Here is a 47,238-nt window from a genome sequence, read left to right on the forward strand (position 1 = left end):
GCGCGTTGCCGTAGGACTGCTGGCCCTGCTGGCCCTGCTGCGGGTACTGCTGCTGCCACTGGCCGTCCTGCTGGCCGGGGACCGGCTGTCGGCCGTCGTACCCGGGATCACCGGGGTGCCACGGCTCGCCCTGGGGGCCGTAGCCCCCGCCCAGATCGGTCATTGATCCCCTTAACCGACGGTGACGACCGGCGGATCGGACCGGCCGTCCGGGACGGCTTCGTCCCGGCTGAATCTCGAACCGGCGTGCTAGCGCGACGCCTGGAGGGAGACGTTACCGTACCGCAGCCTTACCCCCGGCCGGGCGAACGTGGCGTCAGCGGGCGACCTCACGGAGGGCACACAAGATCACTACGGGGTCGCCGCACCCGGCCCGGACGGGGCCGCCGGAGCCGACGCGGAGCCGGACGCCGCGGCTGGCGCCGAGGCCGTCGCCGACGCGCTGGACTTGGTGGCCGCCCGGTAGGCGTTGAACTCCGCCACGTTGCGCTGCTGCACGTCGAAGCTGTCGGTGAAGCGGGTGTCCCCGGGCTTCACGGTGACGAAGTACAGCCAGTCCCCCGGCGTCGGGTCCAGCGCCGCCATGATCGCCTGCCGCCCCGGGTTGGAGATCGGGGTGGGCGGCAGCCCCGGGTGCAGGTAGGTGTTGTACGGGGAGTCCAGCTTGGTCTCGGTGACGCTGGTGTTCAGGGTCGACCGGCCGAGCGCGTAGTTGATCGTGGAGTCCAGCTGCAGCGGCATGCCCTTGGCCAGCCGGTTGTAGATGACCCGGGCCACCTTGCCCATGTCCTCGGTGTTGTCGGCCTCGCCCTGGACCATGCTGGCCACGGTGACCAGCCCGTACACGCTCTGCCCGAGGTTCTGCGCGACGACGGTGGCGTCGTCCCGGCTGTACTCCTTGCCGGCCCGCTCGACCATCTGCTTCAGCAGGTCGACCGCGGTGGTCCCGTCGGTGACGGCGTACGTCGCCGGGAACAGGTAGCCCTCGGGGCTGCCGTTGGCGAACTCCGGCAGGCCCAGTTCGGCGGCCTGTTCCTGGGCGGTGCGCTGGGTGGTGCCGTCGGGCAGGCCGAGCTTCTTGTCGACGGCCGCGTAGATCTGGTAGCCGCGCCAGCCCTCGGGGATGGTCAGGCCGTTGGCGTTGGCCGGGTCGATCAGGATCGCCAGCGCCGCCGCCGCGGACATCTTCTGCTTCAGCGTGTACGTCCCGGGCTGGATGCGTCCGGCCGCCGCCGCGCTGCCCTTCGCGGCCCGGGTGAAGGCGAGCGAGCTGGCCACCACCCCGTTGCGGACCAGGGCGGACGCGATCTGGGACAGGCCCGCGCCCTCCGACACCGAGACCTGGACGCTGCCGGTGCCCGGCCCCGCGAAGTCGGCGGCGGCGGGCGGCTTGCGCTGCGCCTGGAACCAGGTGTACCCGGTCAGGCCGATCCCGCCGAACACCGCGATCAGCGCGAGCGCGGTGAGCCCGCAGGCCAGTCCGTTGCGCCGTCGGTGCGGATCCGGCGCATCGAAGCGCGGACGGGGCGCGGACGGCGGACGGCCCTCCGGCTCCAGTACCGGTGCACCCAGGTGTCCGGGGGTGAGCCCCGGGTGGAAGTCCTGGTCGGTCATGGCGCGCGCCCCCTCGGCGGTCCCAGATCGATCCGGATCGACCTCAATCGATCCAAAACGGAAACGGAAACGAACGAAAGAGGGGTCCGTGCGGACGCGTCCGCACGGACCCCTCAGACGGGACGTTAGATCAGGCTCCTCAGCCGACCGCCTCGACGCTCTCACCGGGCGGGCGTCCGCTCACCCGTTCGGACTCAAGGGCGGTCTGCAGGATCACCACCGCGGCGGCCTGGTCGACCACCGAGCGGCCCTTCTTCGCCTTGACCCCCGAGGCGCGCAGCCCGTGGGTCGCGGTGACGGTCGACATCCGCTCGTCCACCAGCCGCACCGGCACCGGGTAGAGCCGGTTGGCCAGCCGGGCCGCGTATGCGCGGACCTTCTCCGCCGCCGGGCCCTCCTTGCCGCTCAGCGAGCGCGGAAGGCCGACGATCACCTCCATCGCGCCGTACTCGTCGACGATGGCGGCGATCCTGGCCTGGGACTTCACCCCGGCCGGGACGGTCTCCACGGGCGTGGCGAGCACCCCGTCGGGGTCGCAGGACGCGACCCCGATCCGGGCGTCACCGACGTCGACGGCGATCCGCCGCCCCCGCCGGAAGGGGCGCTCCTCCTGGACGGGCTCCATCAGCTGGCGCGCTCCGCGACCAGGCCGCGCACCGCGGCGATGGCCTCGCCGACCGCGGCCGGGTTGGAGCCGCCGCCCTGGGCGACGTCGTCCTTGCCGCCACCGCCGCCACCGAGCGTCTTGGCGGCGGTCCGGACCAGCTCACCAGCCTTGATGCCGCGGCCGCGGGCGTCCTCGTTGGTGGCGATCACGGTCAGCGGGCGGTCGTTCGCCACGGTGAAGGCGGCGACCACGGCCGGGCGCGAGCCCAGTCGGCCGCGCACGTCCAGCACCAGCTTGCGCAGCTCGTCCGCGCCCACGCCGTCGGCGACCTGCGCGGCGACCACGGCGATGCCGTGCACGTCCTCGGCCGAGTCGGCCAGGCCCGCCGCGGCGGCCAGCACCTTCTCGGCGCGGAAGCGCTCGATCTCCTTCTCGGCGTCCTTGAGCTTGGCGAGCATGCCCGAGATCTTCTCCGGCAGCTCCTCCGGGCGGCCCTTGACCAGCTCGGTGAGCTGGGAGACCACGGTGTGCTCACGGGCCAGGAACTTGTACGCGTCGACGCCGACCAGCGCCTCCACGCGGCGCACGCCGGAGCCGATCGAGGACTCGCCGAGCAGCTTCACCAGGCCCAGCTGGGCGGTGTTGCCCACGTGGGTGCCACCGCACAGCTCCTTGGAGAAGTCGCCGATGGTGACGACCCGGACCTCGTCGCCGTACTTCTCGCCGAACATCGCGATGGCGCCGGCCTTGCGGGCCTGGTCCATCGTCATGACCTCGGCGGTGACGTCCAGCTCGCGGCCCAGCACGTCGTTGATCTTCTGCTCGACGTCGACCAGCACGCTGCCCGGGACGGCGGCGGGCGAGCCGAAGTCGAAGCGGAAGCGGCCGGGGGCGTTCTCGGAACCGGCCTGGGCGGCCGTCGGGCCGAGCGCGTCGCGCAGCGCCTGGTGGGTCAGGTGGGTGGCCGAGTGGGCGCGGGCGATCGCCCGGCGGCGCTCGGTGTCGATCGTGGCGTACGCCGAGGCGCCCAGCACGACCTCGCCGAACAGCACCCCGCCGGAGTGCACGACGACGCCCGGGACGGGCTGCTGCACGTCGCGGATCTCCACCACCGCGCCGGACTCCAGCCGGATCCGGCCGTGGTCGGCGAGCTGGCCGCCGCCCTCGGCGTAGAACGGGGTGCGGTCGAGGATGATCTCGACCTCGTCGCCCTCGGTGGCGGCCGGCGACGGGACGCCGTCCACCAGCAGGCCGACCACGGTGGCCTCGCCCTCGGTCAGGGTGTAGCCGGTGAAGACGCTGGCGCCGGACTTGTCGGCGACGTCGCGGTAGGCGGCGACGTCGGCGTGGCCCATCTTCTTCGCCTTGGCGTCGGCCTTGGCGCGGTCCCGCTGCTCCTGCATCAGGCGGCGGAAGCCGGCCTCGTCCACCTGGAGGCCCTGCTCCTCGGCCATCTCCAGGGTGAGGTCGATCGGGAAGCCGTACGTGTCGTGCAGCTTGAACGCCTGGTCGCCGGAGAGCACCGCGCCACCGGACTGCTTGGTCTCGGTGACCGCGGCGTCCAGCAGGCTGGTGCCGGCCTTCAGGGTCTGCAGGAAGGCGGCCTCCTCGCCGATGACGACCGTCTCGATGCGCTTGCGGTCGGTCTCCAGCTCGGGGTACTGCGGGGCCATCGCCTTGATCGCGACGTCGATGAGCTCCTTGGCCACCGGCTCCGTGGCGCCCAGCAGCCGCATGTTGCGGATGGCGCGGCGCAGGATGCGGCGCAGCACGTAGCCGCGGCCCTCGTTGCCGGGGGTGACGCCGTCGCCGACCAGCATCAGCGCGGTGCGGATGTGGTCGGTGACCACGCGCAGCGAGACGTCCGACTTGTGGTCGGCGCCGTAGCTGTGGCCGGTGAGCTCGGCCGCGCGGTCGAGGATCATCCGGCTGGTGTCGATCTCGAAGAGGTTGTCGACGCCCTGCAGGATGGCGGCGAGGCGCTCCAGGCCGAGGCCGGTGTCGATGTTCTTGCTCGGCAGGTCGCCGAGGATCTCGAACCCGTCCTTGCCGTCGCCGTGGCCGCGCTCGTACTGCATGAAGACCAGGTTCCAGATCTCCAGGTAGCGCTCGCCGTTGACGGCCGGGCCGCCCTCCTCGCCGTACGCGGGGCCGCGGTCGTAGTTGATCTCCGAGCACGGGCCGCACGGGCCGGGGACGCCCATCGACCAGAAGTTGTCCTTCATGCCGAGGCGCTGGATCCGCTCGGCGGGGACGCCGATGACGTCACGCCAGATCTGCTCGGCCTCGTCGTCGTCCTTGTAGACGGTGATCCAGAGCTTCTCCTTCTCCAGGCCGTAGCCACCGTCCGCGACGGGAGTGGTGAGCAGCTCCCACGCGAACTTGATGGCCCCTTCCTTGAAGTAGTCGCCGAAGGAGAAGTTGCCGCACATCTGGAAGAAGGAGCCGTGCCGGGTGGTCTTCCCGACCTCCTCGATGTCCAGGGTGCGCACGCACTTCTGGACGCTGGTGGCGCGCGAGAACTGCGGCTTGACCTCGCCCAGGAAGTAGGGCTTGAACGGCACCATGCCGGCGTTGACGAGCAGCAGGGTGGGGTCGTCGGCGACCAGGGACGCCGACGGAACGACGGTGTGGCCGCGCTCCTCGAAGAAGCGCAGCCAGCGGCGGCGGATCTCAGCCGACTCCATTAGTGGTCCTTCCGGTTCGGGGTGCCACCCCGCGGCGGCAGCGCGCGGCGGGGCGTTTCTTCAGTGGTCTGGGTGGTGCGGGCACCGTCGGGTACCGCGCGGGCACTGCGGGCGGGGGGCAGGGCGGCGGCCGGGCTGCCGGGCGCCGCCGAGATAGCTCGGTACTGCGGCTCTCCGCGCAGGACGCGGCGCGCCGCCCGGGGCTCCACCACGGCGGTGCCGCGCAGCCCGAGGTCGTCCTTCAGCTGCTCCTCGCGCTCGGCCATGCCGGCCTTCACGTCCTGGGCGAACTGCTTGGCGAGGTCGCCGAGGTGCAGTGCGCCGCGCGCGGCGCTGCCGGAGAGGCTGTCCGGGGTGAGCCGGTGCACGGCCTCGTTGGCCTTGTTCATGGCCCAGACGGTGGCGCCGGCGCCGACCGCCATCCAGAAGATGCGTCGCACCATGCCGTCAGCCCCTCACCGCGCGCCGGACCCGGGAGAGCAGACCGCTGCGGGGCGCGGTCGCGGCGCGCACCTCGGCCCGGATCAGGCGGGCCAGCTCCTCGCGCTCGCCGGACTGCAGCGGCACGGACGGCAGGCCGCCCTGCTGCTTGGCGACGGCCTTGCGGACGCCGTAGCTGAAGGCCGCGACCTTGACCAGCGGTCCGCCCAGGGTGGCGGCCACGGTGGAGGAGAGCGCGTTGGCGTTGGCGGCGGCGTCCTGCACGTTGGCGGTGATCTCGTCCACGCGCTCCAGCTGCTCGTTGGCGCTGCGGACCGCGGCGCCCGCGTCGGTCAGCAGCGGCACGGCCTGCTCGGTGACGGCGGAGACCAGGACGGTGGCCTCCTTCAGCACTCGGGAGAGGCGGACCAGCACCACGGCGAGCAGGGTGACCAGGACCGCCCAGAACACGGCGACGAGCAATCCGGCCAGCTCTCCCACGGACACCTTTGCGCGCTCCCTCGCCTTGTTGTTCTCCAGACGGAACCCTATCGCGCCCACGCCCGGTTTCCGGACCGGGTTGTCCGCGCGGCCGATCCGACCGGGTGTGCGATCCGCGCGCGTAACCTACCGGCCGGTCACCTCGTTCTGCCAGGCAGGCCGTCGCGCGGACGGCCCGAGCACGCCCGGACCGCGAGGGTCCGGCCTGGATCACGGGAGCAGCCCTTGGCCGGCGACTGGACAGCAGAGCCCGGGCAGCGCGCGGTGGGCCCGCCCGAGCCGGAGCACGGCCGGCTGCCGGCCGAGGTGACCGGCTTCGTCGGGCGGCAGCGGGAGTTGGCCGAACTGGCGGACCTGCTGGCCGCCGCGCGGCTGGTGACGGTGACGGGCCCGGGCGGGGTGGGCAAGAGCCGGCTGGCGCTGCGGGCGGCGGCCCGCGCGGGCGGCGCCTTCCCGGACGGCGCCTGGCTGGTGGACGTGGCCCCGGTGCAGGATCCGCTGCTGCTCGGCCACGCCGTCCTGGAGGGCCTGCGGCTGACCGACGGCACCGCCCGTCCGCCGCTGGACGTCCTGTCCGAGCGGTTGGCGGGCCGCCGCATGCTCGTGGTGCTGGACGGCTGCGAGCACCTGGTGGAGTCCTGCGCCGAGCTGGCCGACGCGCTGCTGCGGGCGCTGCCGGGCCTGCGGCTGCTGGCCACCAGCCGCACCGCCCTGCGGGCCTCCGGCGAGCACCTGCTGACCCTGGCGCCGCTGCCGGTCGACCCGCCGGCCGGCTCCGCCCCGCCCGGCGCGCTGCCGGACGCGGTGCGGTTGTTCGCCGACCGGGCCCGGGCGGTGCTGCCGTCCTTCGAGGTGACCGAGGCGAACGCGGAGGCGGTCGGCCTGCTCTGCCGCCGGCTGGACGGCATCCCGCTGGCCGTGGAGCTGGCCGCCGGACGGCTGCGCGCGCTGTCGGTGGAGCAGATCACCGCCCGGCTGGACGACCGCTTCCGGCTGCTGACCGGTGGCTCCCGCACGGCGCCGCCGCGGCACCGGACGCTGCGGACGACGATCGGCTGGAGTCATGAGCTCTGCACGGTGCAGGAACGTTTACTCTGGGCCCGCCTGTCGGTCTTCGTCGGCGGTTTCGACCTGGAGGCCGCCGAGTACGTCTGCGCCGGCGAGGGCCTCGAACCCGAGGACGTCCTGGACCTGCTGGACGAGCTGGTCGCCAAGTCCGTAGTGCTGCGCGAGGAGAGCGCCTTCGGGGTCCGCTTCCGCCTTTTGGACACCCTGCGCGAGTACGGCGGCCACTGGCTGCGCGCCACCGGCCAGGAGCAGCGGCTGCTGCGCCGCCACCGGGACTGGTACCTGGGTGTCGCCACCTGGGGCGAGGTCGAGTGGTTCGGCCCCCGGCAGGCCGAGACCGCCGAGCGCACCGAACTGGCCCACAGCAACCTCCGCGCGGCGCTGGAGTTCTGCCTCGGCGAGCCGGGCGAGGAACAGCTCGCCCTGCTGCTCGCGGGCACGCTCTGGTTCTACTGGGTCGGCTGCGGCCACCTCGGTGAGGGCCGGCACTGGCTGGACCGCGCGCTCGCCCTGGACCGCGAGCCGACCGAGGCCCGCGCCAAGGCGCTCTGGGTCACCGGCTACATGGCCACCCTCCAGGGCGACCTCGCCGCCGCCCGCCCGGCCCTGGAGGAGTGCCGCCGCCAGGCCCTGGACACCGGGGACGACCGGGCCCTCGCCTACGCCGTCCACCGCCAGGGCTGCGCCGCGCTGATCGACGACGACCCGGGCCGCGCCGCCGAGCTGTTCGAGGAGGCGCTCTGGCACTACCGGACCATCGGCGAACTCAACAGCAACGTGGTGATGGCCATGCTGGAGCTGGGCCTGGCCTACCTGTTCCAGGGCGACCTGGACAGCAGCGAGCTGTGGTTCGGACAGGCCCGCGAGCTGTGCGAGGAACACGGCGAGCAGTGGGCGTACGCGTACGTGCTGTACGCGACGGCGTACTCGCACTGGCTGGACGGCGCCGTCCAGCCGGCCCGGACGCTGGCCCGGGAGTGCGTCCGGCTGAACCACCTCTTCCACGACCTGCTCGGCATCGTGCTGGGCATCGACCTGCTGGCGCTGCTGGAGACCGAGCCCGGCGGCCCGGGCGAGCCGGGCAACCTGCGCGAGGCCCGGGTGCTGCAGGGCGCCGCACACCGGATCTGGCGCACGGTCGGCACCCCGTTCCTGGGCTCGCGGAGCTTCTTCGGCACCCACCAGGAGTGCGCCGAGCGGGCGCGCGCCGGTCTGAGCGAGCGGGACTACGAGGAGTGCTACCGCGCCGGCACCCTGCTGGACCTGGACGCGGCCGTCTCCCGGGCGCTCGGCGGCGGGGGCTCGGCGGACGGTCCGGAGGCCGCTCCGGGGCCCTGCTCGGTGCCGCCCGCCCCGGCACCCTCGCCGGTCCGGAATAGTTGAAACTTGTCCGTTGCTTGAGGAGGCAAGGATCCACCCGGAAGGAGCACCATGGCCGTCCACAACGCCGCCGACGAGTACCGCATGGCGAAGTTCTACTTCGACTCCAAGGCGTACAGCGACGCCGCCCGGATGCTGGAGGGCGTGCTGGCCGAGGAGCCGGCCAACCTCTCGGTCCGGCTGCTGCTCGCCCGCAGCTACTACCACTCCGCCCAACTCGGCCGTGCCGAGGCCGAGTTGCACCGGATCCTGGAGGCCGACCCGGCCGAGGACTACGCCCGGCTGATGCTCGGCCGCACCCTGGAGCGCCAGGGCCGCGCCGAGGAGGCCCGCCCGCACCTGCGGCTGGCCGCCGCGATGGCCGGTGAGAGCCTCTGACCGGCCGGGGCTCGCCGGCCACGGCCGCCCGGACAAGGGGCGAGCCCCCGCCGCCTCGAAAGGCGACGGGGGCTCGCTCGTGGTCCGCGAGAGCGGAGCGGGTCAGCGCGAGTAGTACTCGACGACCAGCTGCTCGTCACAGATCACCGGGACCTCCTTGCGCTGCGGCGCACGGTCCAGGCGGAAGGCCAGGGCCTTCAGGTTGACCTCGAGGTACTTCGGGGTCTGGCCCTCACCCGCGTAGCCACCCTCACGGGCGACCTGGAAGGGGACCTTCTCCTTGGAGCGCTCGCGGACGGTCACCACGTAGCCCGGCTTCATCTGGAACGACGGCTTGTTGACCTTGCCGCCGTTGACCTCGATGTGGCCGTGGACGACCATCTGGCGGGCCTGGTAGATGGTGCGGGCGATGCCCGAACGCAGGACCAGGGAGTCCAGACGGGTCTCCAGCTCGGCGACGAGCGCCTCACCGGTCTTGCCCTCGGCCTTCTTCGCGCGGTCGAACGCACGCGACAGCTGCTTCTCGCTCAGGTCGTACTGGGCGCGAAGACGCTGCTTCTCGAGCAGACGGACCTTGTAGTCCGAGTTCTGCTTGCGGCCACGGCCGTGCTGGCCGGGCGGGTACGGGCGGGCCTCGAAGTACTTGACGGACTTCGGGGTCAGCGGCACGCCGAGCGCACGCGCGATCTTGACCTTGGGGCGCTTCTGGTTCGCCATGAACCAAACCTTCCTTGCTTACGAATACGGCTTCACCAGGTGTTGACGGAGGTCGCATCTCGCGACCCGGAGAAAACCCCGCCGCCTGCGCGATGGGATCAGCCGCTCTCCGGAGCCGGGCACGAACGTGCTGGTCACACGGACCGGCCCAGTGGACTGGGCCCGCCCGCGACACCGAAACGGTGCGCGACGCTCCTGGTGCGGACCCCTCGGAAGGGGCCTACGGCCGGTGTCCCGCTGGTGCGGCCGGTCGGTGGGGTCTCCCCCGCCGCCGTCCCGGGACATGGCACTCCGACCGAGTATACCGGTGGATCACTCGCCCTTTTCCCCGGCCTGCCTCTCGGTCCTGCGCTCCCCGCGCAGCCGCCCCCTGGTCCACTCCACGACGTCCGCGTAGCGGGCCTCGCCGCCGCGCCGGGTCGGCCGGTAGTACTCCTTGCCGTGCACCGCGTCCGGCGCGTACTGCTGGGTGGCGATGCCCTCCGGCAGGTCGTGCGGGTACTGGTAGCCCTTGCCGTGGCCGAGCTTGCCCGCGCCGCCGTAGTGCGAGTCCCGCAGGTGCGCCGGCACCGCGCCCGCCAGGCCCTGCCGGACGTCCGCCAGCGCCGCGTCGATCGCCAGGTAGGCCGCGTTGGACTTGGGGGCCAGGGCCAGCGCGATCGCCGCCTGGGAGAGGATGATCCGGGCCTCCGGGAAGCCGATCAGCGCCACCGCCTGCGCGGCCGCCACCGCCGTCTGCAGCGCCGTCGGGTCCGCCAGCCCGACGTCCTCGCTGGCCGAGATCATCAGCCGGCGGGCGATGAACCGCGGGTCCTCGCCCGCCTCGATCATCCGGGCCAGGTAGTGCAGGGTGGCGTCCACGTCGCTGCCGCGGATCGACTTGATCAGCGCGCTCGCCACGTCGTAGTGCTGGTCGCCGTCCTTGTCGTAGCGTACCGCCGCCTGGTTGACGGCCGTCTCCGTGGTGGCCAGCGTGATGGTCGACTCGCCCTTCTCCAGCGCCGCCCCGGCCGCCGCCTCCAGCGTGGTGAGCGCCCGCCGGGCGTCGCCGCCGGCCAACCGCACCAGGTGGTCCTCGGCCTCCTCGCTCAGCTCCAGAGCGCCCTCCAGACCGCGCTCGTCGACCACCGCGCGGCGCAGCAGCGCCCGGATGTCCTCGTCGGTCAGCGACTCCAGCGTGAGCAGCAGCGAGCGGGACAGCAGCGGGGAGATCACCGAGAAGTACGGGTTCTCCGTCGTCGCGGCGATCAGGGTGACCCAGCGGTTCTCCACGGCCGGCAGCAGCGAGTCCTGCTGGGCCTTGGAGAAGCGGTGGATCTCGTCGAGGAACAGCACCGTCTCCCGGCCGGACATCCCGACCGCCCGGCGGGCGCCGTCGATCACCGCCCGGACCTCCTTGACCCCGGCGGTGATCGCGGACAGCTCGACGAAGCGCCCCTCGACGGCCTGGCTGATCACGTGCGCCAGGGTGGTCTTCCCGGTGCCGGGCGGCCCCCAGAGGATGACCGAGCTGGTGGCCGCCGGCCCGCGCGAGCCCGCGACGAGCCGCCGCAGCGGCGAGCCGGGCTTCAGCAACTGCCGCTGCCCGGCCACCTCGTCCAGGGTGCGCGGGCGCATCCGTACGGCCAGCGGCGCCCGCCCCGGCTCCTTGGCCTGGCGTTCCTCGGCGGCAGCGGTGAAGAGGTCCGGTTCGTCCACACCGGAAGCCTATGCGAGGGCGGTGACACGCCTCAGCCCTGCGGCGGACCGTCGGCCGCGGCGGGGCGGACTCGCCCGGAGCGCCCGCTAGGGCCTGTCCAGCGTGGCGGCGTGGTCCGGGACGTACTTCTGCAGGTCGCGCGGGGGCCGCTGGTAGCCGCGGGAGGCCGGGCGGGGCGGCAGCTCGATCTGCGGCGCCCTGATCTCGTGGTACGGCACGGTCGAGAGCAGGTGGGCGATCATGTTGATCCTGGCCCGGCGCTTGTCGTCGCTCTCCACCAGGTGCCAGGGCGACTCGGGGATGTCGGTGTGGATGAACATCTCGTCCTTGGCCCGCGAGTAGTCCTCCCAGTGGGCGATCGACTCGACGTCCATCGGGGAGAGCTTCCAGCGCTTCATCGGGTCCTCCAGCCGGGCCCGGAAGCGCCGTTCCTGCTCGGTGTCGCTCACCGAGAACCAGTACTTGCGCAGCAGGATGCCCGCCTCGATCAGCATCCGCTCGAAGGTCGGGCACTGGTGCAGGAACTGCCAGTACTCCTCGTCGGTGCAGAAGCCCATCACCCGCTCGACCCCGGCGCGGTTGTACCAGCTGCGGTCGAACAGCACCATCTCCCCGGCCGCCGGCAGGTGCTCGACGTACCGCTGGAAGTACCACTGGGTCTTCTGCCGCTCGGTCGGCGTGGGCAGCGCCGCGACCCGGGCGATGCGCGGGTTCAGGTACTCCGTCACCCGCTTGATCGCCCCGCCCTTGCCCGCGGCGTCACGTCCCTCGAAGACCACCACGAGGCGGGCGCCCTCGACCCGGACCCACTCCTGGAGCTTCACCAGCTCCTGCTGCAACCGCAGCAGCTCCCGCTCGTACGGCTTCCTCGCCAGGTGCTCCGGCTCCGCGGTGCGCTGCTTCTTGGCCACCCTCTGGTCCTCCGTCCGACGTCCGCCGATGAGCACTCACCGTAGGCGCAGCGCGGCCGACGCGCAGATCGGAACGGACCGGTGCGACAGCGGGGCGCGGTCTAGACCGCGACGACGAAGGGCTCGGGGTAGCGGCACAGCCCGCGCGGGCCGCCGTCGTACGCCGGCAGCGGCAGCGCCTGGAAGCACTCCTCCGGCACCTCGAACGGGCCGACGACCTCGTGCCGCCCGGCCGGCGTGAAGCCGAACCGCGCGTAGTACCCGGGATCGCCGAGCACGACCACCAGTTTCTCCCCCGCCCGCTCGGCCTCCGACAGTGCCGCCCGGACGACGAGTTCGCCGACGCCCCGGCGCTGCCACTCGGGCGCCACGGCGACCGGCGCGAGCGCCAGTGCGTCCCCGTCCCCGACCCGCAGCCTGGTCAGCAGCGCGTGCCCGACCACCAGCCCGGTCTCGTCGACCGCGACCAGCGACAGGCCGGGCAGCCAGGCCGGATCGCGGCGCAGCGCGTCCACCAGGTCCGCCTCGTCCGGCCCGGGGAACGCGGCCATGTGGACGCGTCTGGTCGCCGGGGCGTCCTGCGGACATTCGACTCTCGTGGTGACCGGCATGAGTCAACCCTCCCTGTGTCGCACACCGTTGTGGACGGGCCCCGGACGGTGGGTGGACCGTCCGGGGCCGTTGCAGGTTAGCGGATGACGCTCCGTCAGCCCTTGGGCTGAGCCTCGGACTTCGCGTCCTCGCGAACCTTGGGCTGGGCGTCCACGCCGGCCTCGCGGCGCTGCGCCGGGGTGATCGGGGTCGGAGCACCGGTCAGCGGGTCACCGCCGGTGGACGTCTTCGGGAAGGCGATGACGTCGCGGATGGTGTCGTACCCGCCGAGCAGCGTGACGATCCGGTCCAGGCCGAAGGCGACGCCACCGTGCGGCGGCGGGCCGTAGTTGAAGGCGTCCAGCAGGAAGCCGAACTGCGAGGCCGCCTCCTCCTCGGAGAGGCCGATCGCGTCGAACGCCCGCTTCTGCACGTCGCGCTGGTGGATACGGATCGAACCGCCGCCCAGCTCCGAGCCGTTGAGGACCAGGTCGTACGCGTTGGACAGCGCCGCACCGGGGTCGGTGTCGAAGGTGTCCAGCGACTCCTTGGTCGGGGCGGTGAACGGGTGGTGCACCGCGTGCCAGCCCTGGAACTGGCCCTTGTCGTCCTCGATCGGCTCGAACATCGGGAAGTCGACGACCCAGAGGAAGGCCCACTTCGACTCGTCGATCAGCTGGCAGCGGCGGCCGATCTCCAGTCGGGCGGCACCGAGCAGCTCCTGCGAGGCGCGCTCCTTGCCGGCCGCGAAGAAGATCGCGTCGCCGTTCTTGGCGCCCGCGGCGGCGGCCAGGCCGGCCAGGTGCTCCTCGGAGAGGTTCTTGGCGACGGGGCCGCGCAGCTCGCCGGTCTCGGCGTCGATCAGCACGTACGCCAGGCCCTTGGCGCCGCGTGCCTTGGCCCAGTCCTGCCAGGCGTCCAGCTGCTTGCGCGGCTGCGAGGCACCGCCGGGCATGACCACGGCGCCGACGTACGGCGCCTGGAAGACGCGGAAGTCGGTGCCCTTGAAGTACTCGGTGAGGTCGGTGAGTTCCTGGCCGAAGCGGACGTCCGGCTTGTCGGAGCCGTAGCGGCCCATGGCCTCCGCGTAGGTCATCCGCGGCAGCGGGTTGGGGACCTCGTAGCCGTGCACCTCGCGCCAGATGGCACCGATGATCTTCTCGCCGAGGGCCAGGATGTCCTCCTGGTCGACGAACGAGGCCTCGATGTCCAGCTGGGTGAACTCCGGCTGCCGGTCGGCGCGGAAGTCCTCGTCGCGGAAGCAGCGGGCGATCTGGTAGTAGCGCTCCATGCCGGCCACCATCAGCAGCTGCTTGAACAGCTGGGGCGACTGCGGCAGCGCGTACCAGTGGCCGGGCTGCAGGCGGACCGGGACGAGGAAGTCGCGGGCGCCCTCGGGGGTGGAGCGGGTGAGGTACGGCGTCTCGATGTCGAGGAAGTCGTTCTCCTCCATCACCCGGCGGATGATGTTGTTGACCTTGGAGCGCAGGCGCAGGCCCTTGGCCGGGCCCTCACGGCGCAGGTCCAGGTAGCGGTAGCGCAGCCGGACCTCCTCGTTGACCGTGCCGGGCTCGTACTCGGCCACCGGGAAGGGCAGCGGCGCGGCCTCGGAGAGCACCTCGATCTCGCTGACCACGACCTCGACGGCACCGGTCGGGATGTCCGGGTTCTCGTTGCCCTCGGGGCGGACGCGGACGTCGCCGACGACCTTGACGCAGTACTCGGCACGCAGGCCGTGCACCGAGTCCAGGTCGCGGACCACGATCTGCACGGTGCCGGAGGCGTCCCGCAGGTCGATGAAGGCCACGCCGCCGTGGTCGCGGCGGCGGGCGACCCAGCCGGCCAGGGTGACGGTGGTGCCTGCGTGCTCCGGGCGGAGCGTGCCCGCGTCGTGCGTGCGGATCACAGCTGCTTCTCCTTCAGGGTGGTGACGAGTGCGTCGAGGGCGACGGGGGTCTGCTCGCCGGTGGACATGTCCTTGAGCTGGACGACGCCCTCGGCGAGGTCCCGGTCCCCGGCGATCAGGGCGAAGCGGGCGCCGGACCGGTCGGCGGACTTCATGGCGTTCTTGATGCTCTTGACGCCGAAGGCGAGGTCGGTGGCGACGCCGGCCCGGCGCAGTTCGACCACCTTGGCGAACAGGAGGTTCTTGGCCTCCTCGCCGAGCGCGACGGCGTAGACGGAGGTGGCGGCCGGCAGGTCGAGGTCGACGCCCTCGGCCTCCAGGGCCAGGTAGGTGCGGTCGACGCCGAGCGCCCAGCCGACGGACGGCAGCGCCGGGCCGCCGATCATCTCCGACAGGCCGTCGTAGCGGCCGCCGCCGCCGATCGCGGACTGCGCGCCGAGGCCGTTGTGCACGAACTCGAAGGTGGTGCGGGTGTAGTAGTCCAGGCCGCGGACCAGCTTCGGGTCGTCGACGAAGGCCACGCCGTTGGCGGTGAGCAGCTCGCGGACCTTCTCGTCGTACGCCTTGCACTCCTCGCACAGGTAGTCGCGGAGCATCGGGGCGTCGGTGAGCTGGGCCTGCACCGCCTCGCGCTTGTCGTCCAGCACGCGCAGCGGGTTGATCTCCGCGCGGCGGCGGGTGTCCTCGTCCAGGTCCAGGCCGGAGAGGAACTCGATCAGCGCGGCGCGGTACACCGGGCGGCACTGCTTGTCGCCGAGGCTGTTGAGCAGCAGCGAGTAGTCGCGCAGGCCCAGCGAGCGGAAGGCGTCGTCGGCCAGGATGATCAGCTCGGCGTCCAGGGCCGGGTCCTCGGCGCCGATGGCCTCCGCGCCGACCTGGGAGAACTGGCGGTAGCGGCCCTTCTGGGCGCGCTCGTAGCGGTAGTAGGAGCCGGAGTACCAGAGCTTGACCGGCAGGTTGCCCTGCTTGTGCAGGTTGGCCTGGAGCGCGGCGCGCAGCACCGAGGCGGTGCCCTCCGGGCGCAGCGCGAGCTCGTCGCCGCCCTTGGTGGTGAGGGTGTACATCTCCTTGGAGACGATGTCGGTGGACTCGCCGACGCCGCGGGAGAACAGCTTCACGTCCTCGAAGACCGGGGTCTCGACGTAGCCGTAGCCGGCCCGGCGGGCGGGCGCGGCGATGCGCTCGCGGATCGCCAGGAAGGTCGCGGAGCTGGGGGGCAGCAGGTCGTAGGTGCCCTTGGGGGCGGTGAAGGTGCTCAACTTCTCTTCCGTCACATTCCTCGTCGCGGGAAAGCCGGGGCGCCGGCCGCCCCCGCTGCCTGTCGGAGGTAGGGGTTGGTGGCGCGCTCGCGGCCGATGGTGGTCTGACCGCCGTGGCCGGAGAGGACCACGGTGGAGTCGTCGAGGGGCAGGCACACCCGGGCCAGCGACGCCATGATCGCCTCGCTGTCCCCGCCCGGGAGGTCGGTACGCCCGATGGAGCCGGCGAACAGCAGGTCGCCCGAGAACAGCACCGGGGGGAGGTCCTCGGCACCGGGCGTCCGGAAGGTCACCGACCCCCCGGTATGGCCCGGGGCGTGGTCCACGGTGAGCTGCAGGCCGGCCAGCTCCAGCACGCTGCCGTCGGTGAGCTCGCGGACGTCGTCGGGCTCGCCGACGGTGAGTTCGCCCATCAGCTGGGTGCCCAGGGAGCGGCCGAGCGCCTTCTCCGGGTCGGACATCATGTACCGGTCCTCGGGGTGGATCCAGGCCGGGACGCCGCGGGCGCCGCAGACCGGGACCACCGAGGCGACGTGGTCGATGTGGCCGTGCGTGAGCAGCACGGCGACGGGCTTCAGCCGGTGCTCGCGGACCAGTTCCTCGACGCCGCGGGCGGCCTGGTGGCCGGGGTCGACGATGACGCACTCCTCGCCCGCCGCCGGAGCGACCAGGTAGCAGTTGGTGCCCCAGGCTCCGGCGGGGAATCCGGCGATGAACACGCGCGTCCTTCGGGTGTGCGGCGGGCGGCTGGCGAGGACCGGTGGTGCGGGAACCACCAGTGGTGATGCTGTCTATGGGGTCATTCAGGGGCAGCCTACCGGCGGTCCGGCTCCGGTTGCGAACCAGATACGGGCGGCGTGAGGCGGCCGTGGACGCGGTTCACCGCGTTCTTACGGCCCCGGTCCCTACACTTGGCCGCCGGAGGATGCGATGATCCGCTCCGGAATCCATCCACTTTTCCAGCACATCCGTAGGAGACACGGCCGGTGGTCAGCAGCGAACAGCGGCGGCGGCAGCTCGCCCGCGAGAAGTACGAGCGCCAGATGGAGCGCCGGGCCGCGGCGGCGGCGGCACGCAAGCGCCGCAACACGATCCTGGGCGCCTCGCTGGCCGTCGTGGTCCTGGCGGGCGGCGGCACGCTGATCGCCACCGGCGCGTTCAGCTCGGACGACAAGGACAAGAGCGCCTCCGCCGCGAGCAGCGCGCAGGCCGCTCCGACCCAGGGGAACGAGCCGACCACGCCGACCCGCAAGCCGGTGGAGGGGTGCACCACGCCGGCGCCGGGCGCGCCCAACGGCAAGAAGTGGCAGGCCGAACCGGCCATGTCGATCGACCCGGCCGCCTCGTACACGATGGCGCTGGACACCACCTGCGGCAAGGTGACGATCGCGCTGGACGCGGCCAAGGCCCCGCACACGGTGAACTCGTTCTCGTTCCTGGCCGGCCAGCAGTACTTCGACCACACCAAGTGCCACCGCCTCACCACGGACGGCATCTTCGTGCTGCAGTGCGGCGACCCGACCGCCAGTGCGACCGTCCCCGGCGGTTCCGGCGACCCGGGCTACAAGTTCGCCGACGAGAACCTGGCCGGCGCGACCTACCCGGCGGGCACCGTGGCGATGGCCAACTCCGGCCCCGGCACCAACGGGAGCCAGTTCTTCCTGGTCTACAAGGACACCCAGCTGCCGCCGAAGTACACCCCCTTCGGCAAGATCACCGGCGGTCTGGACGTGGTGCAGAAGATCGCCGCCGCGGGCACCCTGGAAGGCAGCTCGGACGGCCACCCGATGGCCGACGTGACCCTCAACTCCGTTACGGTGTCGAAGGGTTGACCACCACCGGGGCATCCGGCGACCGGCCTTCGGGCCGCCGTCGCCGGGCCCCGGACCGAAATCGCCCGGCCCGGATGCGGACAGCACCGGGCCTGGTCGCCTATGTTGGCGTTGTATAGGGTGCCCGGACCCGCCCAGCCGTCACACCCTCGGCAGCAAGGCAGGGCGGACGGGGACGGCGGACTCATCGGTCCGCCGCACATCAACTGTGGACGACGGACGCGCGCCGCCCCGGCGCGGGCGCGACGTCATGTGGAGGACGCGCTATGAGCAGCGACCCGTGGGGCCGTGTGGACGAGCAGGGCACGGTCTACGTCAGGACGGCCGACGGCGAACGCGTCGTGGGTTCCTGGCAGGCCGGCTCGCCCGAGGAGGCCCTCGCCTACTTCGAGCGCAAGTACCAGGGCATCGAGGTGGAGATCGGCCTGCTGGAGAAGCGGGTGCGCACCACCGACCTGGCCGCCAAGGACGCCCAGACCGCGCTGGAGCACCTGCGCGCGCAGGTCGTCGAGGGGCACGCGGTCGGCGACCTGGACGCCCTGGCCAAGCGGCTGGACACGCTGGCCGGCGAGATCGAGAGCCGGCGCGAGGAGCGCAAGGCCGCCCGCGCCAAGGCCCAGGAGGAGGCCCGCGCCGCCAAGGAGGCCCTGGTCACCGAGGCCGAGCAGCTCGCCGAGTCCACCCAGTGGCGGGAGGCCGGGGACCGGCTGCGCGCCCTGGTGGACACCTGGAAGGGCCTGCCGCGCCTGGACCGCAAGAGCGACGACGAGCTCTGGCACCGCTTCTCGCACGCCCGCTCGGTCTTCTCCAAGCACCGCAAGGCGCACTTCGCCACCCTGGACGCCGAGCGCGACAAGGCCCGGCAGACCAAGGAGGCGCTGGTCGCCGAGGCCGAGGCGCTGTCCTCGTCCACGGACTGGGGCAGCACCGCCGCGGCCTACCGCGACCTGATGGCGCGCTGGAAGGGCGCCGGCCGGGCCCAGCGGGACGTCGAGGACGAGCTGTGGGCCCGGTTCCGCGGCGCGCAGGACGTGTTCTTCCAGGCCCGCTCCGCGGTGTTCAGCGAGCGCGACGCCGAGCAGGTGGAGAACCAGAAGCTCAAGGAGGCGCTGGCCGCCGAGGCCGAGGCGATCCTGCCGATCACCGACCTGAAGGCCGCCAAGGCCGCGCTGCGCGAGATCAACGAGCGCTGGGAGGCGATCGGGCACGTGCCGCGCGAGGCCCGTCCGAAGCTGGACGGCCGGCTGAACGCGGTCGAGCGCGCCATCCGCGAGGCCGAGGAGGCCGAGTGGAAGCGCTCCAACCCGGAGGCCAAGGCCCGCGCGGCCGGCATGGTCGGCCTCTTCCAGGCCAAGGCCGACAAGCTCCAGGCCGACCTGGACAAGGCCCGTGCGGCGGGCAACTCCGCCAAGGCCGACAAGCTGGAGTCCGAGCTGGCCGGCGTGCGGACCCTGCTGGAGCAGGCGCACAAGAGCCAGGAGGAGTTCAGCGGCTGATCCGCCGCCTGAACGGTGCACCTCCGAACGGGTGCGTACGGCGAAGGCCCCCGGGGAGCTCCCCGGGGGCCTTCGCCGTCCCCGCTACTTGCGAGCCGAGGTGACGCGGTAGACGTCGTACACGCCCTCGACGCCGCGCACCGCCTTGAGCACGTGCCCGAGGTGCTTCGGGTCGCCCATCTCGAAGGTGAAGCGGCTCATCGCCACCCGGTCGCGGGAGGTCTGCACCGCCGCGGACAGGATGTTGACGTGCTGGTCGGACAGCACCCGGGTGACGTCCGAGAGCAGGCGCGAGCGGTCCAGCGCCTCGACCTGGATGGCCACCAGGAAGACCGAGGACTGGGTGGCCGCCCACTCGACGTCGATCATGCGCTCCGGCTGCTGGCTCAGCGCCTCCACGTTGACGCAGTCGGCGCGGTGCACCGAGACGCCGTTGCCGCGGGTCACGAAGCCGACGATCGGGTCGCCCGGCACCGGGGTGCAGCAGCGGGAGAGCTTGACCCAGACGTCCTCGACGCCCTTGACGATCACGCCCGGGTCGCCCTTGGCCCGACGGCGCGCCGCGCGGCGGGTGTCGTGCGTCGGCGTGGCGGTCTCGGCGAGGTCCTCGGTGGCACCCTCCTCGCCGCCGAGCGCCTGGACCAGCTTCTGCACGATGTTCTGCGCGGCGACGTGGCCCTCGCCGATCGCGGCGTAGAGCGAGGAGATGTCGGGGTAGCGCATCTCGTGGGCCAGGGTGACCAGCGAGTCGCCGGTCAGGATCCGCTGGATCGGCAGGCCCTGCTTGCGCATCGCCCGGACGATCGCCTCCTTGCCGTGCTCGATCGCCTCCTCGCGGCGCTCCTTGGAGAACCAGGCCCGGATCTTGTTGCGGGCGCGCGGCGACTTGACGAAGCCCAGCCAGTCCCGGGAGGGGCCGGCGTTCTCCGCCTTGGAGGTGAACACCTCGACGGTGTCGCCGTTCTCCAGGGTCGACTCCAGCGGCACCAGCCGCCCGTTCACCCGGGCGCCTATCGTCCGGTAGCCGACCTCGGTGTGCACCGCGAAGGCGAAGTCGACCGGGGTCGCACCGGCCGGCAGGGCTATCACGTCGCCCTTGGGCGTGAAGACGAAGACCTCGTTGCTGGCCAGGTCGAAGCGCAGCGACTCCAGGAACTCGCCCGGGTCGGCGGTCTCCTTCTGCCAGTCCAGCAGCTGCCGCAGCCAGGCCATCTCGTTGACGGCGCCGGCCTTGTCGTCCTTGCGGGTCTGGGTCGGGGTGTCGGTGCGGACCTTGGACGCCCCGGCCACGGCGCGCTGCTTGTACTTCCAGTGCGCGGCGATGCCGTACTCGGCCCGCCGGTGCATGTCGAAGGTGCGGATCTGGAGCTCGACGGGCTTCCCGCCGGGGCCGATCACCGTCGTGTGCAGCGACTGGTACATGTTGAACTTGGGCATCGCGATGTAGTCCTTGAACCGCCCCGGCACCGGGTTCCACCGCGCGTGGATGGTGCCCAGCGCCGCGTAGCAGTCGCGGACGGTGTCGACCAGGACCCGGATGCCCACCAGGTCGTAGATCTCCGCGAAGTCCCGGCCCCGGACGATCATCTTCTGGTAGACCGAGTAGTAGTGCTTCGGCCGGCCGGTGACGGAGGCGGTGATCCGGGCGCCCCGCAGGTCCGCCTGGACCTGGTCGATGACGGTCGCCAGGTACTCGTCCCGCTTGGGGGCGCGCTCGGCGACCAGCCGGACGATCTCGTCGTACATCTTGGGGTAGAGGATCGCGAAGGCGAGGTCCTCCAGCTCCCACTTGATGGTGTTCATGCCCAGCCGGTGCGCCAGCGGGGCGTAGATCTCCAGCGTCTCGCGGGCCTTCTTCTCCTGCTTCTCCCGCTTGAGGTAGCGCATCGTGCGCATGTTGTGCAGGCGGTCGGCGAGCTTGATCACCAGGACCCGCGGGTCCTTGGCCATCGCGACGACCATCTTGCGGACGGTCTCGGCCTGCGCGGCCTCGCCGAACTTGACCCGGTCCAGCTTGGTGACGCCGTCCACCAGCAGGGCCACCGAGTCCCCGAAGTCCTTGCGCAGGGTCTCCAGGCCGTAGTCGGTGTCCTCGACGGTGTCGTGCAGCAGCCCGGCCATCAGGGTCGGGGCGTCCATGCCGAGCTCGGCGAGGATCGTCGCGACGGCCAGCGGGTGGGTGATGTACGGGTCGCCGCTCTTGCGCTTCTGCCCGCGGTGCCACTTCTCGGCCACCGCGTAGGCGCGCTCGATGTCGCGCAGCAGTGCCGGGTCGGCCTTGGGGTCGTTCGCCCGGATCGACCGGAACAGCGGCTCCAGGACGGGGTTGAGCACGCTGGAGCGCTGACCGCCGAGGCGGGCCAGGCGGGCGCGCATGCCGCCGGTGGAGCCACGGCCCGAGGGGGTGAGCGAACGCGAGGAGGTGGGCGCCGGGCGTGCCGGGGTGGCCCCCGAGGGCGTGGGACGGTCTTCGGGGGCGGCCGCTGCGGCCGTGGGCACAACCTCGTCGGGCAAGGACAACTCCTCGGGGCACCGGGCCGACCCCTGCCGCGGCCCGAACGCACGGACACGACCGGGAGGGGATGAATCTTCATGGTACCGAGCCGGGCGGCCGGGTGTTCATCCGGCCGGGCCCGGAAACGGAAGGGCGGCGGTCGGATGCTCCGACCGCCGCCCTTCGCAGGGGTTCCTCAGACCGTGACCAGCGTCTCCAGCGGAGCGCCGCCCAGGTGCCCGGCCAGCCGCTCGCGGCCGTCCAGGAAGCCCAGCTCCATCAGCACCACGACGCCCACCAGCTCGGCGCCGGCCTCCTTCACCAGGTCCAGCGAGGCGCCGATGGTCCCGCCGGTCGCCAGCACGTCGTCCACCACCAGCACCCGCTCACCGGGCGCGAAGGCGTCGCACTGCACCTCCAGCGTCGCCGAGCCGTACTCCAGCTCGTACGAGCGCCGGAACACCTCGCCGGGCAGCTTGCCCTGCTTGCGGATCGGCACGAAGCCGAGCCCGGCCGCGAAGGCCGCCGGAGCCGCCAGCACGAAGCCGCGCGCCTCCAGGCCCACCACCTTGGTCGCCCCGAGCGCCTTCGCCCGGTCCGCCAGCGCCCGGGTGAGGGCGCCGAAGGCCTCGGCGTCGGCGAGCAGCGGCGCGATGTCCTTGAACAGCACGCCCGGCTTCGGATAGTCCGGGACGTCCCGGATCCGGCTGTTCAGCAGCTCGGCCAGGGTGGTGTCGGCGGTGGTCACGGTGGGGGGTCCTTAGGGGTAGGGGCTCAGCGCTTGGTGGACGGACGGCCCTTGGCACGGGTGCCGGCCGAGCGGCCACGCTGACCGACCATACCCGCAGGCTGGCCCTCGTCCGCGCCCTCGTCCCCGGGCACCGCGTCCTCGGCCTTGGCGGCCGCGGCCCGGTGCTGCAGGACGCGCTTGCGCAGCGCCTTCATGTCCGGCTGCTCCTCCTTGAGCTGCGCCAGCAGCGGGGTGGCGACGCAGATCGAGGAGTAGGCACCGGCCGCGAGACCGATGAACAGCGCGAGCGAGATGTCGTTCAGCGTGCCGGCGCCCAGGATGCCGCCACCGATGAACAGCAGTGCGGCGACCGGCAGCAGCGCCACCACGGTGGTGTTGAGCGAGCGCACCAGGGTCTGGTTGAGGCCGGCGTTGGCCGCCTCGCTGTAGGTGAGCTTGTTCTGCTTGGTGAGCCCCTTGGTGTTCTCCTTCACGGTGTCGAAGACGACGACCGTGTCGTAGAGCGAGTACCCGAGGATCGTCAGGAAGCCGATCACCGTACCGGGGGTGACCTCGAAGCCCACCAGGGCGTAGACCCCGATGGTGATCAGGAGGTCGTGGATGAGGGCGACCAGGGCGGCCACCGCCATCCGCCACTCGAAGGCGATCGCCAGGTACGCCGTCACCAGGATCATGAAGATGATCAGACCCGTGATGGCCTTGTTGGAGATCTGCTTGCCCCAGCTGGGGCCGATCACCTGGGCCTCGACGGTGTCCAGCGGAACGCCGATCTTCTCGGCGAGCTGCGAGCGCACCTCGTCGGAGCTCTTGGGCTCCTCGGTGCTGACCTGGATGCGGATCTTGCCGTTGTCGGTCGACTGCACCAGCGGGTGCGAGGAGACGACCTGGTCGGCCTTCTCCTGCGCCTGCGAGACGGTCAGGCCGGGCTTGGACACGGTGTAGACCGAGCCGCCCTTGAACTCGATGCCCAGGTGCAGGCCCATGGCCAGGCCGATCGCCGCGACCAGCACGATCACGCCGGAGATGGAGTACCAGAGCTTGCGGCGACCGACGAAGTCGAAGCTGACTTCACCCTGGTAGAGCCGGTGGCCCAGGTTGGAGAAGCGTGACACGGTGTCAGGCCTCCTTCACGGCGGCAGAGGAGGGGCTACGGCGACGGCTGCTGCGCAGCGGCGGGCGGGCGCCCAGCCGCTTCGGGTCCAGACCGGACCACGGGTGGCCGTCGTGGAAGAACTTCCGGCGGGCCAGCAGCGTGATCAGCGGCTTGGTGAAGAGGAAGATCACCACGACGTCGAGCGCGGTGGTCAGCCCCAGGGTGAACGCGAAGCCCTGGACCTTGCCGACCGAGACCACGTAGAGCACGGCGGCACAGAGGAAGGACACGAAGTCCGAGACCAGGATGGTGCGCCGGGCGCGCGGCCAGGCCCGCTGGACCGCCGGGCGCAGCGGGGCGCCTTCGCGGACCTCGTCGCGGATGCGCTCGAAGTACACGATGAAGGAGTCGGCGGTGATGCCGATCGCGACGATCGCACCGCAGACCGCAGGCAGGTTCAGCGCGAAGCCGATCCCGCCGCCGAGCAGGCTCATGATCGAGTAGGTCAGGGCCGCCGAGACGATCAGACCAGCGATCGAGACCAGGCCGAGGCCGCGGTAGTAGACCAGCGAGTAGGCGACGACCAGCAGCATGCCGATCGCGCCGGCGATCAGACCGGCCTTGAGCTGGTCACTGCCCAGCGCCGGGGAGACGGTGGTGATGTCGCTCTTGGCGAACTCCAGCGGCAGGGCGCCGTAGCCCAGCACGTTGGACAGGTCCTGCGCCTCGGCCTGGGTGAAGCGGCCGGTGATGACCGCGGTGCCGCCCGGGATCGGGCCGTTGACCTGCGGGTGCGAGACGACCTGGTTGTCCAGCACGATGGCGAACTGGTTGGTCGGCGGGGTCTGGGTGGCCAGCTGGCCGGTGACCTTGGCGAAGGCGTCGGTGCCGGTGCCGTTGAACTGCAGCTGGACCTGCCAGCCGGCGCCGGTCTGGGTGTCGATGGTGGCCTGGGCCTTGGAGACGTCCGAGCCCTTCACGGCCACCGGACCGAGGGCCAGCTTCTCGTAGTAGCCGTTCTCGGCCTTCTGGGAGCAGGCGACGACGGCCTTGTCCTCGGGGCCGGTCTGGGCGGCGCGGACCTCGGGCTTGGAGCAGTCGAGGGCGGCGAAGGCGGCGGACAGCTCGGGCGGCACGGTGCCCTGGGTCATCGCAGCACTCAGGTCCGCGGCGCTCGGCGGGGTGGCCGGGGCGCTGGGGGTGGCCGGGGTGCTCGGGGTACCGGTGGCGGAGGGGGCCGCGCCGGTGGCGGCGGCGGACGGGGTGGTGCCCTCGGCGGCCAGCGCCTCACCGACGGTGCGGCCCTGCTTGGTGGCGCTCGCGGTCGCGGACGGCGTACCGGTCGCGGCGGGGGCGGTGGCCGAGGAGGTGGCACCGGCCGACGGGGTCGCGCCCGGGGTCCCGGTGGCACCGGCGGACGGCGTGCCGCTGGGTGCCGGGGCGGTGACGCCGCTCGGGGCGACGGCCAGGACCGGGCGGAAGAACAGCTTCGCGGTGGTACCGACCTGGTCCGCCGCGTTCTGCCGGTCGCCGCCCTTGGGGATGTTCACGATGATCGTGCTGTCGCCCTGGGTCTGGACCTCCGCCTCGGAGACACCCATACCGTTGACGCGGCGCTCGATGATCCCGGTGGCGATGTCCATGTTGGACTTGTTGATCGCCTTGGGGTCGGTCGACTTCGCGGTCAGCGTGATGCTGGTGCCACCGGCGAGGTCGATCCCGAGCCGGGGCTTGGTGTTGCCCGTCCCGAACATGAGGGCGACCAGTCCGACGGTGACGACCAGGATGAGGGCCAGCGCCCGCCCTGGGTAGCCGTCGCGCGGGCGCGACTTGGGTGTTGCCACCTTGCTCGTTTCTCCCTGTCCATGCCACCTCCCCGACCGGACCCCCGTCCGGCTCGTGGCTGGACAGGGGTCTGAGTGGTTCTGCGGCCCTGAGGTCCTGTGGGCTCGCGGCACTGTGCCGCGCGACCGGGCGGGTTGCCCGGCCGTACTACTTGCTCGCGGGAGCCCCGCCCTCGACGTCGCCCTTCTCGGCGCTGTCCTTGGTGAGCGACAGCGGCTTGTCCTCTACCGGCTCGGCGTCGGCGTCCTCGGCCTCCGGCTCGGGGAGCTCGTCGTCGGCGGGGCGACCGTTGATGATCGCGTCGTACTCCTGGGGGTCCAGGACGGCCGCGATCGCGCTCTTGGTGAAGTGGGTGACCACGCCGGGCGCGATCTCCAGCTCGACGGTCTCCTCGTTGACCGCCTTCACCTGGGCGTACAGACCGCCGATGGTGCGCACTCCCGCCCCGGGCTCCAGCGAGGTCTGCATGCTCTGCATCTGCTGCTGGCGCTTCTTCTGCGACCGGAACATGAGCACGATCGCGATGATCGGGAGGAGAAGGATGATGAGGTTCACTGCAGCCAGGGTCCTTTACGGGCCGCCGGCCGGCGGCCTGTGTGGTATGGGTCGGCCCGTCGGGTGAGAGGGGCGGTCCGGCGGAGTCTATGCAACCCCGAATCGATCGGACAACGCCAAGCATCGCATCCTGCCGCCGAAAGTGGCGACCCTCCGCCTGCACAGTTTCCCCGGACCCCGCTCGCACCTCCTCCGTACCGCGCGCCGGTGGCCCCGGCCGGGGCCGTCACCCGGCGCGGCTCACCCGTTCGGCCGATGACGGTCAACTTCCGTCGGCGGGGAAGAGCTCCGGCTGCGGCGGGACGCCCCCGCGGGTGGTCTGGACCGGCGGGGTCTGGACCGGCGGCGTCAGGCCGAGGTGCTGCCAGGCCGCTGCGGTGGCGATCCGCCCGCGCGGGGTCCGGGCGAGCAGTCCCTCGCGGACCAGGAAGGGCTCGGCGACCTCCTCGACCGTCTCGGACTCCTCCCCCACCGCGACCGCGAGGGTCGACAAGCCGACCGGCCCCCCGCCGAACAGCCTGAGCAGCGCGTCCAGCACCGCGCGGTCCAGGCGGTCCAGGCCGCGGGCGTCCACCTCGTAGACGTCCAGCGCCTGGGCGGCAATCTCCGCGGTGACCTGCCCGTCGTGCCGGACCTGCGCGTAGTCGCGGACCCGGCGCAGCAGCCGGTTGGCGATGCGCGGGGTGCCGCGCGAGCGCCCGGCGATCTCGGCGGCGCCGGCCGGGTCTATCTCCACGTCCAACAGCGTGGCCGAGCGGTGCACCACCCGCTGCAGCTCGGCCGGGGCGTAGAACTCCATGTGGCCGGTGAACCCGAAGCGGTCGCGCAGCGGGGGCGGCAGCAGGCCGGCCCGGGTGGTGGCACCGACGAGGGTGAAGGGCGGCAGCTCCAGCGGGATGGCGGTGGCGCCCGGGCCCTTGCCGACGATCACGTCGACCCGGAAGTCCTCCATCGCCATGTAGAGCATCTCCTCGGCGGGCCGGGACATCCGGTGGATCTCGTCGAGGAAGAGCACCTCCCCCTCGGTGAGCGAGGAGAGGATCGCCGCGAGGTCACCCGCGTGCTGGATGGCCGGGCCGGAGGTGATCCGGATCGGGGCGCCCAGCTCGGCGGCGATGATCATCGACAGGGTGGTCTTGCCCAGCCCGGGCGGGCCGCTCAGCAGCACGTGGTCGGGCGCGCTGCCGCGCTTGCGGGCGGCCTGGAGCACCAGGGACAGCTGCTCGCGCACCCGCTCCTGGCCGATGAACTCGTCCAGCAGCTTGGGGCGCAGCGCCGCCTCCACCGCCTGGTCCTCGCCGTCGGCGGCGGCCGTGACCAGCCGGTCGGCGGATTCCGGGTCGTACATCGTTGCGGGCTCCCGAGTCTCCAGGGTCGACAAACGGACAGGTCGTCAGACGGCGTCAGCGGGCCCGGTTCAGGCCGCGCAGCGCGAGCCGGAGCAGGGCGCCGACGTCCGGCGTCTGCTGGGCCTCCGCCTCCGGAGTGACGGCCGCGACCGCCTCGTCCGCCTCGCGCGGGGCGTAGCCGAGACCGGTCAGCGCGGAGTGCAGCTGCTCGCTCCACGGCGCCGGGCCGGCCGCGACCGGCTTCTGCGCGGGCACCGCGCCGTGCGGGGCACCCAGCTTGTCCTTGTACTCCAGGAGCAGCTTGGCGGCCTTGGCCTTGCCGATGCCCGGCACGGCGACCAGCGCCTTCTCGTCACCGCTCGCGATCGCGGCGCGCAGCGCGTCGGGGCTGTGCACCCCGAGGATCGCCTGCGCCAGCTTGGGGCCGACGCCGGGCGCGGCCTGCAGGATCTCGAAGACGGCCCGCTCGTCGTCGTCCGCGAAGCCGAAGAGCGTCAGCGAGTCCTCCCGGACCACCAGCGAGGTCGCCAGCCGGGCAGGCTCGCCCAGCCGCAGGCCGGCCAGGGTGTTCGGGGTGCACTGCACGGCCATGCCGACCCCGCCGACCTCGACCACCGCCGTCCCCGCGGAGATGGCCGCGACGGGCCCTTGCACGAAGGCGATCACCGGACACTGCCTTTCGACGGGGAGCTGGTGCTCAGGGGGGTGGAGCGGGCGGTGGCGCGGGCGGCCAGGACGGCGGCCTCCAGCCGGTTGGCCGCGCCGCCGCGCCAGATGTGGCAGATGGCGAGCGCCAGCGCGTCGGCGGCGTCCGCGGGCTTGGGCGGGGCGTCCAGCCGCAGCAGCCGCTGCACCATGGCCGTGACCTGCGCCTTGTCGGCGCGGCCGGAGCCGGTGACGGCCGCCTTGACCTCGCTCGGGGTGTGCAGGGTGACGGGGATGCCGCGCCGCGTCGCGCAGAGCATCGCGACCGCACTGGCCTGGGCCGTGCCCATCACGGTGCGGACGTTGTGCTGGGCGAAGACCCGCTCGACGGCGACGAGGTCGGGCCGGTGCTCGTCCAGCCAGGCCTCGATGCCCTGCTCGACCCGGAGCAGCCGCTGCCCGATCTCGGCGTCCGCCGGGGTGCGCACCACGCCGACCCCGGCCATCCGCAGGGGCCGGCCCGGCGCGCCCTCGACCACGCCGACCCCGCACCTGGTCAGCCCCGGGTCGACACCCAGTACCCGTACCACCGGCCCCGCCTTCCGTTCCACCGCCGCTCGCGACCTGCGAAGGCTATCGTCCGGGTCCGACAACGCGACCGACGACACCGGCCCGGCGGTCCTGGGACCACCGGGCCGGGCAGTGAGAACGGTCACTCGTGCCGTTACTCGGCGTCGAGCTGCGCACCGACCTCGTCGGAGATGTCGAAGTTGGCGAAGACGTTCTGCACGTCGTCGCTGTCCTCCAGCGCGTCGATCAGCTTGAGGATCTTGCGGGCGCCGTCGACGTCCAGCTCGACCTGCATGCTGGGCACGAAGTTGGCCTCGGCGGAGTCGTAGTCGACGCCGGCGTCCACCAGGGCGGTGCGGACGGCCACCATGTCACCGGCCTCGGAGGTGATCTCGAAGGCCTCGCCCAGGTCGGTGACCTCCTCGGCGCCGTGGTCGAGCACGATGTCGAGGAGCTTGTCCTCGTCCACGCCGTCGGCCTTGGGGACGACGACGACACCCTTGCGGGTGAACAGGTACGACACGGAGCCCGGGTCGGCCATCGAGCCGCCGTTGCGGGTCATCGCGACGCGCACGTCGGAGGCCGCGCGGTTGCGGTTGTCGGTGAGGCACTCGATCAGGACCGCGACGCCGTTGGGGCCGTAGCCCTCGTACATGATCGTCTGGTAGTCGGCGCCGCCGGCCTCCAGACCGCCACCGCGCTTGACGGCGCGGTTGATGTTGTCGATCGGGACCGAGCTCTTCTTCGCCTTCTGGATGGCGTCGTAGAGGGTCGGGTTGCCCGCCGGGTCGGGACCGCCGGTGCGCGCCGCCACCTCGATGTTCTTGATCATCTTGGCGAAGAGCTTGCCGCGCTTGGCGTCGATCACGGCCTTCTTGTGCTTGGTGGTAGCCCACTTAGAGTGGCCGGACATCGCCAGCTCCTTTACGTCGCCAAAGGGAAATGAACAGAAGAGATCTTACCGGTGTCGCCACCGGTGGTAGGACCGCCGTTACTTCGCGGCCGCCGCGAGATGCTCCTCGACCATCTTCACGAAGTACGCGTGCACCCGGTGGTCGCCGGTCAGCTCGGGGTGGAAGGACGTGGCCAGCAGGTTGCCCTGGCGCACGGCCACGATCCGGCTGTCCGGCCCGTCCGCGGCCGGCAGCTCGGCCAGCACCTCGACGCCGGCGCCCACCGACTCGACCCAGGGCGCGCGGATGAAGACGCCGTGCACCGGCGCGTCGTCCATGCCCTTGAAGGCGATCCCCGACTCGAAGGACTCGTTCTGACGGCCGAAGGCGTTGCGGCGCACCGTCATGTCGATGCCGCCGACGGTCTCCTGGTCCTCGCGGCCGTCCAGGATCTTGTCCGCCAGCATGATCATGCCCGCGCAGGTGCCGTACACCGGCATGCCGGCGGCGACCCGCTCGCGCACCGGGTCCATCACGCCGAACAGCAGCGCCAGCTTGGACATGGTGGTGGACTCCCCGCCGGGGATCACCAGCGCGTCGACCTCGGCCAGCTCCTCCGCACGGCGCACCGGACGGGCGAGCGCGTCGGCCTCGGCCAGCGCCACCAGGTGCTCGCGGACGTCGCCCTGCAGGGCGAGGACGCCGATGACTGGAGTGCTCACGGTCTTCAACCTCAATCGATCGTTGCTACTGAGTACGTGGCGCGGCCCGCCGCAGCGCCGAACGCTGCGGCGGGCCCGGGCCCTCGGAACCTGCGGGGCGATTACCAGCCGCGGTTGGCGTAGCGCTCGGTCTCCGGCAGGGTGTCGCAGTTGATGCCGACCATGGCCTCGCCGAGGTTGCGGGAGGCGTCCGCGATGATCTTCGGGTCGTCGTAGAAGGTGGTGGCCTTCACGATGGCGGCGGCGCGCTTGGCCGGGTCGCCGGACTTGAAGATGCCGGAGCCGACGAAGACGCCCTCGGCGCCCAGCTGGCGCATCAGCGCGGCGTCGGCCGGGGTGGCCACGCCACCGGCGGAGAACAGCACGACCGGCAGCTTGCCGAGCTCGGCGACCTCCTTGACCAGCTCGTACGGGGCGCGCAGCTCCTTGGCGGCGGCGTACAGCTCGTTGTGGTCCAGGGCGCGCAGGTGGCCGATCTCGTTCTTGATCTGGCGCAGGTGGCGGACGGCCTCGACGACGTTGCCGGTGCCGGCCTCGCCCTTCGAGCGGATCATGGCCGCGCCCTCGGCGATGCGGCGCAGGGCCTCGCCCAGGTTGGTGGCGCCGCAGACGAAGGGGGTGGTGAAGGCCCACTTGTCGGAGTGGTTGACCTCGTCGGCCGGGGTCAGCACCTCGGACTCGTCGATGTAGTCGACACCCAGCGACTGCAGGACCTGGGCCTCGACGAAGTGCCCGATGCGGGACTTGGCCATCACCGGGATGGAGACCGCACCGATGATCTCCTCGATCATGTTCGGGTCGGACATGCGGGCCACTCCGCCGTCCTTGCGGATGTCGGCCGGAACCCGCTCCAGCGCCATGACGGCCACCGCGCCGGCGTCCTCGGCGATCTTCGCCTGCTCGGCGTTGACCACGTCCATGATCACACCGCCCTTGAGCTGCTCGGCCATGCCGCGCTTGACCCGGGCGGTGCCGATCTGCGGCTGGTCTGCGGTGGTGGGGGTGGTGGACACGTGAGACCTCACTCGAAGATGAACCAGTGCTATCGCCCTATGGTAGGCGGAACGGGTGGCCCCTCCATGTGCCACCGAGTCCAGCCAGGACGACGGGATACGACAAACGGGCCGTATCCGTGGACACCCTAAGCAGGAGCGCCTTCGGGCGTAAGGGCGGGCGGCGGGGCGTCGTCCATCTCGAACGCCATCGGGAACGGCGCCTTCCCGGCCAGCCGGAAGTACCGCACCAGCCGGTGCTCCCGGACCGCCCGGGCCGCCCGCACCGCGTCGTTGTGGAACCGGCGGGCCATCGGCACCCGGCGCACCGCGGCCGTCAGATCACGAACCGCCTCCTCGCCGCCCGGCTCGGCCACCAGCACCGCCACCTGCTCCGGCTCCTCGAACACCGCCCGCAGCGCCAGGCTCAGCTGGCTCTCCGCGACCTCGCGGTGCTCGTCCTCGGCCTGCCGGGCCGCGTGCGCCGCGTCCAGCAGCAGCAGCGAGGCCGCCGGGTCCAGCAGCGAGGACGTCGCGAGCTCCATCGCCACCGAGGCGCGGCGGACCAGCTGCGCGTCCAGTGCCGCCCGCGCGGCGTCGATCCGGGCGTGCAGCCGGTCCAGGCGGCCGGCCGTCCAACTCAGGTACATGCCGAAGAGCACCACGGCCACGCCGGCCCAGATCCAGGTAGTCACGGGCCGCTACGTTACCGGGTGTCACCGGCCGGTCCGACCGGTGTCAGCCCAGCACGACCGCGTGCCGGTAGGAGTCCCGGTCGATGTCGGCGATGTCCACCGCGCTGAACAACCGCTTGCCGGGCAGCGGCGGCACGTGCTCCGCCACCAGCTTCAGCACGCCCTCGCTCAGCGCCGCCTTCGCCTCCGGCGAGCGCCCCGGGAAGATCTGGAACTGCACGAACACCTGGACGTCCCCGCCCTCGCTTGCGGTGCCGACCACGAACTCCTCGCTCGGCCGGAACACCGTCTTGCAGGACTCCGGCTTGGCGTCGATCGTCTCCTCCGCCAGCCGGTTGATCGCCAGGCCCAGGGCCCGGCGGTCGAAGGTGCCGGCCAGGCCGGCCGAGTAGTCGACGGAGATCTGCGGCATCGGTTCCCCCATGCGGTCGAGCGGTACGGTCGCCCGACCCTAACCCCGCCTACACCGGGGCCCTCGTCGACCCCACCGCGACCGCCGCACCCGCCGATCGGTCCCGGGCCGGCCCGCGGCGCCTGATCCCGACCGGCCCGCGGCGTCTAATCCCTGGCCAGTCCGAACCGGCCGCGCCGCCCGCTGCGCTCGTCCTCCTCGACCACCGCGGCGGCCCCCGCCGTCACCGTCTCGTACACCGCCAGGATGTCCGCGCCCACGGTCGACCAGTCGAACCGCCGCACGTGCCGCGAGGCCGCCTTCCGCAGCTCCTCCAGCCGGGCCGGATCGCCCAGCAGCCGCAGGGCGGTCCGGGCCAGCGCGTCCGCGTCCTCCACCGGGAACAGCTCGCCGGCGTCCCCGCCGTCCAGCACCTGCTTGAACGCGTCCAGGTCGCTGGCCAGCACCGGGGCACCCGCCGACATCGCCTCCACCAGGATGATCCCGAAGCTCTCGCCCCCGGTGTTCGGCGCCACGTACAGGTCCACGCTGCGCAGCAGCCGGGCCTTCTCCTCGTCGCTCACCATGCCGAGGAACTCGACCTGCCGGCGCACCTCCGGCGCCAGGCCCGAGACGGCCTCCTCCTCGTCGCCCTTGCCCGCCACCAGCAGCCGCACCCCGGGCCGCTCGGCCAGGATCCTCGGCAGCGCCGCCAGCAGCGTCGGCAGGCCCTTGCGCGGCTCGTTGATCCGGCCGATGAAGCCGATCGTGCCCGGCTTCCCCTTCGCCGCGTGCCCGAGCCACCGCTCGTCCGGCTCGGCGTCCGCGAAGAAGCCCACGTCCACGCCGTTCGGGATCACCACCGCGTCCCCGCCGAGGTGCTCCACGAGCGTGCGCCGGGCGTACTCCGACACCGCGATCCGGGCCCGCATCTTCTCCAGGCCCGGCTGCAGGATCGGCGAGGCCGCGATCATCGCCCGCGAGCGCGGGTTGGAGGTGTGGAAGGTCCCCACCATCGGGCCGGTCGCCGACCAGGCCGCCAGCATCGACAGGCTGGGCGAGGCCGGCTCGTGCACGTGCAGGATGTCGAAGCGCCCGTCGTGCAGCCACCGCCGCACCCGCGCCGCGGACAGGAGGCCGAAGCTCAGCCGAGCCACCGACCCGTTGTACGGCACCGCCACCGCCCGCCCGGCCGAGACCACGTACGGCGGCAGCGCCTCGTCGTCCTCGGCCGGCGCCAGCACCGACACCTCGTGCCCCAGGCCGATCAGGTGCTCGGCCAGGTCCCGGATGTGGAACTGCACCCCGCCGGGGACGTCCCAGTCGTACGGGCAGACGATGCCGATCTTCACGGGTTCCTCAAGCTCCTTCGGACGGTCGTACGGGTCGGACGGGCGTACGGGTGCTCGGGCGGTCCTGCTCGGGCGGTGGGGCGGGGCCGGTCGTGCGGGGCCGGCGGCCGTACCGGCCGGTCTCAGGACCCGGAGGCCTCGGCCGCGGGCTGCTGCGACGCGTCCGCGGGCACCTCGGGGGGCGTCTCGGCGGGCGTCTCCACCGTCCCACGGACCGGCAGGTCGGAGAGCCAGAACTTCTGCAGCATGTGCCAGTCCTGCGGGTGCTCGCGGATCCCCCGCTCCCACACGTCCGCCATCGCCTGGGTCATCGCCCGCGTCCGCTCCTTGCGGTCGCCCTCCTCGGGCACCATCACCTCGGGGTGGATCCGCGCCCGCATCACCGGGCCCTCGTACCAGAGCGTCACCGGCAGCAGCGCCGCCCCGGTCCGCTGGCACAGCGCCGCCGGACCGGCCGGCATCCGGGTCGCCTCACCGAAGAACGACACCTCGATGCCCGCCTCCGACAGGTCCCGGTCCCCCACCAGGCACACCAGCCGGCCCTCGCGCAGCCGCCGCGCCAGCGTGCCGATCACGTTCACCGAACCACCGGTCAGCGCCAGGACCTCCATGCCCTGGCCCTCCCGGAACGCCACGAAGCGGTCGAACAGCCGCTCCGGCTTCAACCGCTCCGCCACCGTGGTGAACGGGTAGCCCTGCTGCGCGACCCAGGTGCCCGCGAGGTCCCAGTTGCCCATGTGCGGCAGCGCTATCACCGCGCCCCGCCCGGCCTCCATCGCCGCCCGCAGGTGTTCGAAGCCGTCCACCCGCACGTCCCGGGCCACCCGCTCCCGGCTCCACACCGGCAGCCGGAAGGACTCCATCCAGTACCGCAGGTACGAGCGCATCCCCGCCCGCGACAGCGAGCGCGTCCCCGCCTCGTCCAGCCCCGGACGGACCCGGCGCAGGTTCGCCTCCAGCTGCCGCACCCGCTTGCCGCGCTTGCGCCACGCGTAGTCCGCCAGCCGGTCGAACAGGCCCCGCGCCCACGACTCCGGCAGGTGCTTCAGCAGCCCCCACCCCAGCGCGTACGCCCAGTACACCAGTCGGTCCGTCACCGCAGGACGCCCCCCATCAGCTCCCGGCCGCCGCTCGGTCGGCCTCGAACGCCTCCCGGCGCACGGTCAGCATCCGCTGGAACACCGTCACCAGGCTGCCCGCCGCCACCAGCCACAGCGCCACCGGCAGCAGCCACTCCACGTACGGCACACCGAACTCGTGCAGACCGGCCACCCCGGCCGCCACCAGGCTGGCCACCAGCCGCTCGGCCCGCTCCACCAGCCCCGACACGTCGCACGGCAGGCCCTGGCTCTCCGCCCGCGCCTTGGTGTACGACACCACCAGACCGCTCGCCAGGCAGAAGATCGCCACCGCGCACAGCAGGTTGTCGTCGCCCTTGCCCGCGTACCACATCGCCAGTCCGCCGAAGATCGCCGCGTCCGCGACCCGGTCCAGCGTGGAGTCCAGGAACGCGCCCCACTTGGTGCTCCGGCCCAGCTGACGGGCCATGTTGCCGTCCACCAGGTCCGAGAAGATGAAGAGGGTGATCGTGATGGTGCCCCAGAAGAACTCCCCGCGCGGGAAGAACACCAGCGCACCGGCCACCGAACCGGCGGTACCGATCAGCGTCACGGCGTCCGGGCTCACGCCCAGCCGGATCAGGAACGCGGCGAACGGGGTCAGGACACGTGTGAAGAAGGCACGCGCGTATTTGTTGAGCATGGCCTTCTCAGCCGCTCCGATCTCCCAGGTACCCGCCTGGCGCAGCACGCGCGGCAGACGGCCGGACGGATCAGCCCGCCCGGCGCACCCATCGTAGCCAGGCCGACGACACGCTCCACCGCACGCACCGCCGCACGCCGCCCCCGCCACGGCCCGCACACGCACGATCACCGAGCGGCCGTGCGACACGCACCACCCGGGTCCGACCGGGGCCGTTCCCCGAACCCCACCGTCCGCAGGCGGGGGCCCGAAGGGCGGCCCTAGACTGCCAAGGACAGCCTCGGCGCCACGGGAGGAGACCCCGATGCCCGACCGCAGCACGGCACGAGCCGGCCAGGCACCCGCCGTCACCGGCCCCCGGGACCTGCGCAACGTCGTCCTCATCGGCTCCAGCGGTGTGGGCAAGACCACCCTCGCCGAATCCCTCGCCCACGCCGCCGGCGCCACCGGCCGCGTCGGCCGGGTCACCGACGGCACCACCGTCTCCGACCACGAGGAGATCGAGCACCAGCAGCAGCGCTCCGTCCAGCTCTCGCTGCTCCCGCTCGAATGGAAGGGCGTCAAGATCAATCTGATCGACCCGCCCGGCCACCCCGACTTCACCGCCGACCTCCGCGCCGCCCTGCACGCCGCCGACGCCGCCGTCTTCGTCGTCTCCGCCACCGACCCGGTCCCCGCCCCCACCCGCGCCCTGTGGCGCGCGTGCGCCGCCGAAGGCATCCCCCGCGCCATCGCCGTCGCCAAGCTGGACCTCGCCCGCACCGGCTTCGACGACATCCTCACCGCCTGCCACGACGCCTTCGGGCTCGGCCCGGACACCCTGCGCCCGCTCTTCCTGCCCGTCCTCCACGACGGCCGCCCCGACGGCAGCGTCGACCTGCTCACCGGCGACACCTACGGCGACGCCGCCCCGCTCCCCGACACCGGCCCGGCCCACGACAGCCTGGTCGAGGCCATCTCCGGCCAGGACGACACCCTCATGGAGCGCTACCTCTCCGGCGACAGCCTCGACACCGACTCCCTCGAAGCCGGCCTGCGCCGCGAGGTCCTCGACTGCACCCTCCACCCGGCCGTCCCCACCAGCGACAACGGGCTCGGCGCCGCCGAACTCCTCGACCTCATCGCGCACACCTTCCCCGACCCCACCGAACGCACCCGCCCCGGGCCCGCCTGTGACCCCGACGCCCCGCTCGCCGCCCAGGTCATCCGGGTCACCGGCGACGCCTACGTCGGCCGGATCAGCCTGCTGCGCGTCTACGCCGGCACCCTGCGCCCGGACACCAAGATCCACCTGTCCGGCCCGGCCCACACCGCCGACCAGGACGGCGACGAACGCGTCACCACCCTCAGCAGCCCCTTCGGCAAGCTCCAGCGGCCCGTCCCGCACGCCGTCGCCGGGGACCTCGTCTGCGCCGCCAAACTCACCACCGCCCGCGCCGGCGACACCGTCCACGAACCCGGCCACCCCGTCGAACTCGACGGCTGGACCCTGCCCGAACCCCTGCTGCCGATCGCCGTCGAAGCCCACAGCAAGGCCGACGACGACAAGCTCTCCCAGGCGCTCGCCCGCCTCACCGCCGAGGACCCGGCCCTACGCCTGGAACAGAACCCGGACACCCATCAGCTGGTCCTCTGGTGCACCGGCGAAGCCCACGCCGAGGTCGTCCTGGACCGCCTGCGCACCCGCCACGGCGTGCACGTCGACACCGTCGAGCCCAAGGTCGCCCTGCGCGAGACCTTCGGCACCGCCGCCGCCGGCCACGGCCGCCTGGTCAAGCAGTCCGGCGGCCACGGCCAGTACGCCATCTGCGACCTCGAGGTCGAACCCCTGCCGGCCGGCTCGGGCTTCGAGTTCCAGGAACACGTCGTCGGCGGCGCCGTCCCCAAGCACTTCATCCCCTCCGTCGAGAAGGGTGTCCGCGCCCAGCTCGCCAAGGGCGTCGCCACCGGGTACCCGCTCGTCGACGTCCGGGTGACCCTCACCGACGGCAAGGCCCACTCCGTCGACTCCTCCGACGCGTCCTTCCAGAACGCCGCCGCCCTCGCCCTGCGCGACGCCGCCGAGCACGCCGTCATCCGCCTGCTCGAACCGGTCGCCGCCGTCAGCGTCCTGCTGCCCGACGACTACCTCGGCGCCGTCCTCGGCGACCTCTCCGCCCGGCGCGGCCGCGTCCTCGGCACCGAGACCGGCGGCTCCGGCCTCACCCTGCTGCGCGCCGAGGTCCCCGAGCTCGAACTGGTCCGCTACCCGGTCGACCTGCGCTCGCTCACCCACGGCACCGCCGAGTTCTCCCGCGCCTACCTGCGCCATGAACCCATGCCCACCGCCCTGGCCGAGCGCTACACCGGCTGACCGGCCGCCCCGGACCGAACGACCTCACGGTTTTACGGCCTTACGGCCGGGGTGGCCTGACCGACGTCATCACGACATCATGACGTCACGGCCGGGCGACGTCGCGGTTCGGCAGCGCACACGCCGCCGTACCGCCCGGCATCCGGTGCCGGTTGCGCGCCACCCACCGGTACACCAGACCCGCCACCGGCCGCACCGGCGCCGCCGTCAACACCGCGCCCAGGTACGCCCACACCCCGCCGGAGCGCATCAGCAACCGCGCGACCGCCTGTGCGCCCCCGTACACCCGCCCGGTCGGCGTGACCCAGAGCACCTCGCGCTCGGCCCGCTCCGCCGACACCTCGCCCCGGCCGCCCGCGAGCGCGTCCAGCGCCGCGAGGTCCGCGAACTGGAAGGCCACCGCCTCGCACCCGCCCGAGGCCAGCGTCTGCCGGAGGTACCGCTCCGCCCACCGCGCGCACGACGAACAGAACGCGCAGTCCCCGTCGAAGACCAGCACCGGATCCTTCACAGCGGCTCCCCTTTCCTCGCTTCCACCACCATGCTCCTCCACCCCGGCCCGCCCTGCTCCGGCGGGGGGCATCGACCTGCCCGAAGCTGGGCATCATCCCCGTCAGGCCCGGTACGGCCCGTTCGTGACGGCACTTCAGACGATCATCCGCGCGGGGTGCCACGGCACGGTAACCTGCCGCTGACAAGGGGAGGAGGGGACGCCACCGTGACCACGCTCGACATGACCCCGGGTGCGCAGATACCCCGGACCGACGCCGGCCCGCAGACCGCCATCACCCAGGCGCTCTCCTCGGCCGCCTACCGCGACGGCGAGATCGGCGACTTCGTCACGGCCGTGACCGACGCCACCCAGAAGAAGGGCCGCTTCGCGCTCTTCCGTCCCAACCTCGGCGAGGCCTTCAGCAAGGCACTGATCTCCCGCGCCCTCGGCGGCGACCGCAAGCCGATCGTCCCGGCCTTCGGCGTCGACACCCGTCAGGTCGTCGAACACTGCCTGGCCGCCGAGGAACTGCGCACCACCCGGGACCGGCAGCTCACCACCGTCACCCTCGTCACCGGCGCCCTCTTCCTCCCCGGCACCCTGCTCTGGCTCGCCGCCTTCCAGGTGCGCGCCTGGCTCAAACGGGACAACCCGAAGAACGCCGGCGTCTACGGCGGCATCACCCTCGCCCTGGCCGCCGCCCTCGCCGTCCTCCTGGTCCTGCGCCCGCCCGCCGCCGGCCTCCTCGGCCTCTACCTCCGGGTCACGATGCTCGCCCCGGTCATCGGCTGGTACCTCGCCCGCCGGATCGTCGAGCGCTCCGCCAAGGACCTGCGGGCCCGCTGGCAGTCCCTGGTGGAGGGCTCCTCCGTGGCCGCCACCGTGGCCAAGGCCGTCCCCCGCGACGACCTCGACAAGAAGGCCGTCGACCTGCGCGACAAGCTCGGCCGCCTGGACGCCGAGCAGGAGACCAACGTCCACCACTACGCCGGTCCCAAGGGCATCCTCGGGGCCGGCCGCCGCTGGGGCGAGTGGCGCCTCGCCGACACCCTCCACCCCGCCCCGGGCCACGCCGACTTCCGCGCCTTCCACCCCTGGGACCTGGTCCGCCGGATCTCCTCCCACCTCAAGGGCCTCGGCATCAGCCACGTCGCCAACAGCGGCATGCCCAACGTCTCCATCAAGCAGTGGGTGGTCTTCGACATCGGCGAGGGCGCCGACGAGATCAGCCGCCCCGGCAACGCCGACATGGACGGCGACCGGATGCGCGACTTCGCCGTCCAGAGCATCGCCGACAAGCAGACCTTCTCCGGCGGCCCCCGGCACTACCTCGCCACCCAGTTCATCACCCACGACGGCAAGCTGGTCCTCACCTTCACGATCACCGTGACGCTGCTCGCCGACGTGCTGACCATCGCGGTGGCCGGCTACGCGCTCGGCCCGGTCAAGGGCGTCTTCTTCGACAAGCCCAAGGACAAGGAGAAGTCGGTCGCCAAGACCGTGAAGTTCTGGGAGGAGCGCACCGTCAAGCTCCCCCTGATCGACAACGACGAGGTCGTCCGCCAGGCCGTCCGCGCCCCCTTCTACCGGATGCCCGGCCTGCTCGGCTGGCTCGGCGGCGGACTCGGCCTGCCCGAACCGTTCGGCCTGCGGCACATCTGGGCCGGCCGCGCCTGGGACAACCGCTCGATGGTCGACAACGCGATGAACGCCTCCGTCCCGGTGCTCAACGCCGTGCACACCGCCACGCTGGAGTTCCTGCAGGAGCACGACCTCGACGCCGACCGCTTCTTCAAGAACCGCACCTCGGTCATCAAGTCCGAGGCGCAGAGCCCCCGGCCGTACGACGTCGACACGTTCAACGCCGGCTGAGCCGAGCCGCGGACGAACCGCGGCCACCGGAAAGGGGCCCGTCACCGATTCCCCGGTGACGGACCCCTTCCGGTGGCTCTCCGGCTCAGCCCTGCGGCCAGACCTCGGCCAGCATCTTCCGGGTGTCCGCCAGCAGCTGCGGCAGCACCTTGGTGTGGCCGACCACCGGCATGAAGTTGGTGTCCCCGCCCCAGCGCGGTACGACGTGCTGGTGCAGGTGAGCGGCGATCCCGGCACCGGCCGCCGCGCCCTGGTTCATCCCGATGTTGAAACCGTGCGCGCCGGAGGCCGCCCGCAGCGCGGTCATCGCCTTCTTGGTGAAGTCCGCCAGCTCGGCCGTCTCCGCCTCGTCCAGGTCGGTGTAGTCGGCCACGTGCCGGTACGGGACCACCATCAGGTGCCCGCCGTTGTACGGGTAGAGGTTCAGCACCGCGAACACGGCGTTCCCCCGGGCGATGACCAGGCCGTCCTCGTCGCTCAGCGACGGGATCGAGCAGAACGGACAACCGTCGTCCGGAGCCGGGCCGGTGGGCTTGTTCTCACCCTGGATGTACGCCATCCGATGGGGGGTCCACAGGCGGCGGAAGCCGTCCGGCTCCCCGACGCCCCGCTGCACTTCCGGCTCAGTCGTCATGCTGATCAGCATATTCGCCCGACCGCGCTTGCAAAGCCGCGCGGGGCAGACTCATCGAGAGCCTGCCCCGCGCACCCCCGCCTGCGCGGGGACGACGTCACACCTGGATACGGCGCTCCACGGCGTCCACGATCTCGGCGATCGCCTCGTCGACCGGCACGCCGTTCTTCTGCTCGCCGTTGCGGTAGCGGAAGGAGACCGCTCCCGCCTCGACGTCGTCGTTGCCGGCGATCAGCATGAACGGCACCTTGCTGCGCTGCGCGTTGCGGATCTTCTTCTGCATGCGGTCGTCCGAGGTGTCCACCTCGACCCGGATCCCGTGCTTCTTCAGCTTCGCCGCGACCTCCAGCAGGTACGGCACGTGCTCGTCGGTGATCGGGATGCCGGTCACGGTGACCGGGGCCAGCCACGGCGGCATGGCACCGGCGTAGTGCTCCAGCAGCACCGCGAAGAACCGCTCGATCGAACCGAACAGCGCCCGGTGGATCATGACCGGCCGCTGGCGCGAGCCGTCCGCCGCGGTGTACTCGAGGTCGAAGCGCTCGGGCAGGTTGAAGTCGAGCTGGATCGTCGACATCTGCCAGGTACGGCCGATGGCGTCACGGGCCTGCACCGAGATCTTCGGGCCGTAGAAGGCCGCGCCGCCCGGGTCCGGCACCAGCGGCAGACCCTGCTTCTCGGCCACCGCCGCCAGGACGGCGGTGGCCTCCTCCCAGGTCTCGTCCGAACCGACGAACTTCTCCGGGTCCTTGGTCGACAGCTCCAGGTAGAAGTCGGTCAGGCCGTAGTCACGGAGGAGGTTGAGCACGAAGGTCAGCGTGGAGTCGAGCTCCTCCGCCATCTGCTCGCGGGTGCAGTAGATGTGGGCGTCGTCCTGCGTGAAGCCGCGGGCCCGGGTCAGGCCGTGCACGACGCCGGACTTCTCGTAGCGGTACACCGTCCCGAACTCGAAGAGGCGCAGCGGCAGTTCACGGTACGAGCGGCCGCGCGCGTCGAAGATCAGGTTGTGCATCGGGCAGTTCATCGGCTTGAGGTAGTAGTCCACGCCCTCGTCGAGCTGCATGGGCGGGTACATGCCGTCCGCGTACCAGTCGAGGTGGCCGCTCTTCTCGAACAGCTTCCCCTTGGTGGCGTGCGGGGTGTAGACGAACTCGTAGCCCTCTTCCTCGTGCCGCTTGCGGGAGTAGTCCTCCATCGCCCGGCGGATGATGCCGCCCTTGGGGTGGAAGACGGCGAGGCCGGAACCGATCTCCTCGGGGATGGAGAAGAGGTCGAGCTCGTTGCCGAGCTTGCGGTGGTCGCGCTTCTCGGCCTCCACCAGGAAGTCGAGGTGCGCCTTCAGCTCCTCCTTGGTGGGCCAGGCGGTGCCGTAGATGCGCTGGAGCATCGGGTTCTTCTCGCTGCCGCGCCAGTAGGCGGCCGCGTTGCGCATCAGCTTGAACGCCGGGATGTGGCGGGTGCTGGGCAGGTGCGGGCCGCGGCAGAGGTCGCCCCAGCACTGCTCGCCGGTCTTGGCGTCCAGGTTGTCGTAGATGGTGAGCTCGCCCGCGCCGACCTCGACGTCGGCGCCCTCACCGGCGGTGGCGGCGGAGCCCTTGAGACCGATCAGCTCCAGCTTGTACGGCTCGGCGGCCAGCTCCTCGCGGGCGGACTCGTCGGTGACCACGCGGCGGGAGAACTTCTGCCCGCGCTTGATGATCTCCTGCATCTTCTTCTCGATGGCCTTGAGGTCATCGGGGTGGAAGGGCTTCTCGACGTCGAAGTCGTAGTAGAAGCCGTCCTTGACCGGCGGGCCGATGCCGAGCTTGGCCTCGGGGTAGAGCTGCTGCACGGCCTGGGCCATCACGTGCGCGGTGGAGTGGCGCAGGATGTCGAGGCCGTCCTTGCTGCCGATCTCGACCGGCTCGACCTCGTCGCCGTCCTGGACGGCGTAGGCGAGGTCCTTGAGCTGGCCGCCGACGCGGGCGGCGATGATCGAGCGGTCGTCGGCGAAGAGCTCGGCGGCCGTAGTGCCCGTGGTCACCACGCGCTCTTCCCGATCGGGTTCGCGGCTGATGATTACCCGGACGTCCGTCACCGGTCTCTCCTGACGTACTGGATTTCAGAGGACGCAACACAGCGCTGCGCGTGACGATGGTACCGAGAGCGCCGCCCCCGCCGTCCACCTACGTCCCCTGTCCCCCTTCCTCCGGCCCCTCCCCCAGCGACTTCAGCAGCCGCTCGCGGTCCCCCTCCTCCCAGCCGCACAGCTCCAGCCCGCGGGGCCGGGTCAATCGGCGGAAGCCGCCGTTCCGCTCCAGTCGGCCGGAGACCCGGACCGGCAGCCCGGCGAGGTGGGCCTCGGCGGCGAGCCGGTAGTCGGGATCGGGCAGCCGGAGCTTGACGTCGCGGACCTCCGCGCCGGCGAGCACCCGCAGCCGGACCGAGCCCGGGCCGGCCGGGTCGGCGCGCTTGAGCCGGGTGACCACGCCGACCACGGTGACGGCGACGGCCGGCTCGATCCGCTCCAGCAGCTCGGCGGCCTCCGTGAGGGCGGGCAGGTCGCCGGGTGAGAAGTCGAGGACGACCCGGCGGTCCCCGAAGCCGCCCGGCGTCCCGGCGGCGGCCGACCAGGCGACGGTGAGCCGGGCCCCCGTGGTGCCGCGCACGAGCTCCGCCACGGACCGGACGAGTTCGCGGCTGACCCCCGCCCGGACGGCGTTCTCGAACGCCTCGGGCCCGCCGCTGACCCGGCGGTAGTCGACCGCGTCGCGCAGCGCCTCCAGGGCGCGGACGAGGGTGGTGACGGCGGCGCGGCCCTCGGGGGCCGGGGTGTAGGCGGTGAGGGCGGCGCCCTGCTCGACCACCAGGACGCGGTCCAGGAAGTCCGCGGCCGGGCCGTCCAGCCGGGCGCCGAAGTAGGCGGCCCTGGTCCGGGCGGCCTTGGCCCCGGCGGCGAGCATCCCGCGCGCCGCAGCCCGGAGGCGCTCGGCGTCGTCCCAGGAGGTGGCCCCGGCGGGGCCCGGCGGTTCCCGCCGCCAGCGCAGTTCGTCACCGGGGACGGCCAGGGCGAGCAGGATCGAGCGGGCGGAGGGGGTGCGGGAGCGGGAGAGCGCGGTGACGGCGTCGGCGAGGAGGTCGACGGCGTCGTCGAAGCCGTCCCCGGCCGGGACGAGGAGGCTGGTGCCCGGTTCGCCGTCCGGCGGGGTCCAGCGGCCGTACCGGGCGGCCGGACCGCCGCGGCGGACCCAGCCGTGCCGGGCGAGCAGGGAGGCCAGCACCCCGGGGTCGACGGCGGCCGGGTCGGGCAGGGGCCGGGCAGGCTCGCCCGGTCCGTTCGGCGGTGTCATGGGCTCGGCTCCTCGCTGCCGGGGCCGGGCGGTCACGGGCTTCCGCCCGCGCCGACCCGGGCCATGATGTCGCAGAGCGCGCGGTCGTCGAAGACCTTGTCGGTGGGCACCCGGACGTTGGTGCGCCGCTGACCGGTGACGGGGTGGCCGGCCAGGTTGACCCAGTAGCAGCAGTGCCGCAGCTCCAGGGCGTCCGGGCGGGCGCGGAGCCACTGGTCGACCCGGCTCGGCAGCAGCATCACGACCAGGATCCGGGGCACGGCGACCCGGGCCCGGGCGAGCTTGCGCAGGTGGTCGTTGTCCAGGGTGAAGCTGAAGAACCGCCCGGCCGGGTCCGGCGCGATCTGCTGGGTGGCCTTGAGCTGGATCTTGATGGTGACCTCGTCGTCCACCGCGTGCGCCCGCGAGCCGTGGTTGACCTGCCAGTCGATGCCGTTGTCCGGGAACGGCTGGGAGAGCGAGCAGCCGGCCGCGGCGGCGACCGCGTGCAGATAGCCGACCTGCAGCGTCTCCATGCACGCGGTGACGGCGAGGTTCCCCCGCAGGACGGCCGCCGCCTCGTCGGGCTGCGGCTGTGTCAGTGCCATCGACCCGTGACCTCCCCCGGGCGCCGGGCCCGTCCGGATTCGAACGGGGCAGTCGATTCGAACGGACGTCATGGGCAGGATCCCCGGTCGGGCCTGGGCCAAACGGGTTGAAGACCCGTCAGAACCGGGTATCAACCGGGCGCGGAACGCACGCCTGAGGGGCAGTCATGCAGCAGCACTGGTACACCGGCCCACTCGCTTCCTTCGACACCGAGACCACCGGCGTGGACGTGGAGAACGATCGCATCGTCTCGGCCGCCCTGGTCGTCCAACTCGCCCCGGGCGAACCGGCGCGGACCACCACCTGGCTCGCCGATCCGGGCATCCCGATCCCGGACGGCGCCCGCGCGGTGCACGGCATCACCGACGAGCACGTCCGCCGGCACGGCAGGCCGGCCCGCGCGGTCGTGGCGGAGGTCACCCGCGCACTGGCGGCCGAGGCCAGGGCCGGGCACCCCGTGGTGGTGATGAACGCGCCCTACGACCTGACCCTGCTGGACCGGGAGTTGCGCCGCCATCACGGCCTGACGCTGGCCGACGGGCCCGCGGCGGCCGGGCTGCTGGTGCTGGATCCACGGGTGCTGGACAAGCACGTGGACCGCTACCGCAAGGGCCGTCGGACGCTGACCGACCTGTGCGCCCACTACGGGGTCGAGTTGGCCGGGGCGCACGACGCGGCGGCGGACGCGACGGCCGCGCTGACGCTGACCCGGCGCATAGGCGCCCGCTACCCGGCGGCGCTCGGCGGGCTGACGGCGGGCGAACTGCACCTGCGGCAGGTGGTCTGGCACGCGGCGCAGGCGCGCGGGCTGCAGAGCTGGTTCGACCGCTCGGGCGCGACGGAACAGGTGGACCCGTCCTGGCCTCTCCGGCCGGCCCGGTGCGGCTGCGGGCGCCGACTGGAGCCGGAGCACGGCTGCCGGGCGGCGGCGTAGCGGGCGACCCGGCGGATCGGGCCCGAACGTGCCGCAGGCCCTGACCGGTTTCCTGGTCAGGGCCTGCGTGCTGTCCGGTGGGCGATACTGGGATCGAACCAGTGACCCCTTCGGTGTGAACGAAGTGCTCTCCCGCTGAGCTAATCGCCCGGGCAACGAGATGAACTGTAGCACCGTTCGGGGGTCGTCGTACAACTCGGCCTTCCGGGGGTGCGCCGACGCACCCGCAGAACTCGCGCTCCGCACGGAAGGTGACTGCGCCTCAGCCGATTACCGACGGCCCTTCAGGCGGAATCCGGAAATACACATGAGGCCCAGCCGATAATCGGCTGGGCCTCACATATCACAATGCATTCCGGTGGGCGATACTGGGATCGAACCAGTGACCCCTTCGGTGTGAACGAAGTGCTCTCCCGCTGAGCTAATCGCCCGGGTGCAGGGAAAACATTACCGCATCCGGACGGGTGGTCCGAACACCCTCCCCGAGGCCGCCCCCGGGGCCCGGCACGCTCAGCTCTCGCCCAGCGCCCAGGGGACGACCAGGCCGTAGCGGGCGAGGTACCAGCCGCCCGCCCCGACGAGGACGGCCAGCCCGATCGCGGTGAGGGTCAGGTTGCGGCGCCGCACTCGGGGGTCCAGGGCCCGGTGGGCGGCCTCGGCGACCTTGCGGCGGGTCCAGCGCAGCACCAGCTGGGCCCAGACGAACTCGGTGGCCCAGATCCCCATCCCCAGGAAGATCACCACCCAGCCCGGTCCCGGCAGCGGCAGCAGGACCACCCCGAGCCCGACGACGGCGAGGCCGGCCAGGAAGACCGCCACCTGCCACGCCCGGTGCAGGGTCCGGGACCGGCGGACGAAGGCCGGGGCCCGGGAGCCGACCGCCCGGGAGCCGCCGACGGCCGCGCCATCCGACTGGACCGCTTCACCCGTTCTCGTGTTCCCGGCCGTCTTGTCGTTTCGCACAGTCATGCCAGGAAACTAACCAAGAGGCGCCGCGTTAATGCGCGACCCGGCCGCACCGCATCGATTCCGCAATGCGCCGTAAGGGGTACGACTCGCGCCCGAATCGGGACAGAGGGGTTTACATCGGTCTTGGGGGTGGGATGGTCCGTTCGCCGACGTGCGATTCCCCGAGCGCACACTGAGCGAAAGGCCATGGCGCTTATGAACACCACGGTCAGCTGCGAGCTGCACCTGCGCCTCATCGTGTCCAGCGAGTCCTCACTGCCCGTCCCCGCGGGCCTGCGCTACGACACCGCCGACCCCTACGCCGTGCACGCCACGTTCCACACGGGCGCCGACGAGACCGTGGAGTGGGTGTTCGCCCGAGATCTCCTCGCGGAGGGGCTGCACCGACCCACCGGTACCGGCGACGTCCGGGTGTGGCCGTCGCGCAGCCACGGGCAAGGGGTGGTCTGCATCGCACTGAGCTCTCCGGAAGGAGAAGCCCTGCTGGAGGCCCCGGCCCGGGCGCTTGAGTCGTTCCTCAAGCGGACGGACGCCGCGGTGCCCCCCGGCACCGAACACCGTCACTTCGACCTCGACCGGGAGCTGTCCCACATCCTCGCCGAAAGCTGACCCCGACCGGAGGCGATCACGCCCCGCCGGCGGCGGGGCCGCAGCCCCTGCCGTCAACGCAGCCGTCCTACTCGGGGGCACGGCAGCGGACTCAACCGCGCACGACGCGGTCTCGGGGCCGGTGGAGGGCCCGCTCCCACCGGAGCGGGCCCCGCAGCACCGCAGGCGCCCGGCAGCACCGCAGGCGCCCGGCAGCGGGGGGGGCGGAGCACAGAAGGGGGGCGGCTGTCTTTTTAGGGTTTTTCTTTTTCTCGGGGGGCCCTTCACACTCTGCCCAGCACGG

At 72.2% G+C, this 47,238-nt stretch carries 42 protein-coding genes and 2 tRNA genes; 8 read left to right on the plus strand and 36 right to left on the minus strand.

From position 1 onward, the window contains the following. Positions 1 to 351 precede the first annotated feature (351 nt). From mltG to ACZ6Y7_RS29780, 5 genes are all read right to left on the minus strand, one after another. Positions 352 to 1,614, minus strand: a complete 1,263-nt coding sequence (gene mltG / locus ACZ6Y7_RS29760) for an endolytic transglycosylase MltG (RefSeq protein WP_465761045.1) — start codon at positions 1,612 to 1,614, stop codon at positions 352 to 354. A 139-nt stretch (positions 1,615 to 1,753) separates the two neighbouring features. After that, complete coding sequence (ruvX, locus tag ACZ6Y7_RS29765; RefSeq protein WP_402216762.1) at positions 1,754 to 2,239, minus strand: Holliday junction resolvase RuvX; 486 nt, start codon at positions 2,237 to 2,239, stop codon at positions 1,754 to 1,756. Next, the gene (gene alaS, locus ACZ6Y7_RS29770) at positions 2,239 to 4,908 is read right to left on the minus strand and encodes an alanine--tRNA ligase (protein ID WP_465761046.1); all 2,670 of its coding nucleotides are present in this window, start codon (positions 4,906 to 4,908) and stop codon (positions 2,239 to 2,241) included. Before alaS ends, ruvX begins: the two co-directional genes overlap by 1 nt. Next, positions 4,908 to 5,351 (minus strand): DUF6167 family protein, encoded by a 444-nt coding sequence (locus ACZ6Y7_RS29775; RefSeq protein ID WP_465761047.1) that lies wholly within the window; start codon positions 5,349 to 5,351, stop codon positions 4,908 to 4,910. Before ACZ6Y7_RS29775 ends, alaS begins: the two co-directional genes overlap by 1 nt. 4 nt (positions 5,352 to 5,355) lie before the next feature. Further along, entirely contained in the window at positions 5,356 to 5,835 is a 480-nt protein-coding gene (locus tag ACZ6Y7_RS29780; RefSeq protein WP_402216754.1) for a DUF948 domain-containing protein, read from the minus strand. 219 nt (positions 5,836 to 6,054) lie between these two features. Between ACZ6Y7_RS29780 and ACZ6Y7_RS29785 the strand changes: the two genes are divergently transcribed. Further along, positions 6,055 to 8,280 (plus strand): ATP-binding protein, encoded by a 2,226-nt coding sequence (locus ACZ6Y7_RS29785; protein ID WP_465761048.1) that lies wholly within the window; start codon positions 6,055 to 6,057, stop codon positions 8,278 to 8,280. Positions 8,281 to 8,328: 48 nt separating this feature from the next. Next, positions 8,329 to 8,655 carry a tetratricopeptide repeat protein gene (locus ACZ6Y7_RS29790; RefSeq protein WP_465761049.1) on the plus strand — a complete coding sequence of 109 codons (327 nt, stop codon included), beginning with the start codon at positions 8,329 to 8,331 and terminating at the stop codon, positions 8,653 to 8,655. A gap of 102 nt (positions 8,656 to 8,757) precedes the next feature. On the opposite strand, the gene rpsD is transcribed toward ACZ6Y7_RS29790, so the two are convergent. From rpsD to ACZ6Y7_RS29825, 7 genes are all read right to left on the minus strand, one after another. Then, complete coding sequence (gene rpsD / locus ACZ6Y7_RS29795) at positions 8,758 to 9,372, minus strand: 30S ribosomal protein S4 (protein WP_270148363.1); 615 nt, start codon at positions 9,370 to 9,372, stop codon at positions 8,758 to 8,760. A gap of 312 nt (positions 9,373 to 9,684) precedes the next feature. Then, complete coding sequence (locus ACZ6Y7_RS29800; RefSeq protein WP_465761050.1) at positions 9,685 to 11,070, minus strand: replication-associated recombination protein A; 1,386 nt, start codon at positions 11,068 to 11,070, stop codon at positions 9,685 to 9,687. An 87-nt stretch (positions 11,071 to 11,157) separates the two neighbouring features. Next, positions 11,158 to 11,982 carry a polyphosphate kinase 2 gene (gene ppk2 / locus ACZ6Y7_RS29805; protein WP_465761051.1) on the minus strand — a complete coding sequence of 275 codons (825 nt, stop codon included), beginning with the start codon at positions 11,980 to 11,982 and terminating at the stop codon, positions 11,158 to 11,160. A gap of 101 nt (positions 11,983 to 12,083) precedes the next feature. After that, the gene (locus tag ACZ6Y7_RS29810; protein ID WP_465761052.1) at positions 12,084 to 12,593 is read right to left on the minus strand and encodes a GNAT family N-acetyltransferase; all 510 of its coding nucleotides are present in this window, start codon (positions 12,591 to 12,593) and stop codon (positions 12,084 to 12,086) included. A gap of 95 nt (positions 12,594 to 12,688) precedes the next feature. Then, positions 12,689 to 14,479, minus strand: coding sequence for an aspartate--tRNA ligase (gene aspS / locus ACZ6Y7_RS29815; RefSeq protein WP_465761053.1), 1,791 nt, complete (start codon positions 14,477 to 14,479; stop codon positions 12,689 to 12,691). Next, complete coding sequence (gene hisS / locus ACZ6Y7_RS29820; protein WP_465761054.1) at positions 14,476 to 15,738, minus strand: histidine--tRNA ligase; 1,263 nt, start codon at positions 15,736 to 15,738, stop codon at positions 14,476 to 14,478. Before hisS ends, aspS begins: the two co-directional genes overlap by 4 nt. An 11-nt stretch (positions 15,739 to 15,749) precedes the next feature. Then, positions 15,750 to 16,457 (minus strand): MBL fold metallo-hydrolase, encoded by a 708-nt coding sequence (locus ACZ6Y7_RS29825; protein ID WP_465761055.1) that lies wholly within the window; start codon positions 16,455 to 16,457, stop codon positions 15,750 to 15,752. Between the two features lie 267 nt (positions 16,458 to 16,724). Between ACZ6Y7_RS29825 and ACZ6Y7_RS29830 the strand changes: the two genes are divergently transcribed. Next, positions 16,725 to 17,570 carry a peptidylprolyl isomerase gene (locus ACZ6Y7_RS29830; protein ID WP_465761056.1) on the plus strand — a complete coding sequence of 282 codons (846 nt, stop codon included), beginning with the start codon at positions 16,725 to 16,727 and terminating at the stop codon, positions 17,568 to 17,570. 266 nt (positions 17,571 to 17,836) lie between these two features. Continuing rightward, the gene (locus tag ACZ6Y7_RS29835) at positions 17,837 to 19,066 is read left to right on the plus strand and encodes a DUF349 domain-containing protein (RefSeq protein WP_465761057.1); all 1,230 of its coding nucleotides are present in this window, start codon (positions 17,837 to 17,839) and stop codon (positions 19,064 to 19,066) included. An 84-nt stretch (positions 19,067 to 19,150) separates the two neighbouring features. Here ACZ6Y7_RS29835 and ACZ6Y7_RS29840 read toward each other — a convergent pair whose 3' ends face one another. The 16 genes from ACZ6Y7_RS29840 to pgsA all read right to left on the minus strand — a co-directional run bounded on the left by ACZ6Y7_RS29840 (position 19,151) and on the right by pgsA (position 35,174). Next, a complete protein-coding gene (locus ACZ6Y7_RS29840) occupies positions 19,151 to 21,586 on the minus strand; it encodes a RelA/SpoT family protein (RefSeq protein WP_465761058.1) in 2,436 nt (811 codons plus the stop codon). A 170-nt stretch (positions 21,587 to 21,756) separates the two neighbouring features. Then, entirely contained in the window at positions 21,757 to 22,308 is a 552-nt protein-coding gene (locus ACZ6Y7_RS29845; protein WP_465761059.1) for an adenine phosphoribosyltransferase, read from the minus strand. 26 nt (positions 22,309 to 22,334) lie between these two features. Beyond that, the gene (secF, locus tag ACZ6Y7_RS29850) at positions 22,335 to 23,423 is read right to left on the minus strand and encodes a protein translocase subunit SecF (RefSeq protein WP_465761060.1); all 1,089 of its coding nucleotides are present in this window, start codon (positions 23,421 to 23,423) and stop codon (positions 22,335 to 22,337) included. A 4-nt stretch (positions 23,424 to 23,427) separates the two neighbouring features. Further along, positions 23,428 to 25,248, minus strand: coding sequence for a protein translocase subunit SecD (gene secD, locus ACZ6Y7_RS29855; RefSeq protein ID WP_465761061.1), 1,821 nt, complete (start codon positions 25,246 to 25,248; stop codon positions 23,428 to 23,430). Between the two features lie 148 nt (positions 25,249 to 25,396). After that, the gene (gene yajC / locus ACZ6Y7_RS29860; protein ID WP_402216717.1) at positions 25,397 to 25,804 is read right to left on the minus strand and encodes a preprotein translocase subunit YajC; all 408 of its coding nucleotides are present in this window, start codon (positions 25,802 to 25,804) and stop codon (positions 25,397 to 25,399) included. A 262-nt stretch (positions 25,805 to 26,066) separates the two neighbouring features. Continuing rightward, on the minus strand, positions 26,067 to 27,152 hold the full coding sequence (gene ruvB, locus ACZ6Y7_RS29865) for a Holliday junction branch migration DNA helicase RuvB (protein ID WP_402216714.1): 1,086 nt from the start codon (positions 27,150 to 27,152) through the stop codon (positions 26,067 to 26,069). Between the two features lie 55 nt (positions 27,153 to 27,207). Continuing rightward, positions 27,208 to 27,819 (minus strand): Holliday junction branch migration protein RuvA, encoded by a 612-nt coding sequence (ruvA, locus tag ACZ6Y7_RS29870; RefSeq protein ID WP_465761062.1) that lies wholly within the window; start codon positions 27,817 to 27,819, stop codon positions 27,208 to 27,210. Next, complete coding sequence (ruvC, locus tag ACZ6Y7_RS29875; protein WP_465761063.1) at positions 27,816 to 28,388, minus strand: crossover junction endodeoxyribonuclease RuvC; 573 nt, start codon at positions 28,386 to 28,388, stop codon at positions 27,816 to 27,818. The genes ruvA and ruvC overlap by 4 nt, the downstream gene beginning before the upstream one ends. A gap of 134 nt (positions 28,389 to 28,522) precedes the next feature. Then, positions 28,523 to 29,281 carry a YebC/PmpR family DNA-binding transcriptional regulator gene (locus ACZ6Y7_RS29880; RefSeq protein ID WP_402216705.1) on the minus strand — a complete coding sequence of 253 codons (759 nt, stop codon included), beginning with the start codon at positions 29,279 to 29,281 and terminating at the stop codon, positions 28,523 to 28,525. A gap of 78 nt (positions 29,282 to 29,359) precedes the next feature. Then, complete coding sequence (pdxT, locus tag ACZ6Y7_RS29885) at positions 29,360 to 29,983, minus strand: pyridoxal 5'-phosphate synthase glutaminase subunit PdxT (protein WP_402216703.1); 624 nt, start codon at positions 29,981 to 29,983, stop codon at positions 29,360 to 29,362. A gap of 101 nt (positions 29,984 to 30,084) precedes the next feature. Next, the gene (gene pdxS / locus ACZ6Y7_RS29890; protein WP_350736901.1) at positions 30,085 to 30,996 is read right to left on the minus strand and encodes a pyridoxal 5'-phosphate synthase lyase subunit PdxS; all 912 of its coding nucleotides are present in this window, start codon (positions 30,994 to 30,996) and stop codon (positions 30,085 to 30,087) included. 128 nt (positions 30,997 to 31,124) lie between these two features. Continuing rightward, complete coding sequence (locus ACZ6Y7_RS29895; protein ID WP_270151358.1) at positions 31,125 to 31,625, minus strand: hypothetical protein; 501 nt, start codon at positions 31,623 to 31,625, stop codon at positions 31,125 to 31,127. 88 nt (positions 31,626 to 31,713) lie between these two features. After that, positions 31,714 to 32,082: a 5-carboxymethyl-2-hydroxymuconate Delta-isomerase gene (locus ACZ6Y7_RS29900; protein ID WP_465761064.1), complete on the minus strand. Its 369-nt coding sequence runs from the start codon at positions 32,080 to 32,082 to the stop codon at positions 31,714 to 31,716. A gap of 146 nt (positions 32,083 to 32,228) precedes the next feature. Then, a complete protein-coding gene (locus tag ACZ6Y7_RS29905; protein ID WP_465761065.1) occupies positions 32,229 to 33,413 on the minus strand; it encodes a glycosyltransferase family 4 protein in 1,185 nt (394 codons plus the stop codon). 122 nt (positions 33,414 to 33,535) lie between these two features. Then, on the minus strand, positions 33,536 to 34,510 hold the full coding sequence (locus tag ACZ6Y7_RS29910; RefSeq protein WP_465761066.1) for a phosphatidylinositol mannoside acyltransferase: 975 nt from the start codon (positions 34,508 to 34,510) through the stop codon (positions 33,536 to 33,538). Positions 34,511 to 34,526: 16 nt separating this feature from the next. Next, complete coding sequence (gene pgsA, locus ACZ6Y7_RS29915) at positions 34,527 to 35,174, minus strand: phosphatidylinositol phosphate synthase (RefSeq protein WP_465761067.1); 648 nt, start codon at positions 35,172 to 35,174, stop codon at positions 34,527 to 34,529. Between the two features lie 304 nt (positions 35,175 to 35,478). On the opposite strand from pgsA, the gene ACZ6Y7_RS29920 reads away from it, so the two are divergent. Further along, on the plus strand, positions 35,479 to 37,527 hold the full coding sequence (locus ACZ6Y7_RS29920) for an elongation factor G-like protein EF-G2 (RefSeq protein WP_465761068.1): 2,049 nt from the start codon (positions 35,479 to 35,481) through the stop codon (positions 37,525 to 37,527). A gap of 85 nt (positions 37,528 to 37,612) precedes the next feature. Here ACZ6Y7_RS29920 and ACZ6Y7_RS29925 read toward each other — a convergent pair whose 3' ends face one another. Beyond that, positions 37,613 to 38,038, minus strand: a complete 426-nt coding sequence (locus tag ACZ6Y7_RS29925; RefSeq protein ID WP_465761069.1) for a thiol-disulfide oxidoreductase DCC family protein — start codon at positions 38,036 to 38,038, stop codon at positions 37,613 to 37,615. Between the two features lie 207 nt (positions 38,039 to 38,245). Here ACZ6Y7_RS29925 and ACZ6Y7_RS29930 point away from each other — a divergent pair, with 207 nt between their 5' ends. Then, complete coding sequence (locus ACZ6Y7_RS29930) at positions 38,246 to 39,892, plus strand: hypothetical protein (protein WP_465761070.1); 1,647 nt, start codon at positions 38,246 to 38,248, stop codon at positions 39,890 to 39,892. 85 nt (positions 39,893 to 39,977) lie between these two features. On the opposite strand, the gene ACZ6Y7_RS29935 is transcribed toward ACZ6Y7_RS29930, so the two are convergent. From ACZ6Y7_RS29935 to ACZ6Y7_RS29950, 4 genes are all read right to left on the minus strand, one after another. Continuing rightward, positions 39,978 to 40,538 carry an HIT family protein gene (locus tag ACZ6Y7_RS29935; protein ID WP_465761071.1) on the minus strand — a complete coding sequence of 187 codons (561 nt, stop codon included), beginning with the start codon at positions 40,536 to 40,538 and terminating at the stop codon, positions 39,978 to 39,980. Between the two features lie 85 nt (positions 40,539 to 40,623). Next, positions 40,624 to 42,603, minus strand: coding sequence for a threonine--tRNA ligase (gene thrS / locus ACZ6Y7_RS29940; RefSeq protein WP_465761072.1), 1,980 nt, complete (start codon positions 42,601 to 42,603; stop codon positions 40,624 to 40,626). 88 nt (positions 42,604 to 42,691) lie between these two features. Next, positions 42,692 to 43,855 (minus strand): hypothetical protein, encoded by a 1,164-nt coding sequence (locus tag ACZ6Y7_RS29945; protein WP_465761073.1) that lies wholly within the window; start codon positions 43,853 to 43,855, stop codon positions 42,692 to 42,694. A gap of 32 nt (positions 43,856 to 43,887) precedes the next feature. Beyond that, entirely contained in the window at positions 43,888 to 44,442 is a 555-nt protein-coding gene (locus ACZ6Y7_RS29950) for a DUF4365 domain-containing protein (RefSeq protein WP_402216678.1), read from the minus strand. Between the two features lie 167 nt (positions 44,443 to 44,609). On the opposite strand from ACZ6Y7_RS29950, the gene ACZ6Y7_RS29955 reads away from it, so the two are divergent. Then, positions 44,610 to 45,377 (plus strand): exonuclease domain-containing protein, encoded by a 768-nt coding sequence (locus tag ACZ6Y7_RS29955; protein WP_465761074.1) that lies wholly within the window; start codon positions 44,610 to 44,612, stop codon positions 45,375 to 45,377. A 78-nt stretch (positions 45,378 to 45,455) separates the two neighbouring features. Here ACZ6Y7_RS29955 and ACZ6Y7_RS29960 read toward each other — a convergent pair. The 3 genes from ACZ6Y7_RS29960 to ACZ6Y7_RS29970 form a co-directional block, all read right to left on the minus strand. Next, positions 45,456 to 45,527, minus strand: a tRNA-Val gene (locus ACZ6Y7_RS29960). 209 nt (positions 45,528 to 45,736) lie between these two features. Then, positions 45,737 to 45,808, minus strand: a tRNA-Val gene (locus ACZ6Y7_RS29965). A gap of 79 nt (positions 45,809 to 45,887) precedes the next feature. Next, complete coding sequence (locus tag ACZ6Y7_RS29970; RefSeq protein ID WP_465761075.1) at positions 45,888 to 46,346, minus strand: TIGR02611 family protein; 459 nt, start codon at positions 46,344 to 46,346, stop codon at positions 45,888 to 45,890. A 195-nt stretch (positions 46,347 to 46,541) separates the two neighbouring features. On the opposite strand from ACZ6Y7_RS29970, the gene ACZ6Y7_RS29975 reads away from it, so the two are divergent. Next, positions 46,542 to 46,955, plus strand: a complete 414-nt coding sequence (locus ACZ6Y7_RS29975; RefSeq protein ID WP_030056266.1) for an SsgA family sporulation/cell division regulator — start codon at positions 46,542 to 46,544, stop codon at positions 46,953 to 46,955. The last annotated feature ends 283 nt before the right edge of the window (positions 46,956 to 47,238 follow it).

The organism is Kitasatospora sp. NPDC053308, from assembly GCF_055585785.1.

Excerpts from the sequence above, each read along its gene's own strand:
- ACZ6Y7_RS29945 (WP_465761073.1), bottom strand. The coding sequence starts at position 43,855 with ATGACACCGCCGAACGGACCGGGCGAGCCTGCCCGGCCCCTGCCCGAC.
- ACZ6Y7_RS29880 (WP_402216705.1), bottom strand. The coding sequence starts at position 29,281 with ATGTCCGGCCACTCTAAGTGGGCTACCACCAAGCACAAGAAGGCCGTG.
- ACZ6Y7_RS29970 (WP_465761075.1), bottom strand. The coding sequence starts at position 46,346 with ATGACTGTGCGAAACGACAAGACGGCCGGGAACACGAGAACGGGTGAA.
- ACZ6Y7_RS29900 (WP_465761064.1), bottom strand. The coding sequence starts at position 32,082 with ATGCCGCAGATCTCCGTCGACTACTCGGCCGGCCTGGCCGGCACCTTC.
- rpsD (WP_270148363.1), bottom strand. The coding sequence starts at position 9,372 with ATGGCGAACCAGAAGCGCCCCAAGGTCAAGATCGCGCGTGCGCTCGGC.
- ACZ6Y7_RS29835 (WP_465761057.1), top strand. The coding sequence starts at position 17,837 with ATGAGCAGCGACCCGTGGGGCCGTGTGGACGAGCAGGGCACGGTCTAC.
- ACZ6Y7_RS29895 (WP_270151358.1), bottom strand. The coding sequence starts at position 31,625 with ATGTACCTGAGTTGGACGGCCGGCCGCCTGGACCGGCTGCACGCCCGG.
- alaS (WP_465761046.1), bottom strand. The coding sequence starts at position 4,908 with ATGGAGTCGGCTGAGATCCGCCGCCGCTGGCTGCGCTTCTTCGAGGAG.
- ACZ6Y7_RS29955 (WP_465761074.1), top strand. The coding sequence starts at position 44,610 with ATGCAGCAGCACTGGTACACCGGCCCACTCGCTTCCTTCGACACCGAG.
- ruvX (WP_402216762.1), bottom strand. The coding sequence starts at position 2,239 with ATGGAGCCCGTCCAGGAGGAGCGCCCCTTCCGGCGGGGGCGGCGGATC.
- mltG (WP_465761045.1), bottom strand. The coding sequence starts at position 1,614 with ATGACCGACCAGGACTTCCACCCGGGGCTCACCCCCGGACACCTGGGT.
- ACZ6Y7_RS29950 (WP_402216678.1), bottom strand. The coding sequence starts at position 44,442 with ATGGCACTGACACAGCCGCAGCCCGACGAGGCGGCGGCCGTCCTGCGG.
- ACZ6Y7_RS29810 (WP_465761052.1), bottom strand. The coding sequence starts at position 12,593 with ATGCCGGTCACCACGAGAGTCGAATGTCCGCAGGACGCCCCGGCGACC.
- ACZ6Y7_RS29790 (WP_465761049.1), top strand. The coding sequence starts at position 8,329 with ATGGCCGTCCACAACGCCGCCGACGAGTACCGCATGGCGAAGTTCTAC.
- ACZ6Y7_RS29935 (WP_465761071.1), bottom strand. The coding sequence starts at position 40,538 with ATGCTGATCAGCATGACGACTGAGCCGGAAGTGCAGCGGGGCGTCGGG.
- ACZ6Y7_RS29920 (WP_465761068.1), top strand. The coding sequence starts at position 35,479 with ATGCCCGACCGCAGCACGGCACGAGCCGGCCAGGCACCCGCCGTCACC.
- pgsA (WP_465761067.1), bottom strand. The coding sequence starts at position 35,174 with ATGCTCAACAAATACGCGCGTGCCTTCTTCACACGTGTCCTGACCCCG.
- ACZ6Y7_RS29775 (WP_465761047.1), bottom strand. The coding sequence starts at position 5,351 with ATGGTGCGACGCATCTTCTGGATGGCGGTCGGCGCCGGCGCCACCGTC.
- ACZ6Y7_RS29975 (WP_030056266.1), top strand. The coding sequence starts at position 46,542 with ATGAACACCACGGTCAGCTGCGAGCTGCACCTGCGCCTCATCGTGTCC.
- ruvB (WP_402216714.1), bottom strand. The coding sequence starts at position 27,152 with ATGTACGACCCGGAATCCGCCGACCGGCTGGTCACGGCCGCCGCCGAC.